The sequence below is a fragment of the Pseudomonas sp. MWU13-2105 genome, from assembly GCF_023242315.1.
GTDB lineage: Bacteria > Pseudomonadota > Gammaproteobacteria > Pseudomonadales > Pseudomonadaceae > Aquipseudomonas.
Genome location: NZ_JALLIY010000001.1, coordinates 282113 through 339340, shown reverse-complemented (window position 1 = coordinate 339340; position 57228 = coordinate 282113). Strand labels below are relative to the sequence as shown.

Here is a 57228-nt window from a genome sequence, read left to right as displayed (position 1 = left end):
TTTCCACCTGGATGTCGGCCAGACCGACCTGGGCTTCGGTATAGCCCAGGTCCGCCAGTTGGCGGTAGTTCTGCTCGGCCACGGCGGTGTCGCCGCGCTTGAGCGCTTCATTGGCCAGGCGCTGGTCGGGCAGGCCGGCACAGCCGGCGAGGCTGATTGCCATAGCCAGTGTCAGCGGCAGGATGCGTAAGGTCGTCACAGGCATGTCCTCCGCTTACAGACCGGCGGCCATGGCTTTGTCGATCAGCCAGTTCATGCTCGGCCCACGGTCGCTGTTGACCTCCACCGGACGGCCGGCGAGGGTGCTGTCGAGACTTTCGTCCGGCTTGATCAGGACGCGGATATCGGACGACAGGTCAGTGCTTTTCAGGCTGCTGCTGCTGACGATCTTGCCCTGGCGTACATGGTCTTCGCCGGCGATCTGGAAGTTCACTCGGGTGCCCGGACGCACGTCGCCGAACTGGCGATAGGAGAAGCGCGCCTCGACGTTCGCCAGGCTGCCTTTGGGCACCAGTTGGAAGATCACATCGCCCTTGCTGGCGTATTGGCCGTTGGCGACCAGTTGCTGCGCCACCGTGCAATCGCAGGGCGAGGTCAGGGTGCCGATCATCTGCTTGCCGAACAGTTCCTCGACCTTGGCCGGAGCCAGTTGCTCTTCGTCCAGATGGCCCTTGAGCACATCGAGCATGCTGGTGCTGAAGGTCGCCAGCGGCGCGCCCTTGGCGGCGACGCCGTCTTCCTTGATCAGGCTTTGCACGGTGCCGTCGCGGGGCATGGTGATGCTTATGCCCGGCACGCTGACCAGGCCGGCCTGGGCGTGGCTGACGAAGTACAGGCCATACACCGATTTCAGGACAAAGCCGAAGGCCGCGAGGCCGACCACGAAGATGCCGAGGCTGAAGGTCACGGCGCGCAGGCGGCCGAACGCGCTCATGCCGCTGCCGTCGGATTTTTTCTTGCGCGCCTTGGTGAAGTTGTCACGTTGCAGGGTGGCGAGCACGTCACCCATGTTGACGATGTCGCCGGACAGGTGCGAGGTGATCAGGTGGCGCAGGGTGGCGATGTCCTGTTGTTCCAGGTTCTGGAACTGGCAGCCGACCCGACCGCTCTGGCGGTCATGGGAGCGCACTTGCAACTCGACATCCATGGCCAGGCCGAGGTTGTCGATGACGAATTGCAGGCGGCCCTTGTACACCTCGCCGAGCTTCAGGGCTTGTTGTGGCGGGACGTTGAAGCTCAGGCCGCCGGCGGACAGGTCATGCACCCGGACTTCCAGGGGCTGGTTCTCGCTGCCGAAAAAGCGCAGCTTGGCCGGGATTTTCACCCGCGCATGCTGGCGTTGGGCTTCGGATTCGTGGACGACGTTGGCATTGACTTGAGAGTTCATGGGTAAAGCTCCATTAGCTAATTCAGGCGAGTCGGGTCAGACCATCGTCATCAGCACGGCGACGAAGATGCTGCCGGCGGAGAAGGTCATGGTCCGAGACGACCAGGTGTTGAACCAACCTTGAAAGCTGGCGAGGTCGCGGCTCAATTTGGTGTCCTGGCGGGTCCAGGATTGACGGTCGAGGCGGAAGAACACGTAGATCTTCATCAGGGCGCCGACGATCTGGTTGTAATAAAGAATCACCGGGTAGGCCGGGCCGATGCTGTGCCCGGAACAGGCCAGCAGTAGCGTCAGGATCAGCCGGGTCATGCCGATCCACAGCAGGTAGGCGAGGATGAACGCAATGCCGTACTTGAAGCTGGCGATCAGCGCTACGGTCAGTCCCAGCAGCGAGGTCCACATCGACACGCGCTGGTCGAACAGCACCACGCTGGTGAACAGGCCGAGGCGGCGCAGCCCCAGGCCCAGGGCCCGGGAGTTCTGCCGCAGGTTGTTGCCGTACCAGCGGTACATCAGCTTGCGGCTGGATTTGATAAAGCTCTTTTCCGGCGGGTGTTCCACGGTGTGGATCGCCGCGTCGGGCACGTAGAAGGTGTCGTAGCCCAGGCGCATCAGGCTGAACCAGCTGGATTTGTCGTCGCCGGTGAGGAACTTGAAGCGGCCCAGGCGCCAGTGTTGCAGCGAGTCGCTTTCGACGTCGGCGATAAAGTCCGGGTCGGTGACCACGCTGGCGCGGAATACCGACATGCGCCCGGTCATGGTCAGCACGCGCTTGGACAGGGCCATGGAGCACATGTTGATGTGACGCTGGGCGAAGCGCAGCTTGTGCCATTCGCTCATGACGTAGCCGCCGCGCACCTCGCAGAACTCGTTGGTGGTCAGGCCGCCGACATTGCCGAACAGCTGGAACCAGGGCACGGTCTTGCGCACCACGCCTTCGCTGAGGACGGTGTCGCCGTCGATCACCGCGACCACGGCGCGCTCGTCCGGCAGGTGGCGGGAGATGGCGCGGAAACCGAAGGCCAGGCCGTCGCGCTTGCCGGTGCCGGCGATGCGCACGAAGTCGAGGCTGACGCGATCGGGCGGGTTCATTTTCGCCCAGAGGCTCTTGACCAGCAGTTCATCGGACATTTCCACCAGGGAGCAGACCACGGTGGTGGGGAAGCCGCAGTCGATGGCTTCGCGGATCACCGAGCTGTAGACCTGGGCGGTGGTCAGCGCATCGATGCGGAAGCTGGTGACCATCAGGAACACCTGCGACGGGTCCGCGGCCTTGCCCAGCTTGCGCACTTTGCGGCGCAGGTGCGGGTAGACGATGTAGAGGAAAATCATCCCGCGGACGAAATGGGTGGCGCCCATGGAGTAGCGCCAGATGCCCACGGCACCGATCAGGAAGATGAAGTCCTTGGAGTCGGCGTCGAAGGTCGAAGTGGGCAGCAACAAGGCCAGGCCCATCAGCAAACTCAAGTAGAACAGCCAACCGGCGGTTTGAAGGAGGCCGTGCTTTAGCCTGTGCATAATCTGCATCCGTCTCTGTCTCGGGCGAGCCGGGTGGCTGGCTCGATGGTGTTAAGGCAGGCGTTACCCATATCGGGACCAAGGCGTCCTTTCGGACGCCATCGCCAGCAAGCCGGCTCCCGCGGTGCCGGGTCGTACGTGATCGCTGTCCTGTAGCGGCCGGCTTGCTGGCGATCAACCGCGCCGCGGTTGCAGCGGGTTTACCAACAGATGCCTTCGGTCCGGCCACTCGCACTGGTGGCCTTGGACATGAAGCCGACCAGGTCGATGACCTGCTTGCCATGCGGGGCGTTCTCGGCCAGGGCGCGGAACTTCTCGTCACGGTTGCCGAGGATGATCACGTCGCTGTTGTCGATCACCTCGTCGAAGTCAGCATTGAGCAGGGACGACACATGGGGAATCTTCGATTCGATGTAGTCCTTGTTCGCCCCGTGGACACGGGCGTACTCGACGTTCTTGTCGTAGATGCTCAGGTCGAAGCCCTTGCCGATGAGCATTTCCGCCAATTCCACCAGCGGGCTTTCGCGCAGGTCGTCGGTACCGGCCTTGAAGCTCAGGCCGAGCAGGGCGATGCGGCGTTTGTCATGGCTGGCGACGATGTCGAAGGCGTTCTGTACCTGGCTTTCGTTGCTGCGCATCAGCGAGTTGAGCAGCGGCGAGTCGACGTCCAGGGAGGCGGCGCGGTAGGTCAGGGCGCGCACGTCCTTGGGCAGGCAGGAACCGCCGAAGGCAAAGCCGGGGCGCATGTAGTACTGGGACAGGTTGAGGGTCTTGTCCTGGCAGACCACCTCCATCACTTCGCGTCCGTCGACCCCGACCGCCTTGGCGATGTTGCCGATTTCGTTGGCGAAGGTCACTTTGGTGGCGTGCCAGACGTTGCAGGTGTACTTGATCATCTCGGCCACCTCGATGTCCTTGCGGATGATCGGTGCGTCGAGCTCCTCGTAGAGCGCCTGGAGGACGTCGCCGGAAGCGCTGTCGAATTCGCCGATCACGGTCATCGGTGGGAAGTCGTAGTCCTTGATCGCGGTGCTTTCACGGAGAAACTCGGGGTTGACCGCGATGCCGAAGTCGACCCCGGCTTTTTTCCCCGAACAGTCTTCGAGGATCGGGATCACCACGTTTTTCACCGTGCCCGGGAGCACAGTGCTGCGCACGACGATGGTGTGGCGACTGGTTTTGTCACGCAGGACAAAACCGATTTCGCGGCACACCGATTCGATGTAGTTGAGCTCCAGGTCGCCGTTCTTCTTGCTCGGCGTGCCGACGCAGAGCATCGACAGGTCGCTGCTGCGAATCGCTTCGGCGAAGTCGGTGGTGCCGCGCAGTCGACCGCTGGCAATCCCCTCGGCCAGCAGGGCTTCCAGGCCGGGTTCGACAATCGGCGATTTGCCGTTGTTGATCAGGTCGATCTTGTCCTGGGAAATATCGACGCCAATGACATCATGGCCCCGTGCAGACAGGCAACCGGCACAGACTGCACCGACGTAACCCAAACCGAATATGCTAATGCGCATTGCATTTACCTCTATCTTAATCACGCCATTAAATGGCCGGAGTTAATGTAGCCAGTAACCGTGGTGCGTTCGGAAGTGCGACCCAATAGGTCGTGTCTCCCGAAGGCAGGCATATAAGCGTCGAGTGGCTAAATAATTGCACTCAAGTTGTGCGCAACTTGGCCTTGTTATAGGGGCGTGCCCTTGAATGTGGCCGGCCTTCAGCGAGAAGACCCTTGCCTGCGTGCTCTAAACTTTCTGCTGCCCACAGAGAAGCCTTGTGGATCAACAGGTTGTGAACCGCCTGCAAGTGCTTTGTCCGGGGGCCTGCCTTGGCCTTTTAGGGGATATCAAGGTTGCGTATCTCCTGTCCTTTGCTGTGGTTTGAATTGTGGGGCGCGGTTGTAAGTCGCTGTTGGCAACTTAAACATTTCATCCCGCCTCAATGTAAGTCATCTCTTACAAGCACTGTGAGAATCGTTACCGGTGGTATGAGCAATGCTTCGGAACATAAGTTCCAGTCCGCTCATCCTGTTTTCTTGGATTTCTAGAAACAGACGAAAAGATGGCACGGCTTCATATTGATAGCACTTTCCGTTTCGCCCTTTAGTTATGGGGATTAAAAATGCTGGGATGGTGGTGTGCCACTATGGGAAAAAATTTTGCGTGCCACTACTCAAAAAAATTGTAAATGTCGAGTGAAAGAATTTTCATGGTTGTAACGGTCGGTTTATTGGCGTCAATTAAATGGCTTTTTGGTGTTTCAGGAGGGGGTATAGGGGGGGCGGGAGTTACACATTGCGTGTAGTGCACCGACTGGGGGCAGGGTAACAGAAGTGTGTGCCTGAGGGGGTTGCGGTGTCTGTGCCGGCCTTTTCGCGGGCAAGCTGCGCTCCCACAGGTTTTCAGTGGTACACAAAATTTTGCTACGACATCGATACTGATGTGGGAGCGCAGCTTGCCCGCGAAAAACGATAACGCGGTCTAACAGGCGTATCGTCTTACTCCGGCGCGTGATCGCGCAAAAACACCAGGTTGTCCACCTTGGAGAGTTCAGCGCTGAACCGGTAGCCTTGTTCGTCGAACGTCTTCAATTGCTCGGGACTCTGGATGCGCTCGCGGATCACGAAGCGGGCCATCATCCCGCGGGCTTTTTTCGCGTAGAAACTGATGATCTTGTACTGGCCGTTCTTCTGGTCGCGGAACTCGGTATTGACGATGCGGGCGTTCAGGGCGGAGCGTTTGACCGCCGAGAAGTACTCGTTCGACGCCAGGTTCAGCAGCACGTCGTCGCCTTGTTCGGCCAGGGCTTCATTGAGCCATTCGCTGATGCGCTTGCCCCAGAAGGCGTAGAGGTCCTTGCCCCGGGCGTTGGCGAACCGGGTGCCCATCTCCAGGCGATAGGGTTGCATCAGGTCCAGTGGGCGCAACAGGCCGTAGAGGCCGGAGAGCATGCGCAGGTGGGTCTGGGCATAATCAAAGTCGACGTCGCTGAAGTCTTCGGCATTGAGGCCGGTATAGACGTCACCCTTGAACGCCAGCAGCGCCTGTTTGGCGTTGTCCGGGGTAAAAGCCGGGTTCCAGCTGCCGAAACGCGCGGCGTTGAGGCCGCCGATCTTGTCGGAAACGTGCATCAGCTCGCTGATCTGCGCCGGGCTCAATGTACGCAGTTGCTCGATCAACTCCTGGGAGTGGTCCAGGTACTGCGGTTGGGTGAAGCGCCGGGTCACCGCCGGTGTTTCGAAATCGAGGGTCTTGGCGGGGGAAATCACCATCAGCATGAAGTCGTCTCCTTTAATCGTCGGGCGATTCTAGGGGCTTGGGCGGTTTGACTCCACCTATGATGGCGATAGCCGCCGTGTGGTTTGTCTGGGAGATCTTTGTTGATCTTGCCCGCGAAGAGGCCGGAAAAGCCACCACAAAGGCTCCGGTCGTCAGATCGGCTATAGTGCGCGGCGGGTTCTGAAATGGAGTCACCCTTTTGCGCATTGTTCTTTTCTTCTCGGCCCTGCTGGCCTGCCTCGCGGTCGCCGCCGCGCCGAACGACCCCGCGACCCTGGATCGCAGCGTCTGGCCCGAGCAACTGAGCAGCCCGGCACTGTTCGATGTCGCCTCGCGCGCCGAGGTGCTGATGTTCGCCCATGCGCTGCTGGTCAGCGAGTTGCTCGACGAACCGGCCCTGAAGAAGCGCCTGGGGCTCAAGCAGATCAACATGGTCTCGATCGATACGCTGCGCCAGCGTCTCTGGCAGCGCCTGCTGACCAGCTACAACGCCGCCCAGCAAAGTTGCGAGCAGGACGCCTCCTTCTGCTTCTATGTCGAAGACCTGGAGAGCCTGCGGACCGCCGCCGGCAAGTTCCGGGTTGGCGAAGACTCCTTTTATGCGCGCTGGGCGCTACCGTCCCGGGCCTTCCATGAGCGTTACCTGGACGAACTGCTGCGCCTGGCCGCGCTGTTACCGCAGACCAGCAGCGAGATCCAGCTGATGGGCGATCACGAGCGCAATGGCGAAGGTTTCAATGACCGTCTGTTCCTGCTGACCTTCGACGGCGGCCCGACGCTGGCCCAGGGCAATACCGACGAGTTGGCCGACTATCTGCGCAAGCAGAAGATGAGTGGCCTGTTCTTTGTCCTCGGCAATGCCTTGCAGGCCCGCCTGGACAAGACTTCGATGCCGGCGGTGCGCGAGCTTTACCGCCAGCAATGCGTGGGTATGGAAGGCTGGCAGTACCGCTCCCACAGCCAATGGCAGGACTGGGAGGATTCGATCCTGCGCAGTATCTCGCTGGTCCAGAGCGCCTTGCCGGACAACTATGTGGCGCTGTTTCGGCCGCCATACGGGCAGCGCCGGGCCGACGCCGCGGCGTTCTTCAAGGCCCAGCACCTGCAGGTCGCCTTGTGGGACATCGATTCGGCGGATGCCAGCGGCAAGCTCAGCGCCGAGCAGTCCGCCCAGCGGGTGATGACCTTGATGCTGCTCTGGCGGCGTGGGGTCATCGTCTTTCATGACACCCAGGACAAGGCACGCACGGCGTTACCCTGGTTACTCAAGCAGACCGCCGAAAGCGGGCTCGGCTGGCAGGAGTGCAAGGAAGCATTTCGTTAGGAGGGAAAAAACCAAGTGCCCGTATTTGTTGGGCCGGGGGAAAATCAGCGGATGATTTCGATGCAGGCAGACTTCCGACTGTAACGGTGTGCGGGCGCCTCGCCAAGGGCTATTCGTCAGCTTGAAAAATAAACTTCAAAAAAACGTCAAAGTGCTTTTTCCTGTCATGTCTTTTGCGGTATTACGGAGTCAGACCGCCGAAACCTGCGACACAGGTGGCGTCTTACAAGACCCTACTTGTGCACAGAACGCCTGCCCCTTCACAGGCGAATTCGGCGGTCACTTCGAGGCGCGGCACCGTCAAGGTATTGCGTCGACTGGCTCCCACAAAGGTGACCGAGTATGGATGATCACGGACGCACTCCTTCTTCCAACCAGCCAATCCTTTACGTGCTCGATACCAACGTACTGATCCACGATCCAAACGCGTTACTCAACTTCGAAGAACACCATGTCGCCATCCCGATGACCGTGCTTGAGGAGCTCGACAAGCTCAAGGGCGGGCATCACAGTGTCGCCGCCGAATGCCGGCAGGCGATCCGTCTGATCGACAAGACCCTGGGCGACGCCAGTCCCGAGGACGTCGAGCTGGGCGTACCGATCCAGCGTGGCAAGAGCGGTCCCAAGGGCCTGCTGTCGATCCTGATGAGCAAGCGCAGCGAACCGAACCTGGTGCTGCCCGAACACCTGAACGACAACATCATCATCAATCAGTTGATCGATCTGCACGCGCGGGAAAAGGACCTGCGGGTGGTCCTGGTGACCAAGGACATCAACATGCGCCTCAAGGCGCGCGCCTGCGGGATCGCGGCGGAGGACTACAGCACCGACCAGTTGGTCGACGACGTGTCCTTGCTGCCCAACGGTTATCACGACGTCAAAGGCTCGTTCTGGGATCGTGTCAGCAAGGTCGAGACCCGCCAGGACCATGGTCGCACCTGGCACCAGGTGCAACTGACCGACAACCTGCCGGCGGTGCACGTCAACGAATTCATCATCGACGAACAGGGCTTTGTCGGCTGGGTCAAGGAAATCCGCGCCGATGTGCTGGTGATTCTCGATCTGCATCAGGAACCCCTGTTGCACCAGGAGGCCTGGGGCCTGAAACCGCGTGACGTCTACCAGAGCCTGGCGCTGTTCGCCTTGCTCGATCCGGATATCCACCTGGTCAATCTGACCGGCGCTGCCGGTTCCGGGAAGACCATCCTGGCCCTGGCCGCCGCCATCGAACAGACCATGGTCAGCAAGCGCTACCGGCGCATTATCGCGACCCGCAGCGTGCAGGGGCTGGACCAGGAGATCGGCTTTCTGCCCGGCACCGAGGCGGAGAAGATGGAGCCTTGGCTGGGGGCGATCACCGACAACCTCGAAGCCTTGCACATGGATGATGAAAGCACCCATGGCAGCGTCGACTACATCCTCAGCAAGGTGCCGTTGCAGTTCAAATCGCTGAACTACATCCGTGGGCGCAGCTTCCAGCAGAGCCTGATCCTGATCGATGAGTGCCAGAACCTGACGCCGCACCAGATGAAAACCATCATCACCCGTGCCGGTGCCGGTTCCAAAGTGGTGTGCCTGGGTAACCTGGCGCAGATCGACACCCCTTACCTGTCCGCGACCAGCTCCGGGCTGACCTACCTGACCGAACGCTTCAAGGACTTCCCGAACGGCGTGCACATCACGCTGCAGGGCGTGCCGCGTTCGATCTTGGCCGAATACGCCGAATCCCACCTGTAATCCCATCCACACCAAGGGCGGCCAGGCGGCCGCCTTTTTTATGTCGCCCCCCAATATCGTGGTTGCCACGATCCCTGTAGGAGTTGGCTTGCCAGCGATGGAGCCCTTGAGTCTGGCATTGCCTATCCGGACGCCATCGCCGGCAAGCCAGTCCCCACATTAAATCCGCGTGCCGCCACACATTTTGCGATGGTCGCGTAAAACTGACCCGCGGGTTTACAATCGACGTTCCTGATCAGGAGTATCGCTGTGCTGACTCATCTCGATTCCCAAGGTCGCGCCAATATGGTCGACGTCACCGACAAGGCCGTGACCTTCCGCGAGGCCGTGGCCCAGGCCCGCGTGCGCATGCTGCCCGCGACCCTGCAAATGATCGTCAGCGGTGGCCATCCCAAGGGCGATGTGTTCGCCGTGGCGCGGATCGCCGGTATCCAGGCGGCGAAGAAAACCTCCGACCTGATCCCCTTGTGCCATCCGCTGATGCTCACCAGTATCAAGGTCGAACTGAGCGCTGACGGCGAGGATGCCGTGCGCATCGTCGCGCGCTGCAAGCTGTCCGGGCAGACCGGCGTGGAGATGGAAGCGCTGACCGCCGCCAGTGTTGCGGCGCTGACCATCTATGACATGTGCAAGGCGGTGGATCGCGGCATGATCATCGAAAACGTCTGCTTGCTGGAAAAGCTCGGTGGCAAGAGCGGGCACTACCTGGCGGATGCGCCATGAAGATCCTGGTGAAGTTCTTTGCCCGCTACCGCGAGGCGCTCGGGGTGGACGAGCTGGCGCTGGAGGGGGATTTCGCCAGCGTCGATGCTGTCCGCCGGTTACTGTTGTTGCGCGAGGGGATGGAGGTTCTCGCCGAGCAGAACCTGATGTGTGCCCGTAACGAGGACCTCTGTTCACTGAGCGAGCCACTGGCCGACGGCGACGAAGTGGCCTTTTTCCCCACGGTGACCGGAGGCTGAGATGGCGATTCGCGTGCAGGTGCAGGCGTTCGACCCGGGGGCCGAGGTGAATGCCTTGCACGCCGCCAACCTGGGAATCGGCGCGGTGGTGAGTTTTGTCGGCTACGTCCGCGATTTCAACGACGGACGTGAAGTGGCCGGGATGTTCCTTGAGCATTATCCGGGGATGACCGAAAAGGCCCTGGGCAAGATCGTGGCGCAGGCCCGGGAGCGCTGGCCGTTGCTCGGGCTGGAGGTGCTGCACCGGGTCGGCGCCCTGGAACCGGGCGAGCCCATCGTGTTTGTCGGGGTGACCAGCGGCCATCGTCAGGCTGCGTTCGACGCTTGCAATTTCGTCATGGACTACCTGAAGACCCAGGCCCCGTTCTGGAAAAAGGAAAACACCGCCGAAGGCCCGCACTGGGTCGAGGGTCGTGCCAGCGACCAGGCGGCGGCGGAACGCTGGAAATAACGGTTTGCCGCTTTATCTACGTCAGGCTCCAGGCCGCCATCGCTGGCAAGCCTGCCCCCACATGAGTCCGGAGTCGAACAGAGATTTTGTCTGCGCCCGTATCCTGTAGGAGCCAGGCTTGCCAGCGATGGCGGCGGTGCGGGTGCTGCAAGACTGGCGGGCCTCATTGCCTGCAAGCCGTCTCATCTTCAAACATTCATCGGTGCATGGCTTTCTGACAGGGTGCAGGCATCTACCCGTTGACGATTTGTACTTGCAAGTCCAATATGGACAAATAAGTACAAAATAGCTTTGTCGTCTTCTTTCCTACTGTCTTGCCACAACACCTCAAATAAAAGAGCGGGAGTTCCAGCATGAAGAAGTTCACCCTGATCGGCGGTCTGGCCTTGAGCCTGCTGGCCGGCAGTACTGCGTTTGCCGCCGAGCCCACCTTGCGTATCGGCATCGAGGCGGCTTACCCGCCCTTTGCTTCGAAAACCGCCGAAGGCACCATCGTCGGCTTCGACTACGACATCGGCAACGCCCTGTGCGCACAGATGAAGGTCAAGTGCGAGTGGATCGAGGGCGAGTTCGATGGCCTGATCCCGGCCTTGAAGGTCAAGAAAATCGACGCGGCGCTGTCGTCCATGACCATCACCGACGAGCGCAAGAAGTCGGTGGATTTCACCCACAAGTACTACTTCACCTCCTCGCGCCTGGTCATGAAGAAGGGCGCGGTGGTGGATGACCAGTACGCCAGCCTCAAGGGCAAGACCGTCGGTGTGCAGCGTTCCACTACCACCGACCGTTACGCCACGGAAGTCTTCGAGCCGCTGGGCATCAAGGTGATGCGCTACAGCAACAACGAAGAAATCTACATGGACCTGGCATCCGGGCGCCTGGATGCGATCTTTGCCGACACCATCCCGCTGGATGATTTCCTCTCGATGCCGCGTGGTGCCGGTTACGCCTTTGTCGGGCCGGAGTTGAAAGATCCGAAGTATGTGGGCGAGGGCGCCGGGATCGCGGTGCGCAAAGGTAACAGCGAGCTGGTGAGCAAGCTGAACAAGGCCATCGACGGGCTGCGCGCCAGCGGCGAGTACCAGAAGATCGAGGGCAAGTACTTCAAGACGGATATCTACGGCGACTGATGGTTGGAGCACTGATGTCTTCGGCCTGGCCGAAATTTGTGGCGAGCGGGCTTGCCCGCGTTGGGGCGCGAAGCGCCCCTGAAGTCAGCGACTTCATCGTGTCAGATAAAACGCAGTCACAGGTTTTGCGACTGCTGCGCAGCCGAACGCGGGCAAGCCCGCTCGCCACAAAACCGCACCCGGCTCCAGGCCTTCTTGTATTGACTGATATTGGGCAAGATCTCTACAAACCGGGCGATGGGGTTGCCCTCAAACCTCCGCCTTCAACTCCTTCAGGTGCTTGTACACCGTCGCCCGTCCCATATTCAGCACATTGGCCACATAGTTGGCCGCGCTCTTGCCTTTGAATGCGCCCTCGGCGTGCAACGCCAATACCAGCTCGCGCTTGTGGTCGCGGGTCAGCAGGTTCAGTCCCAACTGCCGCTGGCGCAGCCAGTTGTGCAGGAAGGTGTTGATCCGCTCCTGCCAGTCATCGCGGAACAGCGCATCGGGCTGCGGGATCAGTTTGTTCGGTGAGAGGAACAGGTCCAGCGCCGCCCTGGCGCTTTCGAACAGGGAAATATTCAGGTTGATGCACAGCACCGCCAAGGGGCAGCCCTGGGTGTCATGCAGCACGGTGCTGACACTGCGAATCTTCTGGCCGTCCCAGTTGAGTTTCTCGTAAGGGCCGATATTGCGCTCGTTGATACCTTCCTCGAGCATGTCCTCCAGTGCTGCGTCGTCGCCGATCTCGCGTTTGGAGATGTTGTTGGCGATGTAGTCGATCCGCTGCGTGCGCAGGTCGTGCAGCACCACTTCCGCATGGGGAAAGAACAGGGTGGCGATGGCATCGGCAATCGCCCGGAAGTTATCCAGGGCGGGGGCCTGTCTGGCTGTCATGGTGGTTCTCCAGGCAACTTCAGCGTCTTTGGGAGGGGGCCAAAGGAAAACAGCTGGTGCGATGATCGGGTCGCCTTGCAAGAGGCAGGCCCGATCAGCAGGTGCGAAAGGGTGATGCCCAGGTACGGGCGTACTAAAGAGTGTGCCGCAATCAGCGCCAGTCGTCACCCGAGACGGGCAGGGGCGAGCATCGCGGCATCGAGGCCGAAGTGCGCGAGCGACTCGGGCAAGGCTTGGCCACGCACCAGCGCCGCGCTGGCCTGGCCCATGGCCGGCGAGGTCTGGATGCCGTAGCCGCCCTGGGCGGCGACCCAGAACAGGCCGGGGACCAGGGGATCGAAACCCGCGACCAGGTTGCCGTCGCTGACGAAGCTGCGCAGGCCGGCCCAGGTGCGGGTCGGTCGGCGAATGCTCAGGGTGGTGGCTTCTTCGATCTGGTAGATGCCCATGGCGATGTCCAGTTCTTCCGGTTGCACGTCGTGGGGCTCGACCGGGTCGGCGTTGGCCGGGGAGCCGAGGAACATGCCGGCATCCGGCTTCATATAGAAGGACTCATCGAGGCTGACCAGCATCGGCCAGTCGTGGATCTCCAGGCCTTCGGGCGGCGCGAAGATAAAGGCGGCCCGGCGCTTGGGTTGCAGGCCCAGGGGGCGCGCGCCGGCTAGTGCGCCGATCTTGTCGGCCCAGGCGCCGGCGGCGTTGATCACGACTTTGGCGCTGAAGGTTTGTCCGGCCGTGCGGACCTGCCACAGGCCGTCGGCATCACGCTCAAGACAGAGGACCTCGCAGTCGGTGTGGACCTGTCCTTGCTGGCGGCGGATACCGCGTAGATAGCCCTGGTGCAGGGCGTCGGTGTCGATGTCACTGGCGCTGGGGTCGTAGATCGCCCCGTGGACTTTGTCCCGGCGCAGGATCGGCAGGCGCGCGCAGGCCTGGTCGGCGCTGAGCAATTGCATCTCGGGCACGCTGGCTTTGGCGCTGAGGTATTGCTGCTGCAGTTCTTCCGGGTCGCCGGTGAAGTCCACGGTCATTTCGCCCCGGGGGGTGAGCAACGGGTGTTCGGCGAAGCCGGGCGGCGGCGCGTCGAAGAAGGCCCGGCTGGCGAGGGTCAGGGCGCGTACTTGAGGTGTGCCGTAGGCGGCGGTGTAGAGGGCGGCGGAACGTCCGGTGGAGTGATAGGCCGGGTGCGATTCACGTTCGAGCACGATGACCCGGCCATGCTGGGCCAGCCAGAAACCGGTGGAGGCGCCGGCAATGCCGGCGCCGATGATGATGAAGTCTGCCTGGTTCATTCGAGGCTTCCTGTTGGTAGGTTCTAAAGGCGTTCTGCGTAACCTGTGGGAGCCGGCAAGCCGGCTCCTACAAAAGCACTGTTCAGCTTGCCTTGTGGTGTAGATGATAAAGCGCATTGGCCAGGGCGACGTCTTCCAGGCCCAGGCCGATGGAGCGGAAGAACACCGGGCGTTCATACGTTGGCCGTGGTGTCTGCTCGCTCAGCAGTTCGGCCAGGTCGCCGCGGATCTTGTCGGCGTGCCAAGCGTGCTGGCTGGCGGCAATCAACATTTCCCCGGCCGCGCCCGGCGTGGTCTTGCGATAGTCGCAGTAGACCTGCATGTCGCTCAAGGCTTGCGGCGGTACTTCATGGGCGCGCACGGCATTGGTGCTGATGGAGGTGATCAAGGCCGGCTTGCGCAACTGGCCTGGGTCCATGACCGGGGTCGCCGAGGAAGTGCAGAGCAGGATGACATCGGCGTCTTCCAGGGCTTGCTCCAACTGCTCGACGATGCGCAGGCGCGGTTCGATAGCGGTCAGGCGCAGGCGCTTTTCGGCATTCACATTGGGTGAGTAGAGGCTGATGTCCTGCCAATCGCGCAGGCCCTTGGCGTAATGCAGGTGCGCCTGGGCCAGCGGGCCGCTACCGACGATGGCCAGGCGCCTGGCGTCCAGCGGAGCGAGGGCATCCACGGCCACGGCGGTGGTCGCCGCAGTGCGCGCGGTGGTCAGTTCGGCGGCATCGCAGAGCAGCAATGGCTGGCCGCTGCGCATGGACATCAGCAGGGTCCAGGCGGTCACCAGCGGGCCTTGCTCGCGGACGATGTAGGGCGAGGTCTTGACCCCGTAGACCTGGTCGTCAGCCAGCACCCCGAGGTAGTTGATGAAGTCGCCGGCACCTTGCGGGAACTCCACCAGTTGCTGCGCCGGTTGCACTGCCTTTCCGGCCGCCAGGTCGCGAAACAGCTTGCGCAGGATCTGCGGCACGTCGATCTGTTGCAGGAGTCGATGTGCCTGCTGGCTGTCGATCACGAAGGGGGTATGGCCGGACATGGGGAGGCTCCCGAATGATTGTAATTAAACTAATTTGTCCATTATGGACTTTTAGTTTATTTCAGCAATCACCGGGCGAAAAAAAACGCCGCCGGGTGTCGGGCGACGTTTTGTCGTGCGGCGTGCCTTTCGGCTTGGCTGGTCAGGCCGGACGCTGGCGTACCACCGGGCGCAACAACTCGGCAGGCGGCATTTCGCAGCTGATCTTGTGCCCGAGCAGGGTTTCGATCGCCGGCAACTGGTAGGAGTCGTCTTCGCCGGCGAAGCTGATGGACACGCCGTCGGCACCCGCCCGTCCGGTCCGGCCGATACGGTGGACGTAATCGTCCGGCACTTCCGGCAGGGTGAAGTTGATCACGTGGCTGATGCCGTCGATATGAATCCCGCGCCCGGCCACGTCGGTAGCCACCAGCACGCGGATCTTGCCCTCGCGGAAACCTTCCAGGGTCTTGATGCGCTTGTGTTGCGGCACATCACCGGACAATTGCGCGGCGTTGACGCCGTCGCGCACCAGGCGTTCCTCGATCCGCCGCACTTCATCCTTGCGGTTGGCGAAGACCATCACCCGCTCCCAGCCATTGTCGGTGACCAGGTTGTAGAGCAGCTTGTACTTGTCGGCGCCGGCGACGGCGTAGACGTGCTGTTCGACGTTGGCGTTGGCCGGGCTCAGCGCTTCGATCTCGACGATCGACGGATCGGTGGTCCATTGCTTGGCCAGGTTCATCACGTCTTCGGTGAAGGTGGCCGAGAACAGCAGGGTCTGGCGTTCGTTCTTGGGCGGGGTCTGGCGGATGATCTGCCGGACCTGCGGGATAAAGCCCATGTCGAGCATGCGGTCGGCTTCGTCCAGGACCATCACTTCGACCATGTCCAGGTGCACTTCACCGCGCTGGTTGAAGTCCAGCAGGCGACCCGGGGTGGCGACCAGGATGTCGCAGTGCCGGGCTTCGAGCAGCTTGAGCTGCTTGTCGAAGTCCATGCCACCGACGAATTGCATGACGTTGAGGCCGGTGTATTTGGTCAGGTCGGCGGCGTCCTTGGCGATCTGCACCACCAGCTCGCGGGTCGGCGCGATGATCAGCGCCCGCGGTTCGCCCATGTAGCGCTCTTTCGGTGGTGGGGTCTGCAACAGCTGGGTGATGATCGAGATCAGGAAGGCGGCGGTCTTGCCGGTGCCGGTCTGGGCGCGACCGATGGCGTCCTTGCCGGCCAGGGTAAAGCCCAGGACCTGCGCCTGGATCGGCGTGCAGTAAGGAAAACCGAGGTCCTGGATGGCGTGCATCAGTTCGGGCGCCAGCTTGAAGTCGTGGAAGCGGGTCTTGCCTTCCTGCGGTTCGACGACGAAGTCTTCGAGCTTCCACGGCTTGACGGGCGGCTTCGGCGCTCGTTCACGACGCGGTGGTGCGGCTTTCGGCTGTTCTGTGCGTGGCGTTTCAACCGTCGCTACTGGCTCTGCCGGGATGGCGGCCGGGGCTTTCGGTTTGGCGGCAGGCTCGGCGCGGTCCGCTGCCTGGCCGGGATGGCGGCTCTCGGAGCTTGGAACAGGGGCGCTGGAGCCTGGTGCGAGCTGCTCAGCCTCGCTTTTACCGAATATTTTTTTGAGTGCTTTGAGCACGGTCATCTCGTTAATTTGGTTAAGGAATGTACGCCGGCCAGTGTAATGCAAGAATCGGGCGCGGCGTAGTGCGTTACCGCGATCAGCGTAAACGAGCGGCCAGCCAGGTACCGATGTCACGGATTTCTTCGGGTAACACTTCGTGGCCCATTGGGTATTCCTGCCATGTCACGGTGACATCAAGGCGTTTGAGGTGCTCATAGGCGGTTCGGCCCATGGCGTTCTGGACCACCTCGTCATAGTGGCCATGCAGGCAGAGGGCTGGAATTCGCTGCTGGCTGGCGGAAAGTTGCAGTGCATCGCTGAAGGTCGGGGCGTAGGTCGAGAGCGCCAGCACGCCGCCGAGGGCTCCTTGCCACTTCAGGTAGGCGGTATGCAGCACCACGGCGCCGCCCTGGGAAAAGCCCGCGAGGAAGATCCGCGAAGGGTCGATACCCGCGGCCCGCTGGGCTTCCAGCAGTTCGATGACGGTCGCCGCCGATTCTTCAAGCTCTTCGAAACTGATCGAACGCGCCGGGCTCATGGCTTTGATGTCGTACCAGCTGGGCATGGCGTAGCCGCCATTGATGGTCACGGCGCGGGTCGGCGCCTGGGGCAGGACGAAGCGTGTGCTTGTCAGGCTCTCCTGCAGCGCCTCGGCCACCGGCAGGAAGTCATAACGGTCGGCCCCCAGGCCGTGAAGCCAGATAACACAGGCGTCGGCGGTCTTGCTGGGGTGAATGATCAGCGGTTCAGTCATGTGTGCTCCATTAGTGTGCGTGCGCTCCAGATGTGTGCGCGGTTACGGTGCGTAGCGAGTGGATTCGTTAATAAAATGTCGCGTTCTTGATCGTTTTCCTATTGACCTGTGGCTGAAACGCTTTAGCCGCCACTGTGGTACGGGCTTTGCTATGGGAGAACCGAGTGAATGTATTCACCCCTGGCGGTAACACTATCAGTCTACCGCTGGCCGTGGGATAGCAAATGAATCCGTCTCGGTGGGTTCTGATTCACGTTCGCCGAGGGCCGGCAGGGCTTTAGCGAATCTGGAAAGGGCTGATGCCCGTTCGGCCAATTTGGTGGGCGGTGAGTTTTACAGGCGGGAGATTTTCTCCTACTAAACTCATAGCTCAAGTCTTTAGCCGCTTGACCCAAAAAAAAGCCAGCACGGGTTAACAACGCCTCATAAGGGTGCGGCTAGACTCTAGCTCCGACACAACAAGAGCAACTGGAGGTTTGAATGAAGATGTTGAAATCCACCCTGGCAGTCGTGACTGCAGCCGTCGTACTGGGCGTCAGCGGTTTCGCGCAAGCGGGCGCTACCCTGGATGCCGTACAGAAGAAGGGTTTTGTTCAGTGTGGCGTGAGTGACGGCTTGCCGGGCTTCTCGGTGCCTGATGCTTCCGGCAAGATCGTCGGTATCGACGCTGACGTCTGCCGTGCCGTGGCCGCCGCTGTATTCGGCGACGCGACCAAGGTCAAGTTCAGCCAGTTGAACGCCAAGGAGCGCTTCACCGCGCTGCAGTCCGGCGAAATCGACATCCTTTCGCGTAACACCACCATGACCAGTTCCCGTGACGCCGGCATGGGCCTGATTTTCCCAGGCTTCATCACCTACTACGATGGCGTCGGCTTCCTGGCCAACACCAAACTGGGCGTGAAAAGTGCCAAGGAACTGGATGGCGCAACCATCTGTATCCAGGCCGGTACTACCACCGAACTGAACGTGTCCGACTACTTCCGCGCCAATGGCCTGAAGTACACCCCGATCACCTTCGACACTTCCGACGAAAGCGCCAAGTCGCTGGAATCCGGTCGTTGCGACGTACTGACCTCGGACAAATCCCAGCTGTTCGCCCAGCGCAGCAAGCTGGCTTCGCCGAAAGACTACGTCGTTCTGCCAGAAACCATCTCCAAGGAGCCTCTGGGCCCGGTGGTGCGTAACGGCGACGAAGAGTGGACCAAGATCGTTCGTTGGGTCGGCTACGCGCTGCTCAACACCGAAGAAGCCGGTATCACTTCGAAAAACGTCCTGGAAGAAGCCAAGTCGACCAAGAACCCGGACGTCGCTCGTCTGCTGGGTGCCGACGGCGAATACGGCAAGGATCTGAAACTGCCGAAGGATTGGGTCGTCAAGATCGTTTCCCAGGTGGGTAACTACGGCGAGATCTTCGAGAAGAACCTCGGCAAGAGCACTCCGCTGGAAATCGACCGCGGCCTGAACGCTCTGTGGACCAAGGGCGGCATTCAATACGCACCTCCTGTGCGCTGATTGACCTATCGCCCGGCAGGCCAACTGCCGGGCGATGTTCTTGTTCCGTTTTTCCTGGGGCACTTCATGCAAAATAAAATCGGCGCACCCAAGCAGAGACTCAGTCTCAGCGACCCCAAAGTGCGTGCGTGGCTATTTCAGATCATCACGATTGTCGCGGTGGTCTCGTTGGGCTGGTATCTGTTTCACAATACCCAGACCAACCTGCAACACCGGGGCATTACCTCGGGTTTCGGCTTTCTTGAGCGCAGTGCCGGGTTCGGCATCGCCCAGCACCTGATCGACTACACCGAATCGGACAGTTACTCCCGGGTGTTTGTCATCGGTCTGCTCAACACCCTGCTGGTGACGGTGATCGGTGTCATCCTGGCGACCCTGCTGGGTTTCATCATCGGCGTCTCGCGACTGTCGTCGAACTGGGTGATCAACAAGCTGGCCACCGTCTATATCGAGGTGTTCCGTAACATCCCGCCGTTGCTGCAGATCCTGTTCTGGTACTTCGCGGTGTTCCTGACCATGCCGGGACCGCGCAACAGCCATAACTTCTGGGACATGTTCTTCGTCAGCAGCCGTGGCCTGAACATGCCGGCGGCCATTGCTTCCGCCGGATTCTGGCCGTTCGTGGCCAGTGTCGTGGTGGCCATCGTGGCGATCGTGCTGATGAGCCGCTGGGCGACCAAGCGCTTCGAAGAAACCGGCGTGCCGTTCCACAAGTTCTGGGTCGGCCTGGCCTTGTTCCTGGTGATCCCGGCGTTGTCGGCCCTGGTCTTCGGCGCCCCCGTGCACTGGGAAATGCCCCAGCTGCAAGGGTTCAACTTCGTCGGCGGCTGGGTATTGATCCCTGAACTGCTGGCCTTGACCCTGGCCCTGACGGTGTACACCGCGGCGTTTATCGCCGAGATCGTGCGCTCGGGTATCAAGTCGGTCAGCCATGGCCAGACCGAGGCGGCGCGTTCCCTCGGCCTGCGCAACGGTCCGACCCTGCGCAAGGTGATCATCCCGCAAGCCCTGCGCGTGATTATTCCGCCGCTGACCAGCCAATACCTGAACCTGGCGAAGAACTCGTCCCTGGCCGCCGGTATCGGTTACCCGGAAATGGTTTCGTTGTTTGCCGGTACGGTGTTGAACCAGACCGGGCAGGCCATTGAAGTCATTGCCATCACCATGAGCGTGTACCTGGCGATCAGTATCAGCATTTCCCTGCTGATGAACTGGTACAACAAGCGCATTGCGCTGATCGAGCGGTGAGGAAACGCCCATGAGTTCGCATACTTTCAAACCCGACATGCCACCGCCGAGCAACAGTATCGGCGTGGTGGCGTGGATGCGCGCCAACATGTTCTCCAGCTGGCTCAACACGCTGCTGACCCTGTTCGCCTTCTACCTGATCTACCTGATCGTCCCGCCGCTGCTGCACTGGGCCATCCTGGACGCCAACTGGGTTGGCACCACCCGCGCCGACTGTACCAAGAGCGGCGCCTGCTGGGTGTTCATCCAGCAGCGTTTCGGCCAGTTCATGTATGGCTACTACCCGCCCGTGCTGCGCTGGCGCGTGGACCTGACCGTGTGGCTGGCGGTGATTGGCGTGGCGCCGTTGTTCATCCCGCGCTTCCCGCGCAAGGCGGTCTACGGCCTGGGCTTCCTGGTGCTGTACCCGATCGTCGCCTTCACCCTGCTGCGCGGCGGCTACCTGGGCCTGCCCAGCGTTGCCACCACCGAGTGGGGCGGCCTGATGCTGACCCTGGTCATCGCTACCGTCGGTATTGCCGGGGCCTTGCCGCTGGGGATCATGCTGGCGTTGGGACGGCGTTCGAACATGCCGGCGGTGAAGGTGGTCTGCGTGACCTTCATCGAGTTCTGGCGCGGCGTGCCGTTGATCACCGTGCTGTTCATGTCCTCGGTGATGCTGCCGTTGTTCCTGCCTGAGGGCATGAACTTCGACAAGTTGCTGCGGGCGCTGATCGGCGTGATCCTGTTCCAGTCGGCCTATGTCGCCGAAGTGGTCCGTGGTGGCCTGCAAGCCATTCCCAAGGGCCAATACGAAGCGGCTGCCGCCATGGGCCTGGGTTACTGGCGCTCGATGGGCCTGGTGATTCTGCCGCAAGCCTTGAAACTGGTGATCCCGGGGATCGTCAACACCGTGATTGCGCTGTTCAAGGACACCAGCCTGGTGATCATCATCGGCCTGTTCGACCTGCTCAACAGCGTCAAGCAAGCTGCCGCCGACCCGAAATGGCTGGGCATGGCCACCGAAGGCTACGTGTTCGCCGCCCTGGTGTTCTGGATTTTCTGTTTTGGTATGTCCCGCTATTCCATGCATTTGGAACGCAAGCTGGACACAGGCCACAAGCGTTAGGAGTTTTGTCATGAGTCAAGCGATCAAACAGCCTGTGGGTCCTGAAGGCATTATTCAGATGCAGGGCGTGAACAAGTGGTACGGCCAGTTCCACGTGTTGAAAGACATCAACCTGAACGTCAAGCAGGGCGAGCGTATCGTCCTCTGCGGCCCGTCGGGTTCGGGCAAATCGACCACCATCCGCTGCCTCAACCGTCTGGAAGAGCACCAGCAAGGCCGCATCGTGGTCGATGGCGTGGAACTGACCAACGACCTCAAGCAGATCGAAGCGATCCGTCGTGAAGTCGGCATGGTGTTCCAGCACTTCAACCTGTTCCCGCACCTGACCATCCTGCAGAACTGCACCCTGGCACCGATGTGGGTGCGCAAGATGCCCAAGCGCGAGGCGGAAGAAATCGCCATGCATTATCTGCAGCGCGTGCGTATCCCGGAGCAGGCTCACAAGTTCCCGGGCCAGTTGTCCGGTGGTCAGCAGCAGCGTGTGGCGATTGCCCGTGCGTTGTGCATGAAGCCGAAAATCATGCTGTTCGACGAACCGACCTCGGCGCTCGATCCGGAAATGGTGAAAGAGGTACTGGACACCATGATCGGCCTGGCCGAAGACGGCATGACCATGCTCTGCGTAACCCACGAAATGGGCTTCGCCCGTACCGTGGCCAATCGCGTGATCTTCATGGACAAGGGCGAAATCGTCGAACAGGCGGCGCCGAACGACTTCTTCGACAACCCGCAGAATGATCGGACCAAGCTGTTCCTGAGCCAGATCCTGCATTGATCGGCTGACGTTGAATGAAAAACCCGGACCTGGTCCGGGTTTTTTTTGCCTGGGTTTTTATTGATCAGGTGAGTGGGTGTCGATCCAAAGGGCGCCTCGACTGATAAATAAGCTCATCGCTGGCGTCTGAATAGCGCTGGGCGCTTTCAGGGGCAAGCTCGATCTCCGAGCAGGCCTCGCACTGCCAGCCCGACAGTCCGAGGACTGATTTTCTCAGCGCTTTGAGGTCGACCTCGAAGTCCCGACCTTCAAACCAATGCATGACGTTGTTCGTGCCACAGCTGACGCAATCCTGTCGTTTCATGACTCGCTCTCCTTGAAGGAGACAACCGGAGACCCGCCAGCAAGGCGGTAACCATTGATGTAGTGGATCTGAACGCTACCTTCTCAGGGTGATTTTTAGATAGGTGACGGATTCCCTATTTATTGTGGGAAACGTTGGTTCTTGAGTTCTCAGTCAGGTTTGCAGTAACCTTTTGTTCAATTCATCCTATGATTGGATGTCAGGGCGATTTTCATGTCTCAGAGCATTCCCCTTATCAAGCGCTCCCTGGTCGACCAGGCCCTGGAGCAATTGCGCGACCGCATCAGCCGTGGCGCCTGGGCCGTGGGCGCGCGGTTGCCCACCGAGCCGGAACTGGCCGCGGAGCTGGGCATCAGCCGCAACACCATGCGCGAAGCCCTGCGGGTGCTGGCGTTTTCCGGATTGATCGAGATCCGCCAGGGCGACGGCAGCTACCTGCGGGCGACCATCGATCCGCTGACGACCATGCAGGCGTTGTCGCGCTGCTCCCTCGACCAGGCCCGTGAGACCCGGCACAGTTTCGAGGTCGAGGCCGTCGGCCTGGCGGCGCTGCGGCGCACCGAGGAGGATCTCAGGGGATTGCGCGAGGCGCTGCACACTGCCGGTGACCACTATCACGGCGATCTCGACAGCTACATCAATTGTGACCTGGTGTTTCACCAGCGTCTGATCGACGCCGCGCACAACCCGATGCTCAGCGAGCTGTATCGCTACTTTTCCAGTGTGATTGCCGGTGCGTTGCGCCAGACCCTGGATATCAACCCCCGGCGTCAATCGGTGTTCGACCTGCATGTGGCCCTCCTCGAAGCGGTGGAGCAGCAGGACCCGGAGCGCGCCAAGGCCTTGTGCCGGAGCTTGATCAATGAACCTTGAAAGTGAGAGACCCATGTCCCGTGCTCCTGAGGAACCCGGCAGCGCCTCGCGTCCGGTCGAGCTCGACCGACTGCTGATCGATGCCGAGGCCGATGACGATCTGGTCCAACAGCAGCATCCAGTGTTGCGTCGGCCCTGGTTGTTGCTGCTGGGCCTGGTGCTGGTGGCCCTGAACCTGCGTCCGGCGCTGTCGAGCATGGCGCCGTTGCTCGGCGAGGTATCCCGCAGCCTGGGCTTGTCGGCGGCCAAGGCCGGTCTGCTGACTACCTTGCCGGTGCTCTGCCTCGGCCTGGCGGCGCCGCTGGCACCATTGCTGGCCCGGCGTTTCGGCAGCGAGCGGGTGGTGCTGGGCATCCTGCTGACCCTGGCCGGCGGGATCATCCTGCGCAGTTCCCTGGGCGAGTTCGGTCTGTTTGCCGGCAGCGTGTTGGCGGGCGCGAGCATCGGAGTGATCGGCGTGCTGTTGCCCGGTATCGTCAAGCGCGACTTCGCCAAGCAGGCCGGGACCATGACCGGTGTCTACACCATGGCCCTGTGCCTGGGCGCGGCACTGGCGGCGGGGGCGACGGTGCCGCTGAGCCAGCACTTTGCCGGGAGCTGGTCGATCGGCCTGGGTTTCTGGGTTTTGCCCGCGCTGCTGGCGGCGATGTTCTGGTTGCCGCAAGTGGGGCAGAAACACGGTGCCCATCACGTGGCCTACCGTGTGCGCGGTTTGCTGCGCGATCCATTGGCCTGGCAGGTCACCCTCTACATGGGTCTGCAATCGTCCCTGGCCTATATCGTCTTTGGCTGGTTGCCCTCGGTGCTGATCGGGCGCGGCCTGAGTGCTACCCAGGCGGGGATCGTGCTGTCCGGATCGATTCTGATCCAGCTGATCAGTTCATTGGCGACGCCCTGGCTGGCGACGCGGGGCAAGGATCAGCGGCTGGCGATTGTCGTGGTGATGGTGCTGACCTTGGGTGGTCTGTTCGGTTGCCTGTATGCGCCGCTCGAAGGGCTCTGGGGCTGGGCGATACTGCTCGGCCTGGGGCAAGGCGGGACCTTCAGCCTGGCGCTGACCCTGATTGTGTTGCGCTCGCGCGATGCCCATGTGGCGGCGAACCTGTCGGGCATGGCCCAGGGCATCGGCTACACCCTGGCGTCCATGGGGCCGTTCGCGGTCGGGCTGGTGCATGACCTCAGCGGTGGTTGGGATGCGCTGGGCTGGATCTTCGGCGTGATCGGCCTGGGTGCCATCGTCTTCGGGCTCGGGGCCGGCCGGGCGCGTTATGTACAGGTGACCAGCGAAAAACTCTGAATCACCCCACACTCCCGGTATTCGGAGTGCGAATGCCGATAGTCAGCCGGACATTTGCGGACTATCGTGCAGGCGATCCCTTTACCTGCACGGAGCCCGTTCATGAGTGATGCCCACAGCGCGTTGATTACTGAGTTCTATAAAGCGTTCCAGCGGCTGGATGCCGAGGCCATGAGTGCCTGCTACACCGAGGATGTGGTGTTCAGTGATCCGGCGTTCGGCGAGTTGCGTGGCCGTGATGCCGGCGATATGTGGCGCATGCTGACCACCCGGGCCAAGGACTTCTCCCTGACCTTCGACAATGTCCGTGCCGACGAGCGTAGTGGCGGTGCCCATTGGGTCGCCACCTATCTGTTCAGACAGACTGGCAATACCGTGGTCAACGATATCCATGCGCGGTTTGTCTTTCGCGACGGCAAGATCTGCGAGCACCATGACCGCTTCGACCTGTGGCGCTGGTCGCGTCAGGCGCTGGGGACCAAGGGCTTGTTGCTGGGCTGGACGCCGCTGGTCAAGAACGCTGTGCGTGCCCAGGCGCTGAAAGGCTTGAAGGCCTTCCAGGCGAGCCGTTAGGTTCTGCTAAGATCGCGGCCCCGTCAGCGATCAAACCCTTTGCCACGTGAACATCAGCGAAACGCCGAGTGCCGAAACCGAGCCGGCAGCGCCCGCGGTCAAACCCTGGTTTGTCTACCTGGTGCGTGCCGCCAATGGTGCGCTGTATTGCGGGATCAGCGATGATCCGCAGCGGCGTTTTGCCTCGCATCAGAGTGGCAAGGGCGCGCGCTTCTTCCATTCCAGCCCGGCGGTCGCGCTGGTGTATGTGGAGGCCTGTCGCGACAAGGGCGAGGCCCTGCGCCAGGAGCGCCTGATCAAGAAGTTGCGCAAGAGCGCCAAGGAAACCCTGGCGGCGGGGTTCAGTCTGGAAGCCTTTGCCGCCGGGCGGAAATGAGTTGGGACGTTTTTCGGCGTCTCATCGCAGGCCGACGCCTGGCTGTGGCTGCAATTGACGACACTGTCATGCTCGAATACGATTGATCCATCGAAGCGACTGACCGGATGAGATTGAGCGCTTCCCAGCGGTGAAAGCCGTAATCGCGCAAGGCGGTTCGAAAGTGGTGTCCGGATCTGTTTTATCGAATACGAAAAAGACGCTCATGGCGTCTTTTTTCGTTTCTCCCTCTAACGTGTGGTTGCGGTTGGTTGACGCAAGTAGACCTTACCGCACAATAGTGCAAAGGCCATTGATCCTTTCAGGTTTGGACCGCCGCCTTTTCCTTCGTAATACGCACTCTCCACTACCAGATTCAGCTCCTGCCATTGGCGCTTTTCGTGCGCGGCGCGTCTTACCTCAAAAAAGACATGATAAGGCCCGCTCGGGTCTTCGATTGGAGAAGGTTATATGTTCGCGCAAATCACGTTTGGCCAACTGGCTTGAAATCGTGAAGGTGAATGGCTCAAGGTGAGCAAAATCGTAAGTCTGACCGCCAATGGCCAGCGCTGGAAAATAGGCGGTCACTTCGGCCTCCATTCCGGTCAAACCGCCAGCTTACCCTGCCACTCTGCCTTTCGACTCCCTGGCAATTGATATCGTTGATGAGACGGCATCAGGCTGGCTGGGTAGGCCGCCCACGATTTGCAGGCTAAGCTGCAGGTTCTTATTTGCCCGGCGGACTCCAGCATGTCTGAGTTGATTCTTCATCACTACCCGACCTCTCCCTTTGCCGAAAAGGCCCGCTTGCTGCTGGGGTTCAAAGGGCTCTCTTGGCGCTCGGTGCACATTCCGCCGATGATGCCCAAGCCCGACCTGACCGCGCTGACCGGCGGCTACCGGAAAACCCCGGTGTTGCAGGTCGGTGCCGATATCTACTGCGACACCGCCTTGATCGCCCGCCGCCTGGAGCAGGAAAAAGCCACGCCGCGGCTGTTCCCCCAGAGCCTGGAAATGGTCGCGGCAACCTTCGCCGCCTGGGCCGATTCGGTGGTGTTCAGCCATGCGGTCAGCCTGGTGTTCCAACCCGAGTCGGTAGCCGTGCGTTTTGCCCGCTTGTCCCCGGAGCAGATCAAGGGCTTCATGATCGACCGCGCCGGGCTGTTCAGCGGTGGTTCGGCTGCACGTGTACCGTTGGAGTTGGCCAAGCACCAGTGGCCGGTGTTCATGGCGCGGCTGGAGCAGCAGTTACAGCATGAGGAGGGCGACTTCCTGTTCGGCGAGCCGTCGATTGCCGATATCGCCATGGCTCATCCACTGTGGTTCCTCAAGGCGACACCGGTCACCGCGCCGCTGGTGGATGCCTATCCGGCGGTGCTCGCCTGGTTTGCCCGGGTCATGGCATTCGGGCATGGCGCGCCGAGTGAGATGAGCGCCGAGCAGGCCTTGCAGGTAGCCCGCGAGTCGACGCCGGCCGTGCTTCCTGATGAGCTTTTCAACGATCCGAACGGCTTTGTCGCCGGCCAGCCAGTAATCGTCTCGGCGACCGATTATGGCGTCGATCCGGTGGCGGGCGAGTTGCTGTTTGCCGGTCGCGAAGAGTTGATCGTGCGGCGCGAGGATGAGCGCGCGGGTGTAGTGCATGTGCACTTCCCGCGGCTCGGCTTCAGGATCGAAGCGCGGCCAGAATAGCCTCTGGCTCATAGCCGCGAATCAAGGTGCCGTTCACGTCCAGCATCGGGATCCCGCCGCCGCCCAGGGCCTGGTAGGTCTTGCGCGCGGCGGCGTCTTTCTCGATATCGAATTCCTCGTAGGGAATGCCTTTCTGGTCGAGAAAACGTCGGGTCTGCTTGCAGTAGCCACACCAGTCGGTGGCGTAGAGCACCACCCGGGCCTTGGCTCGGGTCTGTTCCGAGACCACCTGGTCCGGATGGAACACCCGCTCGATCTTGCCCCAGTTCTGATAGACCACCACCACCAGCAGGATCAGCAGGACCTTCTTCAGCATGCCTGTGAGCATGACTCAGTCCTTGCGTCGCTTGAGCTGATCGGTCAACTGGGTCGGCAGGCCCTTGATGATCAGGGTCCCGGCCTCTTCGTCATACTCGATCTTCGAACCCAGCAAGTGCGCCTCGAAGCTGATGGACAGGCCTTCGGCACGCCCGGTGAAGCGACGGAACTGGTTCAGGGTGCGTTTATCCGCCGGAATTTCCGGCGACAGGCCGTAATCCTTGTTGCGGATATGCTCGTAGAACGCCCGTGGACGATCTTCGTCAATCAGTCCGGAGAGCTCCTCCAGGCCCATCGGCTCGCCCATCTTCGCCTGGCTGCTGGCGTAGTCCACCAGGGTCTTGGTTTTTTCCCGGGCATCGTCCTCGGGCAGGTCTTCGCTTTCGACGAAGTCGCTGAAGGCCTTGAGCAGGGTGCGGGTTTCACCCGGACCATCGACACCTTCCTGGCAGCCGATAAAGTCGCGGAAATACTCCGAAACCTTTTTCCCGTTCTTGCCTTTGATAAAGGAAATGTACTGTTTCGACTGCTTGTTGTTCTGCCATTCGGAGAGATTGATCCGCGCCGCCAGGTGCAATTGCCCCAGGTCCAGGTGGCGCGACGGGGTCACGTCCAGCTCGGCGTTCACCGCCACGCCTTCGCTGTGGTGCAGCAGGGCGATCGCCAGGTAGTCGGTCATGCCTTGCTGGTAATGCGCGAACAGCACATGTCCACCGACCGAGAGGTTGGACTCCTCCATCAGCTTTTGCAGATGTTCGACGGCAATCCGGCTGAACGCGGTGAAGTCCTTGCCGCCGTCCAGGTATTCCTTCAGCCAGCCGCTGAACGGATGCGCGCCGGACTCGGCATGGAAGAAGCCCCAGGCTTTGCCTTGCTTGGCATTGTAGCTTTCGTTGAGGTCGGCAAGCATGTGCTCGATGGCCTGGGATTCGGCCAGTTCGGAGTCACGGGCATGCAGGACCGCGGGGCTGCCGTCGGGCTTTTTGTCGATCAGGTGGACGATGCAATGACGGATCGGCATAGGTATCTCGGCTGATTTGTCAGGGGGAAGGCGGGCTCCCCGGAAAAGCGACCAGTGTACCGCACCCACGGGTTGAATCCGCTTTTGCACGGTCGTTCGGGTGGGATGAGCGGTTTCAGACAGTTTTTTTTTCGAAAACGAGCGCAAAAGCTGACCAAATGGCTAGGTAGAGGCGGATATTTCCCCGTCTCTGTGCTAGTTTTGCCCGGTCTTGCGCTCGGTAACGGCGCAAAGCGTGCATTCAGCAGGTGTCACGTCGAACCAAACCCCAATTCTGCTATCTACATCTGCGATCCGTCGTGGTTGTTAGCAGGGGGCACAAGGCTGGTTCGATGGCTGACACTGCACTCTGCAATCCAAATGAATTTGATAGGGAAGGAACATCTCAATGGCTATTACCAAAGACCAACTGATCGCCGATATCGCCGAAGCTATCGACGCGCCGAAAACTACCGCGCGTGCCGCTCTGGACCAACTGGCCCAGATCGTTGCTGATCAATTGGAAAACGGCGGCGAAATCACTCTGCCAGGCGTTGGCAAACTGAAAGTGACCGAGCGCCCTGCCCGTACCGGCCGTAACCCGTCGACTGGCGCTGCCATCGAAATCCCTGCCAAGAAAGTGATCAAGCTGGTTGTGGCCAAGGTTCTGACCGACGCTGTAAACAAGTAAGATGCACTGAAACCGTGCCCCGGGGTCTGTCCGGGCACGGTTTTTTTTCGCCTGTGGAAAAGCGTTGGGTGCCTGAACGGGACGTGGTTCAGCCGTCAGGTCGGCTCCAGCGCTCCTGACGCCACGTTTGCCGCTGCACCTGATCCTGGAAGGTCCAGGCGACGAAACGGCTCTGTTTCTGCCCCTGGGACATTTCCACCACCTGGCGCTGCAGGATACCGGCTTTTTTCAGCGCGCTTTCGATCGCCGGCAGGTTGGAGGCCTTGGACACCAGGGTGCTGAACCACAATACCTGCTGGCCGAGGGCGGCGCTTTCGGCGATCAGTTGGGTCACAAAGCGTATTTCACCGCCTTCGCACCACAATTCCGACGTTTGTCCACCGAAGTTCAGTATCGGCAGTTTGCGCTGCGGATCGGCCTTGCCCAGGGCGCGCCATTTGCGTCGGCTGCCATTTTGCGCTTCGTCCAGGGAGGTATGGAACGGCGGGTTGCACAGGGTCAGGTCGAAGCGCTCAGAGCTTTCCAGCAGGCCGTTGAGGATCTGCTTCGGCTGGCTTTGCAGGCGCAGGCCGATGGCCTTGTTCAGGCCGTTGGACTGGACGATGGCCTTGGCCGCGGCCAGGGCGGTGGGATTGATGTCCGAACCGAGAAACTGCCAGCGGTAGTCGCTGTGGCCGATCAGCGGGTAGATGCAGTTGGCGCCGACACCGATATCCAGCACGCGTACAGCCGCGCCTCGGGGGATCACGCCTTCGTTGTCCTCGGCCAGCAGGTCGGCGAGGAAATGCACGTAGTCGGCCCGGCCCGGTACCGGCGGGCAGAGGAAGTCCGCCGGAATATCCCAGTGGGCGATGCCGTAGAAGTTCTTGAGCAGGGCACGGTTGAATACACGCACGGCGGCCGGGTCGGCGAAGTCGATGCTTTCCTTGCCGTAGGGATTGAGAATCACAAAGCGGCCCAGTTCTGGGCAGCCCTTGATCAATTGCGGGAAGTCGTAGCGGCCCTGATGGCGATTGCGCGGATGCAGGCTGGCTTTTTCACGCGACTCGACGGCCTTGGCCGGGGGCGCGGGCTTGGGCTTCTTGCGTGGGGCTTTGGGTTTGCTCGGGGCGGTCATGGGCAGGGTCGATTCGGGCAGGGCTTTGATTGGCGGGTATTGTCCCATAAGGACCGTGGGAGCGGTGCTTGCCGGCGAAGCTTTTAGCGGTATCACTGGCTTCTTCGTGGCGGTGCGGAGATCCGACAAGCTCCGCTCCCACAGGTTTTGTGGGGCCTGCAAGAAGTCTGTTCAGGGCTGCATGTGGGCATGAAAAAGGGAGGCCCGAGGGCCTCCCTTTTTCAGTCAATCACCAGGCTTACAGGCTGGCGATCCGCGCATGTTGCTCGGCCAGCTTGCCCAGGGCCTGTTCGGCCTCGGTCAGTTTGGCGCGTTCCTTCTCGATGACTTCGGCCGGAGCCTTGTCGACGAACGCGGCATTCGACAGCTTGCCGCCGACCCGCTGCACTTCACCTTGCAGGCGCTGGATTTCCTTGTCCAGACGCGCCAGTTCGGCGGCCTTGTCGATCAACCCGGCCATCGGTACCAGCACTTCCATCTCGCCGACCAATGCGGTGGCGGACAGTGGGGCTTCGTCGCCGGCCGCCAGCACGGTGATCGATTCGAGCTTGGCCAGCTTCTTCAGCAACTGCTCGTTCTCGCTCAGGCGCCGCTGGTCCTGGGCATTGACGTTCTTCAGGAACAACGCCAGTGGCTTGCCCGGGCCGATGTTCATCTCGGCGCGGATGTTGCGCACGCCAAGCATCAGGCCCTTGAGCCATTCGATATCGTCCTCGGCAACCGGGTCGATCCGCGCTTCGTTCGCCACCGGCCATGGTTGCAGCATGATGGTCTTGCCCTCGGCACCGACCAGCGGCGCCAGGCGCTGCCAGATTTCCTCGGTGATGAACGGCATGAACGGATGTGCCAGGCGCAGGGCCACTTCCAGCACGCGCACCAGGGTGCGACGGGTGCCGCGCTGGCGTTCGACCGGGGCATTCTCGTCCCACAGCACCGGCTTGGACAGTTCCAGGTACCAGTCGCAATACTGGTTCCAGATGAACTCGTACAAGGCCTGGGCGGCCAGGTCGAAACGGAACTGGTCGAGCTGGCGGGTCACTTCGGCTTCGGTGCGCTGCAACTGCGAGATGATCCAGCGATCGGCCAGGGACAGTTCGAAGGCTTCGCCGTTCTGGCCGCAGTCGTCGCCCTTGTCGAGCACGTAGCGCGCGGCGTTCCAGATCTTGTTGCAGAAGTTGCGATAGCCTTCGACGCGGCCCATGTCGAACTTGATGTCACGACCGGTGGACGCCAGCGAGCAGAAGGTGAAGCGCAGGGCATCGGTACCGTAGCTGGCGATGCCCTCGGCGAACTCGGCGCGGGTCTGTTTTTCGATGGCTTTCTGCAATTTTGGCTGCATCAGGCCGGTGGTGCGCTTCTGCACCAGGGCTTCGAGTTCGATGCCGTCGATGATGTCCAGCGGGTCAAGGACGTTGCCCTTGGACTTGGACATCTTCTGGCCCTGGCCATCACGTACCAGGCCGTGCACGTAGACGGTCTTGAACGGTACCTGCGGGGTGCCGTCCTCGTTTTTCACCAGGTGCATGGTCAGCATGATCATCCGGGCGACCCAGAAGAAAATGATGTCGAAACCGGTTACCAGCACGTCGGTGGGGTGGAAGGTCTTGAGGAAGTCGGTCTGCTCCGGCCAGCCCAGGGTGGAGAAGGTCCACAGGCCCGAACTGAACCAGGTGTCGAGGACGTCGTTGTCCTGTTGCAGCGCCACGTCCGGGCCGAGGTGGTGCTTGGCGCGGACTTCGGCTTCGTCGCGCCCGACATAGACCTTGCCCGACTCGTCGTACCAGGCCGGAATCCGGTGGCCCCACCACAGCTGGCGGCTGATGCACCAGTCCTGGATATCGCGCATCCAGGAGAAGTACATGTTTTCGTATTGCTTGGGCACGAAGGCGATGCGGCCGTCTTCCACGGCGGCAATGGCCGGCTCGGCCAGGGGCTTGGTCGACACGTACCACTGGTCGGTCAGCCACGGCTCGATGATGGTCCCGGAGCGGTCGCCCTTCGGCACTTTCAGGCCGTGGTCGTCAACGCTGACCAGCAGGCCGGCGGCCTCGAAGGCGGCAACGATCTGCTTGCGCGCTTCGAAACGGTCGAGGCCGACGTATTGCGCCGGGATCTTGCCGTCGATGCTGTCGTTCAGCGTACCGTCGAGGTTGAACACCTGGCAGGCCGGCAGGATGGCGGCGTTTTTGTCGAAGATGTTCAGCAGCGGCAGGTTGTGGCGCTTGCCGACTTCGTAGTCGTTGAAATCGTGGGCCGGGGTGATTTTCACGCAGCCGGTGCCGAATTCAGGGTCGCAATAGTCGTCGGCGATGATCGGGATGCGGCGGCCGACCAGCGGCAGCTCGACAAATTTGCCGATCAGCGCCTTGTAGCGTTCGTCTTCCGGGTTTACCGCCACGGCCGAGTCGCCGAGCATGGTTTCCGGACGGGTGGTGGCGACGATCAGGTAGTCCAGGCCGTCGGCGGTCTTGGCGCCGTCAGCCAGTGGATAACGCAGGTTCCAGAGGAAACCTTTCTCGTCGTGGTTTTCCACTTCGAGGTCGGAGATCGCCGTGTGCAGCTTGGTGTCCCAGTTGACCAGGCGCTTGCCGCGATAGATCAAGCCATCTTCGTGCAGGCGCACGAAGGCTTCCTTGACCGCTTCCGAGAGACCGTCGTCCATGGTGAAGCGCTCGCGGCTCCAGTCCACGGACGAACCCAGGCGGCGGATCTGCCGGCTGATGTTGCCACCGGATTGATCCTTCCATTCCCAGACCTTTTCCAGGAACTTCTCGCGCCCCAGGTCGTGGCGACTCTGGCCCTGGGCTTCGAGTTGGCGTTCCACCAGCATCTGCGTGGCGATCCCGGCGTGGTCGGTGCCCGGCTGCCACAGGGTGTTGCGCCCCTGCATGCGGCGGAAACGGATCAGGGCGTCCATGATCGCGTTATTGAAACCGTGGCCCATGTGCAGGCTGCCAGTGACGTTCGGCGGCGGGATCATGATGGTGTAGGCGTCGCCGGTACCTTGCGGGGCGAAATAATTCTCGGACTCCCAGGTCTGGTACCAGGAAGTTTCAATGGCGTGCGGCTGGTAGGTCTTATCCATGCGCGGCGGGACCCTTAGGCATTAATTCAGGAAAGCCGGCAAGTATAACGGGGATATGGCGCGGGGCGTAGAGCGAGGTGAGGGCGGCTGGCACAAAAATGCCCGCTGGCGGGCCAGTCTCGGTCAGCTCAGAGCGTTTGAAGCCGAGCGCGGTCCTGTGGCGAGCGGGCTTGCCCGCGTTCGGCTGCGCAGCAGTCGTATAACTGGCCACCTCGCTGTACCTGATACACCGCAATCGCTGGTTTTAGGGCCGCTTCGCAGCCCTGCGCGGGCAAGCCCGCTCGCCACAAATCCTGGTCAGGCTTGAGAGCGTTGTGGAGGGGGAAAGCCCTGCTTCTACCAAGGAGGGCGAATGGGGTCAGGAAGGATATTGGCTGAGCAGGCGTTCCATGCGGGCATCCAGGCGACGCTTGATCTCGGTCTCGATATGCGGGGCGAAGTCGTCGATCACGTCCTGCATGATCAATTGCGCGGCGGCGCGCAGTTCGCTGTCCAGATGCAGCAGGGCGTCCTGGCTCTTCTGTTTGGCCGGTTCCGCCGCGACGACTGGCGGTGTCGGTTTGGGCTCGACCACCGGCGTGGCAACCACCTCGGGCTGCACCTCGACCTTGGTTTTATTACCTACCATGTCGAACAACAGGGGGATCTGTCCTTCACTGGCGACCGTTTCGGTCAGTAGCGGCGGTTGCAAGGTGTCGTCGCCCAGCAGTTTGCGGATCGATTCGAGCTCGTCCAGCAGGGGCGCGGCTTTTTGGGGTTGTCTTGGAGTGTCCATCGGGGTGCTCAAAGTCGCTGTAGACGGTGATCTTGCAGAGGATAGCCCTGTTCGCGGTAGAAGCGGAAACTCTCCCGCGCCGCTTGACGAATAGCCGGGTCTTCGACCACCACTTCCGCTACGCGGGCAAAGCGCGAAGCAAACGGCGGTACCTTCATATCGAGGTTCACCAGCAGGTCCTGATGCGTGCCAGGATCTTCGCCCAGGCCCAGGACCACGCGGCCTTCCGGTTCGTTTTCCGCCGGGCCGTGGGGAATGAAGCTTTCGCCCTTGAACTGCCACAGGCGGGCGTCCAGGTCGTCGCGCTGGGCGCTGTCACGGCAATGCAGGTAGACCTTGTGCCCCAGGCGCCAGGCCTTTTCGGTCAGCTTGCAGGCAAAGTCCAGGCGCGCCAAAGGGGCCGCGCTGGGAAGGATATAGAAGTCGACTTGGGTCATAGGGGGTTCCGGATTCCGGGCGCCGTCGTTGACCGACGCCGCCCGGCAGGCTCAGGTTCAGGCCTTGGCGCGGTCAAGCAGGTACTGGGTCAGCAGGGGCACCGGCCGACCGGTGGCGCCTTTGTCCTTGCCGCCGCTGGTCCAGGCGGTGCCGGCGATGTCCAGGTGCGCCCAGTTGAACTGCTTGGCAAAACGCGACAGGAAGCAGGCCGCGGTGATGGTCCCGGCTTTCGGCCCGCCGATGTTGGCGATGTCGGCGAACGGGCTGTCCAGCTGTTCCTGGTACTCATCGAACAGCGGCAGCTGCCAGGCACGGTCGTCGGCCTGGCGGCCGGCGCTGAGCAGTTGCTCGATCAGTTCGTCGTTGTTGCCCAGCAGGCCCGAGGTGTGGGCGCCGAGGGCGACCACGCAGGCGCCGGTCAGGGTGGCGATATCGATCACCGCCTGGGGCTTGAAGCGTTCGGCGTAGGTCAGTGCATCGCACAGAACCAGGCGGCCTTCGGCGTCGGTGTTGAGGATTTCCACGGTCTGGCCGCTGAGGGTGGTGACGATGTCGCCCGGACGGGTCGCGCCACCGCTCGGCATGTTCTCGGCACAAGCCAGGATGCACACCAGGTTGATCGGCAACTGCAGGGCGAGCACGGCGTGCAGGGTACCGAACACGCTGGCGGCACCGCCCATGTCGTATTTCATCTCGTCCATGCCCAGCCCCGGCTTGAGGCTGATGCCGCCGGTGTCGAAGGTGATGCCCTTGCCGACCAGGGCGAACGGCTTCTCGGATTTCTTGCCGCCGTTGTATTGCATGACGATCAGGCGTGGCGGCTGGTCGCTGCCCTGGCCCACGGCATAGAACGAGCCCATGCCCAGTTCCTTGATCTTCTTCTCGTCAAGGATCTCGACCTTCAGGCCTTTGTTCGCCTTGCCGAGGTTCTTCGCCTGTTCGGCGAGGTAGCTCGGGTGGCAGATGTTTGGTGGCAGGTTGCCCAGGTCGCGGGTGAAGGCCATGCCGCCGGCGATGGCGCGGGCGTGGCTGACGGCGCGTTCGACTTCGGCTTGCGCGGCCTTGATGGTCACCAGGGTGATTTTCTTCAGGGCGCGCGGTTCGGCCTTCTGGCTCTTGAACTGCTCGAAGCTGTATTCACCGTCCAGCAGGCTTTCGGCCAGCAGGCGGGTCTTGCCGTAGCTGTCGCGGCCCTTGACCACCACTTCATCGAGGGCGAGCACGGCGTCGCTGCCGCCCAGGCCCTTGAGGGTGGCGAGGATCGAGGCCACGGCTTTGCGGAACGGACGATCGCCGAGTTCGGCGTCCTTGCCCACGCCCACCAGCAGCACGCGTTCGGCCTTGAGGTTGGGCAGGCTTTGCAGCAACAGGCTCTGGCCGACCTTGCCGGCCAGGTCGCCGCGCTTGAGGATGGCGCTGATGGCGCCGCCGCTGAGTTCGTCGACTTTGCTGGCGACCGTGCCGAGTTTACGGCCTTCGCCTACGGCGAGTACCAGGGTGGCGGTTTTCAACGTTTCTGGGCTGACGCTTTTTACAACCAGTTCCATGTCCGGGTCCCTGAATATTAAGGTCGAAGGGCGCAGAGACAGCTCTGCGCCGGGGCGGGGCGACGCAATGGCGTGGCCTCCGGCAAAGGCCGCAGTTTGAACCTCGGCGCTGGCCGGGGGCAAGTCCCAATACCGAGGAGCAAATTGTCCAGTTCACGGGCATTCAATCTCGAGCGCGCAAGATAACCTGTGGGAGCGGTGCTTGCCCGGGAAGCTTTTGCTGACCTTTGGGGCCTCTTCGCGGATAAAACCGGCTCCCACACTGCCCGCTGTCAAGCCAGGCGTTTGCGTGCGACTGAATACGGCACTGCAATAAGGCGGGCGCTGTAGGCAAGTGCGCAGTGACAGCCGGGAGCAATCACAGGATAATGCGCCTCTTTTTGCAGGACCCGCCGCGGCGAGCCCTCTGTCGGTGCCTATGTTTGCTTGTTCGGCCACCTTAGCCTGACAACCCTGGAGTGTCTGGTTTGATTGTTTTTCGTTATCTGTCCCGCGAAGTCCTGATCACCTTGAGTGCGGTCAGCGCCGTGCTGCTGGTCATCACCATGAGCGGGCGTTTCGTCAAGTTCCTCGCCCAGGCCGCCTCGGGTCAATTGGATCCGGGCTCGCTGTTCCTGATCATGGGCTTCCGCCTGCCCGGTTTCCTCCAGCTGATCCTGCCGCTGGGCCTGTTCCTCGGGATTCTGCTGGCCTACGGTCGGCTCTATCTCGAAAGCGAGATGACCGTGCTGTCGGCCACCGGCATGAGCCAGCAGCGTTTGCTCGGCATGACCATGGCGCCGGCGCTGCTGGTGGCCTTGCTCGTCGCCTGGATCAGCCTGAGCCTGGCGCCCAAGGGCGCCCTGCAGTTCCAGTTGCTGCTCAACCAGCAGGACGCGATGACCGAATTCGATACCCTGGTGCCCGGGCGCTTCCAGGAGCTCAACGATGGCTCGCGGGTCACCTATACCGAGCAACTGTCCGATGACCGGGCGAACCTGGGTGGTGTGTTCATCTCGGAAAAACGCTTTGGCGTGAACAAGAAGGATCGCGGCATTTCCGTGCTGGTGGCCGAGAAGGGGCGTCAGGAAGTGCGCCAGGACGGCAACCGCTACCTGATCCTGGAAAACGGTTATCGCTACGACGGCAGTCCGGGCATGGCCGATTACCGGGCGATCAAGTACGACACCTATGGCGTCATGTTGCCCAAGCCCGAGATCAGCGAGGAAGTCACCGACCGTGATGCGATGGCGACGTCCAGCCTGTTCGGCAACCCGGATCTGAAGGCGGTCGCCGAGTTGCAATGGCGTCTTTCGCTGCCCCTGCTGGTGTTTATCGTGACCCTGATGGCCGTGCCGCTGTCACGGGTCAACCCGCGCCAGGGCCGTTTCCTCAAGCTGCTGCCGGCGATCCTCCTATATATGGCCTACCTGACCATGCTGATTTCGGCCCGTGGTGCGCTGGAGAAAGGCAACTTGTCACCGGTGCTGGGCATGTGGTGGGTGCACGGCCTGTTCCTGGCCATCGGCCTGGTGCTGCTGTATTGGGAACCCCTGCGTTTGAAACTGGCGAGTCGTCGCACTGTGAAGGAGATGGCTCGTGGTTAAGCTCGATCGCTACATTGGCAGCAGTGTGTTCATGGCGATCCTCGCGGTGCTGGGGATCATCCTCGGGCTGGCCTCGCTGTTTGCCTTTATCGACGAGATGGGCAGCATCTCCGATACCTACACCTTGGGCGATGTGCTGAGTTTTGTGGTGCTCACGGCGCCGCGTCGGGTCTACGACATGTTGCCGATGGCCGGCCTGATCGGCTGCCTGATCGGCCTCGGCAGCCTGGCCAGCAACAGCGAATTGACCATCATGCGTGCGGCGGGGGTGTCCGTCGGGCGTATCGTCTGGGCCGTGATGAAGCCGATGCTGGTGCTGATGCTGATCGGCGTGCTGGTCGGCGAGTACGTCGCTCCGGCCACCGAGAGCAAGGCCCAGGCGGCCAAGGCCCTGGCCCAGGGTTCGGGGGACGCGCAAAGCTCGCGCAATGGCCTGTGGCATCGCCAGGGCGACGAGTTCATCCATATCAACGCCGTGCAGCCCAATGGCCTGCTTTATGGTGTGACCCGCTACCACTTCGACAGCGAGCGGCACATGCTGTCGTCGAGCTTTGCCAAGAAGGCCCACTTCGACAAGGACTTCTGGCAACTGACCGACGTCACCACCACCTATTTCCGCGACGGCCGCACCGAAGTGGTCAATGTGCCGGAGGAGCGCTGGGACGTGGCGTTGAGTCCGAACCTGCTGAGTACCGTGGTGATGGTGCCCGAAGCGCTGTCGATCAGCGGTCTGTGGAGCTACATTCACTACCTGGCGGACCAGGGCCTGGCGAACGGTCGTTACTGGCTGGCGTTCTGGGTCAAGGTCCTGCAACCGCTGGTGACCGCGGCACTGGTATTGATGGCGATTTCTTTCATCTTCGGCCCGTTGCGTTCGGTTACCCTGGGGCAGCGGGTGTTCACCGGCGTGCTGGTGGGCTTTACCTTCCGTATTGCCCAGGATCTGCTGGGGCCGTCGAGCCTGGTGTTCGGCTTCCCGCCGCTGCTGGCGGTGGTGGTGCCGGCGGCGATCTGTGCGGTGGCGGGCGTCTGGCTGTTACGCAGGGCCGGATGATGCGGCGATCGAGCGGCAAATGATCCAGGAAAAAGCCTCTGTCCAGTGACCGGGGCTTTTTTGTCCGTGCCGCCCGGCCTGTTCACGTGACGCCTTGGCCGTGCATCAGGTACAATTACCGGCTATTTTTCGGCGGGCAGTCTGCCTGCAACCTTTTTGAGTGTTGATCCGTGAGTGATTTGAGTCATATCCGCAATTTCTCCATCATCGCCCACATTGACCATGGCAAGTCGACTCTGGCCGATCGCTTCATCCAGATGTGCGGCGGCCTTGCCGAGCGCGAGATGGAAGCGCAGGTGCTGGATTCCATGGACCTCGAGCGCGAGCGCGGGATCACCATCAAGGCCCACAGCGTTACTCTGTACTACAAGGCTCGCGACGGCATCACCTACCAGCTGAACTTCATCGATACCCCCGGCCACGTCGACTTCACCTATGAAGTCAGCCGTTCCCTGGCCGCCTGTGAAGGTGCCTTGCTGGTGGTGGACGCCGGCCAGGGCGTCGAAGCCCAGTCCGTTGCCAACTGCTACACCGCGATCGAGCAGGGCCTGGAAGTCATGCCGGTGCTGAACAAGATCGACCTGCCGCAAGCCGATCCGGACCGGGTGAAGGAAGAAATCGAGAAAATCATCGGGATCGACGCCACCGACGCCGTCACCTGCAGCGCCAAGACCGGCCTGGGTGTCGACGAAGTGCTCGAACGCCTGGTGACCACCATTCCGGCGCCGACCGGCAATATCGAAGATCCGCTGCAAGCGTTGATCATCGACTCCTGGTTCGACAACTACCTGGGCGTCGTGTCCCTGGTGCGCGTGCGCCACGGCCGCGTGAAGAAGGGTGACAAGATCCTGGTCAAGTCCACCGGCAAGATGCACCTGGTGGACAGCGTCGGGGTGTTCAACCCGAAACACACCGCCACCGTCGACCTGAAGGCCGGCGAAGTGGGCTTCATCATCGCCGGTATCAAGGACATCCACGGTGCGCCGGTAGGCGACACCCTGACCCTGAGCACCACCCCCGATGTCGACGTGCTGCCGGGCTTCAAGCGCATCCAGCCGCAGGTCTACGCCGGTCTGTTCCCGGTCAGCTCCGACGATTTCGAAGACTTCCGCGAAGCCCTGCAAAAGCTCACGCTGAACGACTCCTCGCTGCAGTACACCCCGGAAAGCTCCGACGCCCTGGGCTTCGGTTTCCGTTGCGGGTTCCTCGGCATGTTGCACATGGAGATCATCCAGGAGCGCCTGGAGCGCGAGTACGACCTGGACCTGATCACCACCGCGCCGACGGTAATCTTCGAGCTGCTGCTCAAGAACGGCGAAACCATTTACGTCGACAACCCGTCCAAGCTCCCGGACCTGTCGGCCATCGAGGATATGCGCGAACCGATCGTCCGGGCGAATATTCTTGTACCGCAGGAGCACCTGGGCAACGTCATTACCCTGTGCATCGAGAAGCGTGGCATCCAGCACGACATGCTGTTCCTCGGTTCCCAGGTGCAAGTGACCTACGATTTGCCGATGAACGAAGTGGTCCTGGACTTCTTCGACCGTCTCAAATCCACCAGTCGCGGCTATGCTTCGCTGGACTATCATTTTGATCGTTACCAGTCGGCCAACCTGGTCAAGCTGGATGTTCTGATCAACGGTGAAAAGGTCGACGCCCTGGCGCTGATCGTGCATCGTGATAACGCGCATTACAAAGGTCGTGCGTTGACCGAGAAGATGAAAGAACTGATTCCTCGTCAGATGTTCGACGTTGCCATCCAGGCCGCCATTGGCGGGCAGATCGTGGCGCGGACAACTGTCAAGGCCCTCAGAAAGAACGTACTGGCCAAATGCTACGGCGGTGACGTCAGCCGTAAGCGCAAGCTGTTGGAAAAGCAAAAGGCCGGTAAGAAACGCATGAAGCAAGTGGGTAACGTGGAAATTCCACAGGAAGCCTTCCTTGCAGTGCTCAGGTTGGATAGTTAGGTCCTATGTCACTAAATTTCCCGCTGTTGCTGGTCATCGCCGTCGCCATCTGTGGTGCACTGGCGTTGTTCGATCTGGTCTTTCTGGCGCCTCGTCGGCGTTCCGCTATCGCGGCCTATCAGGGCAGCGTGACGCAGCCCGACGGCGATGTGGTCGAAAAACTGAACAAGGAGCCTTTGCTGGTTGAATACGGCAAATCCTTCTTTCCGGTGTTGTTCATCGTGCTGGTGCTGCGTTCGTTCCTGGTGGAACCGTTCCAGATTCCGTCCGGCTCGATGAAGCCGACCCTGGATGTCGGTGACTTCATCCTGGTGAACAAGTTTTCCTACGGGATTCGTTTGCCGGTGATCGACAAGAAGGTCATCCAGGTCGGTGATCCGCAGCGCGGCGATGTGATGGTGTTCCGCTACCCGAGCGACCCCAACGTCAACTACATCAAGCGTGTAGTCGGCTTGCCGGGCGATGTGGTGCGCTACACCAGTGACAAGAAGCTGTTCGTCAATGGCCAGTCGGTGGCCGAACAGCTGGTCGGCGCCGAGCCGGGCATGTTGGGCAGTGCCGAGCTCTACAAAGAGCAACTGGGCGCCGCCGAACACCTGATCCGCAAGGAAATGGGCCGCTACCGCGCGCCGCCCGATCACGAGTGGACGGTCCCGGCGGGCCACTACTTCATGATGGGCGACAACCGCGACAACTCCAACGACAGCCGCTACTGGGATGACCCGAGCATTCCCAAGGAGCTGTTGGGCATGGTTCCCGACGAGAATATCGTCGGCAAGGCCTTCGCGGTCTGGATGAGCTGGCCCGAACCGAAACTCAGCCACTTCCCGAATTTTTCCCGGGTCGGTCTGATCAAGTAACCAAACCCGGCGCTGTGAACACAGCGCCGAGTGCTTTTTCAGGTGCCGCAGTACCATGAAGATGACCTCTGCTCGCTCGCAACAAGGCCTGTCGTTTTTTGGCTGGTTGCTGACCCTGGCCTTGGTGGCCTTCGCTGCCAGTGTGGCGTTGAAAGTGGTCCCGCATTACCTCGACTATATGTCGATGAAGAAAATCATCATGTCGGTGGAAACCGACAAGGCGGCGGATATCGTCACCATCAATGACTTTTATACTCATGTTATCCGCGGCATGCAGGTCAACAGTATTCAGGATTTGGATGTGAACAAGGTGTTAAGCGTGACGTTGGAGAACAACCGGTTCCTCGCGCACTTGAAATATGAGCAGCGTGATCCGCTGATCCAGAATATCGATCTGGTGGTCAAGTTCGACCACGAATTCAGCGTGGCCAAACCGTGAGCGTGTCGTTAAGTCGTCTCGAGCGTCAGCTCGGCTATACCTTCAAGGACCAGGAACTGATGCTCCTGGCCCTGACCCACCGCAGTTTTGCCGGACGCAACAATGAGCGCCTGGAATTCCTCGGGGATGCCATTCTCAACTTCGTCGCCGGCGAAGCGCTGTTCGAGCGTTTCCCCCAGGCTCGCGAAGGCCAGTTGTCGCGTTTGCGCGCGCGCCTGGTCAAAGGTGAAACACTGGCGGTACTGGCCCGTGGTTTTGAGCTGGGCGAGTACCTGCGCCTGGGCTCCGGCGAATTGAAAAGCGGTGGTTTCCGCCGTGAATCGATTCTCGCCGATGCCCTGGAAGCGCTGATCGGCGCGATTTACCTGGATGCCGGCATGGAAGCGGCACGGGACCGGGTGTTGGCCTGGCTGACCTCGGAATTTGACAGCCTGACGCTGGTCGACACCAACAAGGACCCCAAGACCCGCCTGCAGGAGTTTCTGCAGTCGCGGGCCTGCGACCTGCCGCGTTACGAAGTGGTGGATATCCAGGGTGAGCCGCATTGCCGGACGTTCTTCGTCGAGTGTGAGATCACCCTATTGAATGAAAAAAGCCGAGGACAGGGCGTGAGCCGTCGTATTGCCGAACAGGTAGCGGCGGCATCGGCACTGATTGCCCTGGGCGTGGAGAATGGTAATGACTGATTCAACGGCAACCCGCTGCGGCTACGTCGCCATCGTCGGCCGGCCGAACGTGGGCAAGTCCACGCTGCTGAACCATATCCTCGGGCAGAAACTGGCGATCACCTCGCGCAAGCCCCAGACCACTCGCCACAACATGCTCGGGATCAAGACCGAAGGCAGCGTGCAGGCGGTCTACGTGGATACCCCCGGTATGCACAAGGGCGGCGAAAAGGCCCTGAACCGCTACATGAACAAGACCGCTTCGGCGGCGTTGAAAGACGTCGACGTGGTGATCTTCGTGGTTGACCGTACCCGTTGGACCGATGAGGACCAGATGGTCTTGGAGCGTATCCAGTACGTCGAAGGCCCGGTAATCGTGGCCTTGAACAAGACCGACCGGATCGAGGACAAGGCCGAGCTGATGCCGCACCTGACCTGGTTGCAGGAACAGTTGCCCAAGGCGCAGATCGTGCCGATCTCGGCGCAGCACGGGCACAACCTCGAACATCTGGAAAGCCTGATCGCCACGCACCTGCCGGAAAACGAGCACTTTTTCCCGGAAGACCAGATCACCGACCGCAGCAGCCGCTTCCTGGCCGCGGAACTGGTGCGTGAGAAAATCATGCGGCAGATGGGGGCCGAGCTGCCTTACCAGATCACCGTGGAGATCGAAGAGTTCAAGCAACAGGGGAAGACCCTGCACATCCATGCGCTGATCCTCGTCGAACGTGACGGCCAGAAGAAGATCATCATTGGCGACAAGGGCGAGCGCATCAAGCGCATTGGCACCGAGGCGCGCAAGGATATGGAGCTGCTGTTCGATTCGAAGATCATGCTCAACCTGTGGGTCAAGGTGAAGGGGGGCTGGTCCGATGACGAGCGTGCCCTGCGTTCGTTGGGTTACGGCGATCTGTAACGCGGTCTTCAAGTGACTTGCCGTTAAGGAAGTTCGAATTTTGTGGCGAGCGGGCTTGCCCGCGCTCGGCTGCGAAGCAGTCGTAAAACCAGGCACCGCGTTCTACCTGATATTCCGCGATTACTGGTTTTAGGAGGGGGGGCTCCGCCCCCCAGCGCGGGTAAGTCCGCTCGCCACAATAAGCTCGCACCGTTCCCACAAGTCAGGTGTTCAGGCTAGGGTTGAGCTAAGGCCTCTTGCCACACAAGCAATATCCTTCAGAGACATTCATACGCCGATGTCCAGCCAGCCACCTCCCGGCCAGCCCGCCTACGTCCTGCACTCCCGCGCCTATCGCGAAAACAGCGCGTTGGTGGATTTCATCACCCCGCAAGGCCGGTTGCGTGCCGTACTGCGCAGTGCGCGGGGCAAGGCCGGGACCCTGGCGCGGCCCTTCGTGCCCCTCGAGGTGGAGTTTCGCGGTCGCGGCGAGCTGAAGAACGTCGGCCGGATGGAAAGCGCCGGTGTCGCCACCTGGCTTATCGGCGAGGCCTTGTTCAGTGGTCTCTACCTCAATGAGTTGTTAATCCGCCTGCTCCCGGCCGAAGACCCGCACCCCGCGGTCTTCGACCACTATGCCGCGACCTTGCTGGCCCTGGCCGAAGGTCGCCCCCTGGAACCGCTGTTGCGCTCCTTCGAGTGGCGGCTGCTGGACGACCTCGGCTACGGCTTTTCCCTCGACCTGGATATTCACGGCGAACCCTTGGCGGCGGATGGCTTGTACCGCCTGCAAGTCGACGCCGGCCTGGAGCGGGTCTACCTGTTGCAACCGGGCCTGTTCCAGGGCACCGAACTGCTGGCCATGGCCGAGGCTGACTGGACTGCGGTGGGCGCCTTGTCGGCGGCCAAGCGCCTGATGCGCCAGGCCCTGGCGGTGCACCTGGGCGGTAAGCCGCTGGTCAGTCGCGAGTTGTTCCGCAAACCCTGAGCGGTGGGGTATGGCCTGATATCGTTGTTGCAGGAGCGGTCGGTCGACGCTCGATTGCCCGCGATGGTCGTTAACGATAACGCGTGTTCAGCAGGTAAACGCGGGGGCTCTTGAGTCCATCGCGCGCCCGTTCCTACAACAGCATTGCGGCAAGGCCTCCTGGCATCCGCATTCGACGCACAGAACTGGCCGTAAAGGCCACTTCTGACGTGTATGCTGTGCAGCGAATCTTCCACTCTTCAGGAGTCTTTCCGTGAGCACCAGCACTCGTATCCTTCTCGGCGTGAACATCGACCACGTCGCCACCCTGCGCCAGGCCCGGGGCACGCGTTATCCCGATCCGGTCAAGGCTGCGCTGGATGCCGAAGAGGCGGGCGCCGACGGTATTACCGTGCACTTGCGTGAAGACCGCCGGCATATCCAGGAGCGCGATGTCCTGTTGCTCAAGGATGTGTTGCAGACGCGGATGAACTTCGAGATGGGTGTGACCGAGGAGATGATGGCGTTTGCCGAGCGCATTCGGCCGGCGCATATCTGCCTGGTGCCGGAAACCCGCCAGGAGCTGACCACCGAAGGTGGCCTGGACGTGGCAGGGCAGGAGGCGCGGATCAAGGCGGCGGTCGAGCGCCTGGGCAAGATCGGCAGTGAAGTGTCACTGTTCATCGATGCCGACGAGCGTCAGATCGCCGCGGCCAAGCGTGTCGGCGCGCCGGCCATCGAGTTGCACACCGGGCGCTATGCCGATGCCCATACAGCGGCGGAAGTCGCCGAAGAACTGCAGCGGATTGCTGATGGCGTAGCATTCGGCGTGGCCCAGGGGTTGATCGTCAATGCCGGGCATGGCTTGCATTACCACAACGTCGAGGCGGTGGCGGCGATTCCGGGGATCAACGAACTGAACATCGGTCATGCGCTGGTGGCGCATGCGCTGTTCGTCGGCTTCAAGGCGGCGGTGGTGGAGATGAAAGAGCTGATTCTGGCGGCTGCGCCCAAGGCTTGAGGGCTGGGTACTTCATATCGCGGCGCAACCTGGAGTTTTGTTGCGCCCGTGAGAGCGCTACAAATAGCACAGGCTGGCAGTTGGCTAGAGCTGTGACGGCTGCTCGGTCGGCTTGGTCTTGTCCACGCCCGGCACGTGCAGGTTGCTGTCGACCACCTGGCTGCCCTCCAGCTGCGGCTGGGTCACCCAGGTCAGGATGTCGTAGTATCGGCGGATGTTGGCGACGAAATGCACCGGCTCGCCGCCTCGCGCATACCCGTAGCGGGTCTTGCTGTACCACTGTTTCTGCGCCAGGCGCGGCAACATCTTCTTTACATCGAGCCACTTGTTCGGGTTCAGGCCTTCCTTCTCGGCCAGCTTGCGCGCGTCGTCCAGATGGCCGCTGCCGACGTTGTAGGCCGCCAGGGCAAACCAGGTGCGGTCCGGCTCTTCGATCTGCTCGTCCAACTGATCCTTCATATACGCCAGGTACTTGGCCCCGCCGCTGATGCTTTGCCTGGCATCCAGGCGATTGGACACGCCCATGGCCTGGGCCGTGCTCTGGGTCAGCATCATCAGGCCGCGCACGCCGGTCTTGGAAGTGACCCCGGGTTGCCACAGCGATTCCTGGTAGCCGATGGCCGCCAGCAAGCGCCAGTCGACTTTTTCTTCCTTGGCCGACGCGCGGAAATGTTTTTCGTACTTGGGCAGCCGCTGTTGCAAGTGCTGGGCGAAGGTATAGGCGCCAACGTAACCCAGTACATCGACATGCCCGTAATAGCGATCTTTCAGGCGTTGCAAGGTGCCATTTTTCTGCACCTTGTCGAGGTAGGTGTTGATCTCGTTGAGCAGGCTGTTGTCTTCGCCCGGGGCCACCGCCCAGCGCTGGCTGCGGGCATCGCCGAGGTCGAAGGCGACCCGCACATTGGGGAAGTAGACCTGGTTCATTGCCACTTCGTTGGAGTCCACCAGGGTCAGGTCGATCTGACCTTCGTCGACCATGCGCAGTAAGTCGACCACTTCAACCGCGTCGGACTCTTCGTATTCGATCGCAGGATTCTGCTTCTTCAGCTCGGCGAGTTGTTCGGCATGGCTGCTGCCCTTGAGCACGGTGATGCGCTTGCCCACCAGATCCGCCGGCGTGGTGGGGCGGGACTGGCCGTTGCGATAGACGATCTGCGGGGTGACTTCCAGATACGGATGGGAAAAGCGTGCCTGCAGCTTGCGTTCGTCGCTGCTTACCAGGCCGGCAGCCGCCAGCACCGGGCCGTTGGGTTTGCCCAGCTGGTTGAACAGGTCGTCGAGATTGTCCGCGGTTTCGATCTCGAGCTTGACCCCCAGGTCATCGGCAAAGCGCTTGACCAGCTCGTACTCGAAGCCGGTTTCGCCGTTGCGATCCTGGAAATAGGTGGCCGGACTGTTGCGGGTAATCACCCGCAGTACGCCGTCCTCCTTTACGCGCTCGAGTGTGCTGGGTTTATCAACACAGGCACCGAGCATCAGGAAGAGTCCGGTTGCGATGAGCCACCTGGCACAGCGCGGACGGAAAGCAGTTGGGGAGAACATCTGCGCAGTATACGCAAAGGACCCCGGCCGCCATATCTCGACAGAATCGCGCCGGTCTGCTAGTGATCCGTGGGAAAGGCTGGAGGCTGTAGGAATGGGCTTTTGAGGGTGTATGAACTTTATAAAATAGTGCTGATGAATAATGATAATAATCTGTAGGAATAGGTAAATAAGCTATGAGCGGCATTTGCTATGGAGCAAGCATGCCGTTTCGGGTGCCGTCGCGGGCGGTTTAGGCTAGAATGCACGGCCTCAAAGCACACCCCTTCCCGAGGCTGTCCCGAAGATGTTGATCCTGCGCGGCGCTCCTGCCCTTTCCGCCTTTCGCCACAGCAAACTGCTCGAGCAACTGAGCCAAAAAGTTCCGGCTGTCAGTGGCTTGTATGCCGAGTTCGCCCATTTCGCCGAAGTGACTGGCGTGCTGACTGGCGACGAACAGCAAGTGCTGGCCCGCCTGTTGAAATACGGCCCGAGCGTGCCGGTCCAGGAGCCGACCGGTCGTCTGTTTCTGGTGTTGCCGCGTTTCGGCACCATTTCGCCCTGGTCGAGCAAGGCCAGCGACATTGCCCGCAACTGCGGCCTGGGGAATGTCCAGCGCCTGGAGCGTGGTATCGCTTTCTATGTTGCCGGCCAGTTCAGCGACGCCGAAGCCGAGCTGATCGCCGCCGCCCTGCATGACCGCATGACCCAGATCGTGCTGGGCAAGCTGGAGGAGGCCGCCGGCCTGTTCAGCCACGCCGAGCCGAAGCCGCTGACGGCCATCGACCTGCTGGGCGGTGGGCGTGCCGCGCTGGAAAAAGCCAACGTCGAATTGGGCCTGGCCCTGGCCGAAGACGAGATCGACTATCTGGTGAATGCCTTTACCGGTCTCAAGCGCAACCCCCATGACATCGAACTGATGATGTTCGCCCAGGCGAACTCCGAGCACTGCCGGCACAAGATCTTCAACGCCAGTTGGGACATCGACGGCCAGAGCCAGGAAAAAAGCCTGTTCGGCATGATCAAGAACACCTACCAGATGCACAGCGAAGGCGTTTTGTCGGCTTACAAGGACAACGCCTCGGTGATCGTCGGTAACGTTGCCGGGCGTTTTTTCCCGGATCCTGAAACCCGCCAGTACGGCGCGGTGCAGGAGCCGGTGCATATCCTGATGAAGGTCGAGACCCACAACCACCCGACCGCGATTGCCCCGTTCCCGGGCGCGGCCACCGGTTCCGGCGGCGAGATCCGCGACGAAGGTGCGACCGGTCGTGGCGCCAAGCCGAAAGCCGGCCTTACCGGTTTCACCGTGTCCAACCTGCAGATCCCCGGTTTCGAACAGCCGTGGGAAGTGCCGTACGGCAAGCCTGAGCGCATCGTCACCGCGCTGGACATCATGATCGAAGGCCCACTGGGTGGCGCCGCGTTCAACAACGAATTCGGTCGTCCGGCCCTGACCGGCTACTTCCGGACCTTCGAGCAGTCCATCAGCACCCCGCGTGGCGACGAAGTCCGCGGTTACCACAAGCCGATCATGCTGGCCGGCGGCATGGGCAACATCCGCGCCGAGCACGTACAGAAAGGCGAAATCGTCGTCGGTTCCAAGCTGATCGTCCTCGGCGGCCCGGCGATGCTGATCGGCCTGGGCGGCGGCGCGGCTTCCTCCATGGCCACCGGCACCAGCTCGGCGGACCTGGATTTCGCTTCGGTACAGCGCGAAAACCCGGAGATGGAACGCCGTTGCCAGGAGGTCATCGACCGTTGCTGGCAACTGGGCGACAAGAACCCCATCAGCTTCATCCATGACGTCGGTGCCGGCGGCCTGTCCAACGCCTTCCCTGAACTGGTCAATGACGGCGACCGCGGCGGTCGTTTCGAACTGCGCAATATCCCCAATGACGAGCCGGGCATGGCCCCGCACGAAATCTGGTCCAACGAATCCCAGGAACGTTATGTCCTGGCGGTCGGCGCGGCGGACTTCGAACGCTTCAAGGCGATCTGCGAGCGCGAGCGCTGCCCGTTCGCCGTGGTCGGCGAAGCCACCGCCGAGCCGCAACTGACGGTCACCGACAGCCACTTCGGCAACAGCCCGGTGGACATGCCGCTGGAAGTGCTGCTGGGCAAGGCCCCGCGCATGCACCGTTCGGCGGTTCGCGAAACCGAGCTGGGCGACGATTTCGATCCGAGCAGCCTGGCCCTGGCCGAGTGCGTCGAGCGTGTCCTGCATCACCCGGCCGTGGCAAGCAAGAGCTTCCTGATCACCATCGGCGACCGCACCATCACCGGCCTGGTCTCCCGCGACCAGATGGTCGGCCCGTGGCAGGTCCCGGTGGCTGACGTCGCCGTGACCGCCACCAGCTTCGACGTCTACACCGGCGAAGCCATGGCCATGGGCGAGCGCACGCCGCTGGCCCTGCTCGACGCCCCGGCCTCCGGGCGCATGGCGATCGGCGAAACCCTGACCAACATTGCCGCTTCGCGGATCGGCAAGCTGTCCGATATCAAGCTGTCGGCCAACTGGATGTCGGCTGCCGGCCATCCGGGTGAAGACGCCCGTCTGTACGACACCGTCAAGGCGGTCGGCATGGAGCTGTGCCCGGAATTGGGCCTGACCATTCCAGTGGGCAAGGACTCCATGTCCATGGCCACCCGCTGGAACGAAGAGGGCACCGACAAGAGCGTGACCTCGCCGCTGTCGCTGATCGTCACCGGTTTCGCCCCGGTCACCGATATCCGCCAGACCCTGACCCCGCAACTGCGCATGGACAAGGGCACCACCGACCTGATCCTGATCGACCTCGGTCGCGGCCAGAACCGCATGGGCGCCTCGATTCTCGCCCAGGTCTACGGCAAGCTCGGCAAGCAGGCACCGGACGTCGACGACGCCGAAGACCTGAAGGCTTTCTTCGTGGTGATCCAGGGCCTCAACGCCGACGGTCACCTGCTGGCCTACCATGACCGTTCCGATGGCGGTCTGCTGACCTCCGTGCTGGAAATGGCCTTTGCCGGTCACTGCGGCTTGAACCTGAACCTCGACGGCCTGGCGGAAACCTCAGCCGACCTCGCGGCTATCCTGTTCAACGAAGAGCTCGGTGCGGTGATCCAGGTGCGCCAGGACTCCACTCCGGACGTGCTGGCGCAGTTCAGCGCCGCCGGCCTGGGCGACTGCGTGTCGGTGATCGGCCAGCCGTTGAACAATGGCGAAGTCAGCATCACCTTCGACGGCGAGACGGTCTTCACCGGCGAGCGCCGCCTGTTGCAGCGCCAGTGGGCGGAAACCAGCTATCGCATCCAGCGCCTGCGCGACAACGCCGAGTGCGCCGACCAGGAATTCGATGTCCTGCTCGACGAAGGCAACCCGGGCCTGAGCTACAAGACCAGCTTCGATGTGAACCAGGACATTGCCGCGCCGTACATCAAGAAAGGCATTCGTCCACAGGTTGCCGTGCTGCGTGAGCAGGGTGTCAACGGCCAGGTGGAAATGGCCGCGGCATTCGACCGCGCCGGCTTCAACGCCATCGACGTGCACATGAGCGATATCCTCGCCGGTCGCGTTGACCTGAACGACTTCAAGGGTATGGTTGCCTGTGGCGGCTTCTCCTACGGTGACGTACTCGGCGCCGGCGAAGGCTGGGCCAAGTCGGCGCTGTTCAACGCCCGTGCCCGTGATGCCTTCCAGGGTTTCTTCGAGCGCACTGACAGCTTCACCCTGGGCGTGTGCAACGGTTGCCAGATGATGTCCAACCTGCACGAGCTGATTCCGGGCAGCGAATTCTGGCCGCACTTCGTGCGCAACCGTTCCGAGCAGTTCGAAGCGCGGGTGGCGATGGTGCAGATCCAGGAGTCGAATTCGATCTTCCTGCAGGGCATGGCCGGTTCGCGCATGCCGATCGCCATCGCCCACGGCGAAGGTCATGCCGAGTTCGAAAGCGAGGAAGCCCTGCTGCAAGCCGACCTGTCGGGTTGCGTGGCCATGCGTTTCGTCGACAACCACGGCAAGGTCACCCAGACCTACCCGGCCAACCCGAACGGCTCGCCGCGCGGGATCACCGGGCTGACCAGCCGCGACGGTCGCGTCACCATCATGATGCCGCACCCTGAGCGGGTCTTCCGTGCCGTGCAGAACTCCTGGCGTTCGGAAGACTGGAACGAGGACGCGCCATGGATGCGCATGTTCCGCAACGCCCGCGTCTGGGTTAACTAAGCGCTCATGTACAAGCTCAGCTTTTTCGTGCCGCCGAGCCATGTGGAACAGGTCAAGAGTGCCGTATTCGCCGCCGGAGGCGGTCGGATCGGTGCTTATGACCAGTGCGCGTGGCAGGTGCTGGGCCAGGGCCAGTTTCGCCCGTTGGACGGCAGCCAGCCGTTTCTCGGGCAGACCGGCGTGGTCGAGCAGGTGGACGAGTGGAAGGTTGAGCTGGTGGTGGCGGACGCCTTGATCGAGGCGGTGGTGATGGCTCTGAGGCAGAGCCATCCCTACGAAACGCCGGCCTATGAAGTCTGGCGCCTGGCGGATTTCTGATTCACGCCCCTCTGATTCCGCCGGTCGGAATCAATTGCTACCTGTTATTTCTGACAGTAGCCAAGCCTCCTTGCAATGCTCTTGAATAATTTCTCCGATCCATGAGTTGATAGGGAGCATTAATCATGACTTCAAAAAACCATACCCCACGAGTTCCGCCCACTATTACCTATGTCGTCAACAACGACACAGACGAGGTTGTGCAGGGCGGAGGACAGATTACCCAGGCGACTTCCATCCGCTTTGCCGGCAACGCCATGGCCAGGGATAGACTGCATATGTATAACCACGGGCAGCGGCTGGGGGATTTCGAAATTTTTGTCCCGGATCTCGGACTGTGGGAGTTCATACCGCCGCGGTTCGACAAGGGTGATTATTCAATCACCGTGAAAAGCATTGAAAGCGGGGAGATGTCGGCTTTGCCCTGGCGCTTTGTGGTGGCCAGGCCTCATCCTCACCCTTGATGGTATTGGCACGTAGCCAGGCCGTCTGAGGTGACGAATCGAATCCGCTACCTCAAGTGGCGGGGCTAGAGTGGTACCGCGCAAGTTTCCCTGCGGTTCAATAATGTCCTTAGCGCGTCACTGATACCGCCGGCCCGACTCCCCACCAACACGTGCCAGGCCCCGCCTTCCACCTGACTGACACCCTGGCAGCCGAGGGCTTTCAGATCCGCTTCCGATAGCCGGCGACCGTCCTCGAGCTGCACCCGCAACCGCGTCTGGGCGACACACTCCAAGGCCAGCACATTATCTTTCCCACCCAGTGCGTCCAACCACTGCTGGAGCTGCTGCGCGTCGATCGCCAGCGACCCGGTACGCAGCGGCTCGCCCACCGCCACGTCGATCGAAGCGGTCACCGGCAAGGCCAGGCGAATCTCATCGGCAATGCTGTCCGCCAACGGCCCGACCACCACTTGCAGGCTGCCGCCATGACCCGGCCTGACCACCGCCATCGCCCCGAGGCTTTTCAGCTCGGCGTCCAGCGCTTTGTCCCGGTCCCGCAATTCCACCCGCAGGCGCGTGGTGCAGGCGCCAACCGTGATCAGGTTGGCGGCCCCGCCGAGAGCGCGGATATAAGCTGCTCCCCGCTGGTTTTCGCTGAGTATCCGGGTGGCGGTGGCATTGGCGATGTTCTCGCGCCCGGGCGTCTTCAGGTCGAAGCGGCGGATGCAGAAATCGAAAACGAAGTAGTACAGCAGGGCATAGGCCAGCCCCACTGGAAACACCAGCCAGCCGTGGGTGGATTTGCCCCAGCCCAGGGCCATGTCGATGGCGCCGCCGGAGAAGGTAAACCCCAGGTGGATATTCAGCGCATTGCTCACCGCCATCGATAGCCCCGTCAGCAAGGCATGCAGCAGGTAGAGCATCGGCGCGAGGAACATGAAGGCGAATTCGATCGGTTCGGTCACCCCGGTCAGGAACGAGGTCAGGGCCATCGACAGCAGCAGCCCGCCCATCAGCTTGCGCCGTTCCGGCAGGGCGTTGCGGTACATCGCCAGGCAAGCGGCCGGCAGGCCGAAGACCATCACCGGAAACATGCCGGTCATGAACTGCCCGGCCTTCGGGTCGCCGGCGAAGTAGCGTGCCAGGTCACCGGTCACCATCAGCCCGGTCTCGGGCGAGGTGTAGCTACCGAACACGAACCACATCATATTGTTGAGGATGTGGTGCAAGCCGGTGACGATCAGCAGTCGGTTGAGGACGCCGAAGACGAAGGCGCCGAGGCTGCCGCTCTCGACCATCAGCAGGCCGAGGCTGTTGATGCCGCTCTGGATCGGCGGCCAGATAATGCCGAACACCACCCCCAGGCCCACCGCCGAGAATCCGGTGACAATCGGCACGAAGCGGCGCCCGCCGAAGAACGCCAGGTATTCCGGCAGCTTGATGTCCTTGAACCGGTTGTACAGCGCCCCGCCCAGCAGGCCACTGATGATCCCGGCGAGCATGCCCATGTTGATGCTCGCGTCGAGCACCTTGAGGGTGGCGATCAGCACCAGGTAACCGATGGCCCCAGCCAGTCCGGCGGTGCCGTTGTTGTCGCGGGCGAAACCGACGGCGATGCCGATGGCGAAGATCAGCGCCAGGTTGGCGAAGATGGTGTTGCCGGCATCGTGGACGATCGCAATGTTCAGCAGGTCGGTATCGCCCAGGCGCAGCAACAGGCCGGCAATCGGCAGGATGGCGATGGGGAGCATCAACGCCCGTCCCAGGCGTTGCAGACCTTCGATGAAGAACTGGTACATGGCGTGTCTCCTTCTTGTTGTTGTTTTCCAGCCTTGGATAAATCAGCCCAGCGGCCAGTGTTGGCGACAGGCTTCACGGACTTTCGCGGCGCTGCCCAGTTGCAGCAGCGACGGCACGACCCGCCGACATTCGGCGGCATCGAGGCTGCGTACCCGCGCCTTGATTTCGCCAACTTGTGGGGGGCTCACGGACAGCTCGTTGACCCCCAGGCCAATCAGCACCGGGGTCGCCAGCGGATCGGAGGCCAGCGCGCCGCAGACTCCGACCCAACGCTGATGCACGGCGGCACCGGCGCAGGTCTGGGCCATCAGCCGCAGCAGCGCCGGGTGCAGGGCATCGACCCGGGCGGCGAGACCAGCGTGGTCGCGGTCCATGGCCAGGGTGTATTGCGATAGATCGTTGGTACCGATGGAGAGGAAGTCCGCGTGCTCGGCCAGTTGTTCGGCCAGCAGGGCGGCGGAAGGCACCTCGATCATCACTCCCAGTTCCGGGCGCAGGTTGAGCCCCATCTCGTCGGCCAACTCGTCCAGGCGCCGACGCACCTGCAGCAGTTCGTCTACTTCGCTGACCATCGGCAGGAGGATCCGGCAGCGTTGCAGCGGGCTGACTTGCAGCAGGGCGCGCAGTTGCTGGTCGAGCAATTCCGGCCGGGCCTGGGCCAGACGGATGCCGCGCAGGCCCAGCACCGGATTGGCTTCCTGCGGCAATGGCAGGTAATCGAGTTGCTTGTCGCCGCCGACATCGATGGTGCGGATGATCACCGGGCGCTCGCCCATGGCGTCGAGCACGCCCTGGTAGGCGCTGCGCTGCTCCTCCTGGTCCGGTGCGCTGCGGCGGTCGACAAAGAGGAACTCGGTGCGCAACAGGCCGACGCCGTCGGCACCGTGCAGATGGGCCTCCCGGGCCTCAGTGGCCGAGGCGACATTGGCTGCCACTTCGATAGGCAGGTCGTCGCGGGTCTCGGCCGGCAACTGGGCCTGGGCCTGTTGTTGCTGGTGGCGCAGTCGTTGTTGCCAGTGGGCCAGGGCGACGCCTTCGCGGCGCGCCTCATCGGGTTTCAGTTCGAGGCGGCCGTGATCGGCGTCGAGGACCACCACTTGGCCGGGGGCAATCTCCAGCAGGCCGCTGCCCAGCGCCACCAGGCAGGGCAGGCCCTTGCTCCGGGCGAGGATTGCCACGTGGGACGTCGCGCCGCCGGCGGCCATGCACAGCCCGGCGACCTGTTGCTGGCTGAGCAGCAGCAGGTCGGAGGGGGTCAGTTCCTGCGCGGCAACGATCACGCCGGGAGGCAGGTCGTAGTGCGCCGCCTCGCCCAGCAGGGCTCGCAGTACCTGTTGCCGGAGGTCGCGCAGGTCGTTGGCGCGCTCGGCCAGCAGCGGATTGTCGAGGTTGAGCAGGACCTGGCACTGGGTTTCGATCGAGCGGTCCCAGGCGTGGGTGGCCGCCTGGCCCGTCTTGATGGCCTGGCTGGCGGCATCCAGTAGAACAGGGTCTTCGAGCAAGGCCAGGTGGGCGTTGAAGATTGCTTCTTCTTCGCTGTCTTTGCGTTGGCGGGCGCGCAACAGGGTGCCGTGGATGTCCGCGCGGACCTTTTCCAGGGCGCTGTCCAGCGCTTGCAGTTGTTCATCGGCGATGTGCTGGCCGATGTCCGCTGCCAGGCTGATGGCGACCAGGCGTACCAGCGGGCCACTGACCAGTCCGGGGGCGGCGCATACCCCCTGGAGGACGCCGTCTTCACTTGGCTGGAGCGGGGCCGTCCTGAGCGGTGGCGGTGCCGAATGGCGTGCGTCGTTCAGCGGCGTGCGCAGCACGTTCAGCAGGGCCTGCAGCGCCGCTTCGCGGTCCGGGCCGCGGCAGCTGATCTGCACTTCCTGTTGTTCGCCGACGCTGAGTCCCATGATGCCGATCAGGCTGTCGAGGGGCGCGGATCGGTCGTCCAGATGCAGGCGCGCGGTGCAGCTGAAACCCAGTGCGGTCTGGCGCAGCAAGGCTGCCGGGCGTGCATGCAGGCCGCCGTGATGGGCGACCCGGGCGCTGCCGCGGACTTCATCGCTGTCCGTGGTCGTGGAAGGCGCGGGCCGCTTGGCGTCCTGGCGCGGCACGATACGCAGCAAGGGCTCTCCGACCTTGGCCTGGTCCTGGGCCACGGGCTGCAGGTCGTAATGCTCGCCGTTGGTCAGGACGAGCAGGCTCACCAGGCTTTTGCACTGGCGAGCCACCCGATCCAGGTCGATACGTAGCAAGGCTTGGCCGTTCTTCACCCTGGCGCCGACCTCGACCAGCAGGGCGAAGCCTTCGCCTTGCAGCTCGACCGTGTCCAGGCCCAGGTGCAGCAGCAGTTCGGCGCCGTTGTCGGCGCGCAGGGTCAGGGCGTGCCGGGTGCGGGCGATGTGGATGATCTCGCCGTCACAGGGCGCATACAGGCAATCGTTGAGCGGGTCGATGGCCAGCCCCGGGCCCATGGTGCCGCTGGCGAATACCGCATCGTCGACCTCGGCAAGCGGGAACACGGGACCGCTCAGCGGGGCGCTGAGGGTGATGTTGTTCTTGTTATGCATGGCGCTGTACTCGTCAGTGGGTACGGGTGACTTTGCTCAGGTGGCGCGGTTGGTCGGGGTCCATGCCTCGGGCCACGGCCAGGTGGGCGGCCATCACGTAGAAACTCTGGATTGCCAGGATCGGGTCGAGGGCCGGGTGTTCGGCGCAGCTCAGGTCGAGGTCGCGTTCGGCCACGTCCGACGGTGCCGCCAGCAGGACCCGGGCACCGCGCTGGCGCATCTCGGCGGCGAGCTTGAGCAGCCCGACCTGTTCGGCACCGCGCGGGGCGAAGACCAGCAATGGGTAGCCGGCGTCGATCAGGGCCATGGGGCCGTGGCGGACTTCCGCGCTGCTGAAGGCTTCGGCCTGGATCGCCGAGGTTTCCTTGAATTTCAGCGCTGCTTCCTGGGCGATGGCGAAACCGGCGCCACGGCCGATCACCATCAGCCGTTGGCAATCGCGCAGGCTCGCGATGGCCTGGCTCCAGTCGCGGCTCGCGGCCAGGCGCAGGCCTTCCGGCAGGGCTTCGGTGGCGGCGAGCAAGGCCGGGTCCTGGTGCCAGTGGCCGAGCAGTCTCGCACTGGCGCTGAGGGTGGCGATAAAGCTCTTGGTCGCAGCCACGCTTTGTTCAGCCCCGGCCAGCAGCGGGATCGCATATTCGCAGGCGGCTTCCAGCGGTGAGTCCGCTGCGTTGACCAGGGCCACCGTCAAGGCGCCGCGCTTACGCAGCAGGCGCAGGCTGTCGACCAGATCGGGGCTCTGGCCGGACTGGGAGAAAGCCAGTACCGCCTGGCCGCTGACCTGTAGCGGCGAGTGTTGCAGGGTCACCACCGACATCGGCAGGGAGGCCACCGGGATCCCGGTCTGCTGCATGGCGATATAGGCGAA

50 protein-coding genes and 1 pseudogene (2 of these 51 only partly in view) are annotated in these 57228 nt (G+C 61.9%); 28 read left to right on the top strand and 23 right to left on the bottom strand.

Annotated features, from left to right (window positions below; all coding sequences use genetic code 11):
- From algK to yaaA, 5 genes are all read right to left on the bottom strand, one after another.
- Window positions 1-205: the 5' end (the start) of an alginate biosynthesis TPR repeat lipoprotein AlgK gene (gene algK / locus M5B96_RS01600; protein WP_248794755.1), read on the bottom strand. It extends 1199 nt beyond the left edge of the window; 205 of the gene's 1404 nt are visible here — the first part of the coding sequence; its start codon is at window positions 203-205; its stop codon lies off the left edge, out of view.
- A gap of 9 nt (window positions 206-214) precedes the next feature.
- Window positions 215-1387: an alginate biosynthesis protein Alg44 gene (locus tag M5B96_RS01595; RefSeq protein WP_248794754.1), complete on the bottom strand. Its 1173-nt coding sequence runs from the start codon at window positions 1385-1387 to the stop codon at window positions 215-217.
- Between the two features lie 36 nt (window positions 1388-1423).
- The gene (gene alg8 / locus M5B96_RS01590) at window positions 1424-2905 is read right to left on the bottom strand and encodes a mannuronan synthase (RefSeq protein WP_412548571.1); all 1482 of its coding nucleotides are present in this window, start codon (window positions 2903-2905) and stop codon (window positions 1424-1426) included.
- Between the two features lie 200 nt (window positions 2906-3105).
- Complete coding sequence (locus M5B96_RS01585; protein WP_248794753.1) at window positions 3106-4422, bottom strand: nucleotide sugar dehydrogenase; 1317 nt, start codon at window positions 4420-4422, stop codon at window positions 3106-3108.
- Between the two features lie 980 nt (window positions 4423-5402).
- Entirely contained in the window at window positions 5403-6182 is a 780-nt protein-coding gene (yaaA, locus tag M5B96_RS01580) for a peroxide stress protein YaaA (RefSeq protein ID WP_248794752.1), read from the bottom strand.
- Between the two features lie 200 nt (window positions 6183-6382).
- Between yaaA and M5B96_RS01575 the strand changes: the two genes are divergently transcribed.
- The 6 genes from M5B96_RS01575 to M5B96_RS01550 all read left to right on the top strand — a co-directional run bounded on the left by M5B96_RS01575 (window position 6383) and on the right by M5B96_RS01550 (window position 11787).
- Window positions 6383-7507 (top strand): polysaccharide deacetylase family protein, encoded by a 1125-nt coding sequence (locus M5B96_RS01575; protein ID WP_248794751.1) that lies wholly within the window; start codon window positions 6383-6385, stop codon window positions 7505-7507.
- Between the two features lie 342 nt (window positions 7508-7849).
- The gene (locus M5B96_RS01570; RefSeq protein WP_248794750.1) at window positions 7850-9244 is read left to right on the top strand and encodes a PhoH family protein; all 1395 of its coding nucleotides are present in this window, start codon (window positions 7850-7852) and stop codon (window positions 9242-9244) included.
- A 249-nt stretch (window positions 9245-9493) separates the two neighbouring features.
- Window positions 9494-9967: a cyclic pyranopterin monophosphate synthase MoaC gene (moaC, locus tag M5B96_RS01565; RefSeq protein ID WP_248794749.1), complete on the top strand. Its 474-nt coding sequence runs from the start codon at window positions 9494-9496 to the stop codon at window positions 9965-9967.
- Window positions 9964-10206, top strand: a complete 243-nt coding sequence (locus M5B96_RS01560) for a MoaD/ThiS family protein (protein WP_248794748.1) — start codon at window positions 9964-9966, stop codon at window positions 10204-10206. The genes moaC and M5B96_RS01560 overlap by 4 nt, the downstream gene beginning before the upstream one ends.
- Before the next feature lies 1 nt (window position 10207).
- Window positions 10208-10657, top strand: coding sequence for a molybdopterin synthase catalytic subunit MoaE (moaE, locus tag M5B96_RS01555; RefSeq protein WP_248794747.1), 450 nt, complete (start codon window positions 10208-10210; stop codon window positions 10655-10657).
- 353 nt (window positions 10658-11010) lie between these two features.
- Window positions 11011-11787 (top strand): ABC transporter substrate-binding protein, encoded by a 777-nt coding sequence (locus tag M5B96_RS01550; RefSeq protein ID WP_248794746.1) that lies wholly within the window; start codon window positions 11011-11013, stop codon window positions 11785-11787.
- Between the two features lie 249 nt (window positions 11788-12036).
- On the opposite strand, the gene M5B96_RS01545 is transcribed toward M5B96_RS01550, so the two are convergent.
- From M5B96_RS01545 to M5B96_RS01525, 5 genes are all read right to left on the bottom strand, one after another.
- Window positions 12037-12666, bottom strand: coding sequence for a transcriptional regulator (locus M5B96_RS01545; RefSeq protein WP_248794745.1), 630 nt, complete (start codon window positions 12664-12666; stop codon window positions 12037-12039).
- A 164-nt stretch (window positions 12667-12830) separates the two neighbouring features.
- Window positions 12831-13958: an NAD(P)/FAD-dependent oxidoreductase gene (locus tag M5B96_RS01540; protein ID WP_248794744.1), complete on the bottom strand. Its 1128-nt coding sequence runs from the start codon at window positions 13956-13958 to the stop codon at window positions 12831-12833.
- 82 nt (window positions 13959-14040) lie between these two features.
- Window positions 14041-14991 (bottom strand): ornithine cyclodeaminase family protein, encoded by a 951-nt coding sequence (locus M5B96_RS01535; RefSeq protein WP_248794743.1) that lies wholly within the window; start codon window positions 14989-14991, stop codon window positions 14041-14043.
- A gap of 142 nt (window positions 14992-15133) precedes the next feature.
- Window positions 15134-16612 (bottom strand): ATP-dependent RNA helicase RhlB, encoded by a 1479-nt coding sequence (rhlB, locus tag M5B96_RS01530; RefSeq protein WP_248794742.1) that lies wholly within the window; start codon window positions 16610-16612, stop codon window positions 15134-15136.
- Window positions 16613-16688: 76 nt separating this feature from the next.
- Window positions 16689-17345, bottom strand: a complete 657-nt coding sequence (locus M5B96_RS01525; RefSeq protein ID WP_248794741.1) for an alpha/beta hydrolase — start codon at window positions 17343-17345, stop codon at window positions 16689-16691.
- A 480-nt stretch (window positions 17346-17825) separates the two neighbouring features.
- Between M5B96_RS01525 and M5B96_RS01520 the strand changes: the two genes are divergently transcribed.
- The 4 genes from M5B96_RS01520 to M5B96_RS01505 all read left to right on the top strand — a co-directional run bounded on the left by M5B96_RS01520 (window position 17826) and on the right by M5B96_RS01505 (window position 21988).
- Window positions 17826-18857 carry an amino acid ABC transporter substrate-binding protein gene (locus tag M5B96_RS01520; RefSeq protein WP_103499296.1) on the top strand — a complete coding sequence of 344 codons (1032 nt, stop codon included), beginning with the start codon at window positions 17826-17828 and terminating at the stop codon, window positions 18855-18857.
- Between the two features lie 66 nt (window positions 18858-18923).
- Window positions 18924-20105: an amino acid ABC transporter permease gene (locus M5B96_RS01515; protein ID WP_248794740.1), complete on the top strand. Its 1182-nt coding sequence runs from the start codon at window positions 18924-18926 to the stop codon at window positions 20103-20105.
- 10 nt (window positions 20106-20115) lie between these two features.
- Entirely contained in the window at window positions 20116-21213 is a 1098-nt protein-coding gene (locus tag M5B96_RS01510) for an amino acid ABC transporter permease (protein WP_248794739.1), read from the top strand.
- Window positions 21214-21223: 10 nt separating this feature from the next.
- Window positions 21224-21988 carry an amino acid ABC transporter ATP-binding protein gene (locus tag M5B96_RS01505; protein WP_248794738.1) on the top strand — a complete coding sequence of 255 codons (765 nt, stop codon included), beginning with the start codon at window positions 21224-21226 and terminating at the stop codon, window positions 21986-21988.
- 64 nt (window positions 21989-22052) lie between these two features.
- Here M5B96_RS01505 and M5B96_RS01500 read toward each other — a convergent pair whose 3' ends face one another.
- Window positions 22053-22292, bottom strand: a complete 240-nt coding sequence (locus M5B96_RS01500) for a hypothetical protein (protein ID WP_248794737.1) — start codon at window positions 22290-22292, stop codon at window positions 22053-22055.
- Between the two features lie 213 nt (window positions 22293-22505).
- On the opposite strand from M5B96_RS01500, the gene M5B96_RS01495 reads away from it, so the two are divergent.
- The 4 genes from M5B96_RS01495 to M5B96_RS01480 all read left to right on the top strand — a co-directional run bounded on the left by M5B96_RS01495 (window position 22506) and on the right by M5B96_RS01480 (window position 25411).
- A complete protein-coding gene (locus tag M5B96_RS01495; RefSeq protein ID WP_248794736.1) occupies window positions 22506-23165 on the top strand; it encodes a FadR/GntR family transcriptional regulator in 660 nt (219 codons plus the stop codon).
- Window positions 23155-24462 carry a CynX/NimT family MFS transporter gene (locus M5B96_RS01490; protein ID WP_248794735.1) on the top strand — a complete coding sequence of 436 codons (1308 nt, stop codon included), beginning with the start codon at window positions 23155-23157 and terminating at the stop codon, window positions 24460-24462. The genes M5B96_RS01495 and M5B96_RS01490 overlap by 11 nt, the downstream gene beginning before the upstream one ends.
- Before the next feature lie 102 nt (window positions 24463-24564).
- The gene (locus M5B96_RS01485; protein ID WP_248794734.1) at window positions 24565-25035 is read left to right on the top strand and encodes a nuclear transport factor 2 family protein; all 471 of its coding nucleotides are present in this window, start codon (window positions 24565-24567) and stop codon (window positions 25033-25035) included.
- Between the two features lie 46 nt (window positions 25036-25081).
- Complete coding sequence (locus M5B96_RS01480; protein WP_248794733.1) at window positions 25082-25411, top strand: GIY-YIG nuclease family protein; 330 nt, start codon at window positions 25082-25084, stop codon at window positions 25409-25411.
- A gap of 230 nt (window positions 25412-25641) precedes the next feature.
- Here M5B96_RS01480 and M5B96_RS01475 read toward each other — a convergent pair.
- Window positions 25642-25990, bottom strand: a pseudogene (locus M5B96_RS01475) (hypothetical protein).
- Window positions 25991-26140: 150 nt separating this feature from the next.
- On the opposite strand from M5B96_RS01475, the gene M5B96_RS01470 reads away from it, so the two are divergent.
- A complete protein-coding gene (locus tag M5B96_RS01470) occupies window positions 26141-27082 on the top strand; it encodes a glutathione S-transferase family protein (RefSeq protein WP_248794732.1) in 942 nt (313 codons plus the stop codon).
- On the opposite strand, the gene M5B96_RS01465 is transcribed toward M5B96_RS01470, so the two are convergent.
- Entirely contained in the window at window positions 27057-27410 is a 354-nt protein-coding gene (locus M5B96_RS01465) for a glutaredoxin family protein (RefSeq protein ID WP_248794731.1), read from the bottom strand. The genes M5B96_RS01470 and M5B96_RS01465 overlap by 26 nt on opposite strands.
- A gap of 3 nt (window positions 27411-27413) precedes the next feature.
- A complete protein-coding gene (gene yejK, locus M5B96_RS01460) occupies window positions 27414-28421 on the bottom strand; it encodes a nucleoid-associated protein YejK (protein ID WP_191485545.1) in 1008 nt (335 codons plus the stop codon).
- Window positions 28422-28809: 388 nt separating this feature from the next.
- Between yejK and M5B96_RS01455 the strand changes: the two genes are divergently transcribed.
- Window positions 28810-29091, top strand: coding sequence for an HU family DNA-binding protein (locus tag M5B96_RS01455; RefSeq protein ID WP_040064476.1), 282 nt, complete (start codon window positions 28810-28812; stop codon window positions 29089-29091).
- Between the two features lie 88 nt (window positions 29092-29179).
- Here M5B96_RS01455 and rlmF read toward each other — a convergent pair whose 3' ends face one another.
- From rlmF to M5B96_RS01430, 5 genes are all read right to left on the bottom strand, one after another.
- Window positions 29180-30208 (bottom strand): 23S rRNA (adenine(1618)-N(6))-methyltransferase RlmF, encoded by a 1029-nt coding sequence (rlmF, locus tag M5B96_RS01450; protein ID WP_248794730.1) that lies wholly within the window; start codon window positions 30206-30208, stop codon window positions 29180-29182.
- 238 nt (window positions 30209-30446) lie between these two features.
- Window positions 30447-33293 carry a valine--tRNA ligase gene (locus tag M5B96_RS01445; protein ID WP_248794729.1) on the bottom strand — a complete coding sequence of 949 codons (2847 nt, stop codon included), beginning with the start codon at window positions 33291-33293 and terminating at the stop codon, window positions 30447-30449.
- A gap of 358 nt (window positions 33294-33651) precedes the next feature.
- Window positions 33652-34068, bottom strand: a complete 417-nt coding sequence (locus M5B96_RS01440; protein ID WP_248794728.1) for a DNA polymerase III subunit chi — start codon at window positions 34066-34068, stop codon at window positions 33652-33654.
- An 8-nt stretch (window positions 34069-34076) separates the two neighbouring features.
- Window positions 34077-34505 carry a DNA polymerase III subunit chi gene (locus M5B96_RS01435; RefSeq protein WP_248794727.1) on the bottom strand — a complete coding sequence of 143 codons (429 nt, stop codon included), beginning with the start codon at window positions 34503-34505 and terminating at the stop codon, window positions 34077-34079.
- A gap of 57 nt (window positions 34506-34562) precedes the next feature.
- Window positions 34563-36053, bottom strand: coding sequence for a leucyl aminopeptidase (locus M5B96_RS01430; protein ID WP_248794726.1), 1491 nt, complete (start codon window positions 36051-36053; stop codon window positions 34563-34565).
- A 467-nt stretch (window positions 36054-36520) separates the two neighbouring features.
- Here M5B96_RS01430 and lptF point away from each other — a divergent pair, with 467 nt between their 5' ends.
- The 9 genes from lptF to pdxJ all read left to right on the top strand — a co-directional run bounded on the left by lptF (window position 36521) and on the right by pdxJ (window position 45510).
- Entirely contained in the window at window positions 36521-37639 is a 1119-nt protein-coding gene (lptF, locus tag M5B96_RS01425) for an LPS export ABC transporter permease LptF (RefSeq protein WP_248794725.1), read from the top strand.
- Window positions 37632-38693 (top strand): LPS export ABC transporter permease LptG, encoded by a 1062-nt coding sequence (gene lptG, locus M5B96_RS01420; RefSeq protein WP_248794724.1) that lies wholly within the window; start codon window positions 37632-37634, stop codon window positions 38691-38693. Before lptF ends, lptG begins: the two co-directional genes overlap by 8 nt.
- A 170-nt stretch (window positions 38694-38863) precedes the next feature.
- Complete coding sequence (gene lepA / locus M5B96_RS01415; protein ID WP_177099692.1) at window positions 38864-40663, top strand: translation elongation factor 4; 1800 nt, start codon at window positions 38864-38866, stop codon at window positions 40661-40663.
- Window positions 40664-40668: 5 nt separating this feature from the next.
- The gene (gene lepB, locus M5B96_RS01410; RefSeq protein WP_248794723.1) at window positions 40669-41523 is read left to right on the top strand and encodes a signal peptidase I; all 855 of its coding nucleotides are present in this window, start codon (window positions 40669-40671) and stop codon (window positions 41521-41523) included.
- Window positions 41524-41584: 61 nt separating this feature from the next.
- Complete coding sequence (locus M5B96_RS01405) at window positions 41585-41962, top strand: DUF4845 domain-containing protein (protein WP_248794957.1); 378 nt, start codon at window positions 41585-41587, stop codon at window positions 41960-41962.
- Window positions 41959-42648, top strand: coding sequence for a ribonuclease III (rnc, locus tag M5B96_RS01400; RefSeq protein ID WP_103497033.1), 690 nt, complete (start codon window positions 41959-41961; stop codon window positions 42646-42648). The genes M5B96_RS01405 and rnc overlap by 4 nt, the downstream gene beginning before the upstream one ends.
- Window positions 42641-43543 carry a GTPase Era gene (gene era, locus M5B96_RS01395; protein WP_248794722.1) on the top strand — a complete coding sequence of 301 codons (903 nt, stop codon included), beginning with the start codon at window positions 42641-42643 and terminating at the stop codon, window positions 43541-43543. The genes rnc and era overlap by 8 nt, the downstream gene beginning before the upstream one ends.
- A gap of 277 nt (window positions 43544-43820) precedes the next feature.
- Entirely contained in the window at window positions 43821-44510 is a 690-nt protein-coding gene (gene recO / locus M5B96_RS01390; protein WP_248794721.1) for a DNA repair protein RecO, read from the top strand.
- A 253-nt stretch (window positions 44511-44763) separates the two neighbouring features.
- Window positions 44764-45510: a pyridoxine 5'-phosphate synthase gene (pdxJ, locus tag M5B96_RS01385; protein ID WP_248794720.1), complete on the top strand. Its 747-nt coding sequence runs from the start codon at window positions 44764-44766 to the stop codon at window positions 45508-45510.
- 84 nt (window positions 45511-45594) lie between these two features.
- Here pdxJ and mltF read toward each other — a convergent pair whose 3' ends face one another.
- Window positions 45595-47055, bottom strand: coding sequence for a membrane-bound lytic murein transglycosylase MltF (gene mltF, locus M5B96_RS01380; protein WP_248794719.1), 1461 nt, complete (start codon window positions 47053-47055; stop codon window positions 45595-45597).
- A 286-nt stretch (window positions 47056-47341) separates the two neighbouring features.
- Here mltF and purL point away from each other — a divergent pair, with 286 nt between their 5' ends.
- The 3 genes from purL (at window position 47342) to M5B96_RS01365 (ending at window position 52020) form a co-directional block, all read left to right on the top strand.
- Window positions 47342-51238 (top strand): phosphoribosylformylglycinamidine synthase, encoded by a 3897-nt coding sequence (gene purL, locus M5B96_RS01375; protein WP_248794718.1) that lies wholly within the window; start codon window positions 47342-47344, stop codon window positions 51236-51238.
- Window positions 51239-51244: 6 nt separating this feature from the next.
- Window positions 51245-51556 carry a YqfO family protein gene (locus M5B96_RS01370; RefSeq protein WP_248794717.1) on the top strand — a complete coding sequence of 104 codons (312 nt, stop codon included), beginning with the start codon at window positions 51245-51247 and terminating at the stop codon, window positions 51554-51556.
- 125 nt (window positions 51557-51681) lie between these two features.
- A complete protein-coding gene (locus M5B96_RS01365) occupies window positions 51682-52020 on the top strand; it encodes a hypothetical protein (RefSeq protein WP_248794716.1) in 339 nt (112 codons plus the stop codon).
- 65 nt (window positions 52021-52085) lie between these two features.
- Here the strand turns inward: M5B96_RS01365 and nagE are convergent, their stop codons facing one another.
- The 3 genes in view from nagE to M5B96_RS01350 are tightly spaced (at most 42 nt apart) and all read right to left on the bottom strand, a layout consistent with a single transcriptional unit that may run on beyond the window.
- Window positions 52086-53801, bottom strand: a complete 1716-nt coding sequence (nagE, locus tag M5B96_RS01360) for an N-acetylglucosamine-specific PTS transporter subunit IIBC (protein WP_248794715.1) — start codon at window positions 53799-53801, stop codon at window positions 52086-52088.
- Window positions 53802-53843: 42 nt separating this feature from the next.
- Entirely contained in the window at window positions 53844-56360 is a 2517-nt protein-coding gene (gene ptsP, locus M5B96_RS01355) for a phosphoenolpyruvate--protein phosphotransferase (protein WP_248794714.1), read from the bottom strand.
- A 13-nt stretch (window positions 56361-56373) separates the two neighbouring features.
- A protein-coding gene (locus M5B96_RS01350; protein WP_248794713.1) for an SIS domain-containing protein crosses the window boundary here: on the bottom strand, window positions 56374-57228 show its 3' portion. 168 nt of this gene lie beyond the right edge of the window; only the last 855 of its 1023 coding nucleotides appear in the window; the start codon falls outside the window, past its right edge — the gene reads right to left on this strand; its stop codon occupies window positions 56374-56376.

Bases quoted from the DNA above. Each gene is read 5' to 3' on its own strand.
- M5B96_RS01595 (WP_248794754.1), bottom strand. From the start codon at position 1,387: ATGAACTCTCAAGTCAATGCCAACGTCGTCCACGAATCCGAAGCCCAA.
- alg8 (WP_412548571.1), bottom strand. From the start codon at position 2,905: ATGCACAGGCTAAAGCACGGCCTCCTTCAAACCGCCGGTTGGCTGTTC.
- M5B96_RS01585 (WP_248794753.1), bottom strand. From the start codon at position 4,422: ATGCGCATTAGCATATTCGGTTTGGGTTACGTCGGTGCAGTCTGTGCC.
- yaaA (WP_248794752.1), bottom strand. From the start codon at position 6,182: ATGCTGATGGTGATTTCCCCCGCCAAGACCCTCGATTTCGAAACACCG.
- M5B96_RS01570 (WP_248794750.1), top strand. From the start codon at position 7,850: ATGGATGATCACGGACGCACTCCTTCTTCCAACCAGCCAATCCTTTAC.
- M5B96_RS01560 (WP_248794748.1), top strand. From the start codon at position 9,964: ATGAAGATCCTGGTGAAGTTCTTTGCCCGCTACCGCGAGGCGCTCGGG.
- moaE (WP_248794747.1), top strand. From the start codon at position 10,208: ATGGCGATTCGCGTGCAGGTGCAGGCGTTCGACCCGGGGGCCGAGGTG.
- M5B96_RS01550 (WP_248794746.1), top strand. From the start codon at position 11,011: ATGAAGAAGTTCACCCTGATCGGCGGTCTGGCCTTGAGCCTGCTGGCC.
- M5B96_RS01545 (WP_248794745.1), bottom strand. From the start codon at position 12,666: ATGACAGCCAGACAGGCCCCCGCCCTGGATAACTTCCGGGCGATTGCC.
- M5B96_RS01540 (WP_248794744.1), bottom strand. From the start codon at position 13,958: ATGAACCAGGCAGACTTCATCATCATCGGCGCCGGCATTGCCGGCGCC.
- M5B96_RS01535 (WP_248794743.1), bottom strand. From the start codon at position 14,991: ATGTCCGGCCATACCCCCTTCGTGATCGACAGCCAGCAGGCACATCGA.
- rhlB (WP_248794742.1), bottom strand. From the start codon at position 16,612: ATGACCGTGCTCAAAGCACTCAAAAAAATATTCGGTAAAAGCGAGGCT.
- M5B96_RS01525 (WP_248794741.1), bottom strand. From the start codon at position 17,345: ATGACTGAACCGCTGATCATTCACCCCAGCAAGACCGCCGACGCCTGT.
- M5B96_RS01520 (WP_103499296.1), top strand. From the start codon at position 17,826: ATGAAGATGTTGAAATCCACCCTGGCAGTCGTGACTGCAGCCGTCGTA.
- M5B96_RS01515 (WP_248794740.1), top strand. From the start codon at position 18,924: ATGCAAAATAAAATCGGCGCACCCAAGCAGAGACTCAGTCTCAGCGAC.
- M5B96_RS01510 (WP_248794739.1), top strand. From the start codon at position 20,116: ATGAGTTCGCATACTTTCAAACCCGACATGCCACCGCCGAGCAACAGT.
- M5B96_RS01505 (WP_248794738.1), top strand. From the start codon at position 21,224: ATGAGTCAAGCGATCAAACAGCCTGTGGGTCCTGAAGGCATTATTCAG.
- M5B96_RS01500 (WP_248794737.1), bottom strand. From the start codon at position 22,292: ATGAAACGACAGGATTGCGTCAGCTGTGGCACGAACAACGTCATGCAT.
- M5B96_RS01495 (WP_248794736.1), top strand. From the start codon at position 22,506: ATGTCTCAGAGCATTCCCCTTATCAAGCGCTCCCTGGTCGACCAGGCC.
- M5B96_RS01490 (WP_248794735.1), top strand. From the start codon at position 23,155: ATGAACCTTGAAAGTGAGAGACCCATGTCCCGTGCTCCTGAGGAACCC.
- M5B96_RS01485 (WP_248794734.1), top strand. From the start codon at position 24,565: ATGAGTGATGCCCACAGCGCGTTGATTACTGAGTTCTATAAAGCGTTC.
- M5B96_RS01470 (WP_248794732.1), top strand. From the start codon at position 26,141: ATGTCTGAGTTGATTCTTCATCACTACCCGACCTCTCCCTTTGCCGAA.
- M5B96_RS01465 (WP_248794731.1), bottom strand. From the start codon at position 27,410: ATGCTCACAGGCATGCTGAAGAAGGTCCTGCTGATCCTGCTGGTGGTG.
- yejK (WP_191485545.1), bottom strand. From the start codon at position 28,421: ATGCCGATCCGTCATTGCATCGTCCACCTGATCGACAAAAAGCCCGAC.
- M5B96_RS01455 (WP_040064476.1), top strand. From the start codon at position 28,810: ATGGCTATTACCAAAGACCAACTGATCGCCGATATCGCCGAAGCTATC.
- rlmF (WP_248794730.1), bottom strand. From the start codon at position 30,208: ATGACCGCCCCGAGCAAACCCAAAGCCCCACGCAAGAAGCCCAAGCCC.
- M5B96_RS01445 (WP_248794729.1), bottom strand. From the start codon at position 33,293: ATGGATAAGACCTACCAGCCGCACGCCATTGAAACTTCCTGGTACCAG.
- M5B96_RS01440 (WP_248794728.1), bottom strand. From the start codon at position 34,068: ATGGACACTCCAAGACAACCCCAAAAAGCCGCGCCCCTGCTGGACGAG.
- M5B96_RS01435 (WP_248794727.1), bottom strand. From the start codon at position 34,505: ATGACCCAAGTCGACTTCTATATCCTTCCCAGCGCGGCCCCTTTGGCG.
- M5B96_RS01430 (WP_248794726.1), bottom strand. From the start codon at position 36,053: ATGGAACTGGTTGTAAAAAGCGTCAGCCCAGAAACGTTGAAAACCGCC.
- lepB (WP_248794723.1), top strand. From the start codon at position 40,669: ATGTCACTAAATTTCCCGCTGTTGCTGGTCATCGCCGTCGCCATCTGT.
- M5B96_RS01405 (WP_248794957.1), top strand. From the start codon at position 41,585: ATGACCTCTGCTCGCTCGCAACAAGGCCTGTCGTTTTTTGGCTGGTTG.
- era (WP_248794722.1), top strand. From the start codon at position 42,641: ATGACTGATTCAACGGCAACCCGCTGCGGCTACGTCGCCATCGTCGGC.
- recO (WP_248794721.1), top strand. From the start codon at position 43,821: ATGTCCAGCCAGCCACCTCCCGGCCAGCCCGCCTACGTCCTGCACTCC.
- mltF (WP_248794719.1), bottom strand. From the start codon at position 47,055: ATGTTCTCCCCAACTGCTTTCCGTCCGCGCTGTGCCAGGTGGCTCATC.
- purL (WP_248794718.1), top strand. From the start codon at position 47,342: ATGTTGATCCTGCGCGGCGCTCCTGCCCTTTCCGCCTTTCGCCACAGC.
- M5B96_RS01370 (WP_248794717.1), top strand. From the start codon at position 51,245: ATGTACAAGCTCAGCTTTTTCGTGCCGCCGAGCCATGTGGAACAGGTC.
- M5B96_RS01365 (WP_248794716.1), top strand. From the start codon at position 51,682: ATGACTTCAAAAAACCATACCCCACGAGTTCCGCCCACTATTACCTAT.
- nagE (WP_248794715.1), bottom strand. From the start codon at position 53,801: ATGTACCAGTTCTTCATCGAAGGTCTGCAACGCCTGGGACGGGCGTTG.
- ptsP (WP_248794714.1), bottom strand. From the start codon at position 56,360: ATGCATAACAAGAACAACATCACCCTCAGCGCCCCGCTGAGCGGTCCC.